The sequence below is a fragment of the Pseudomonas costantinii genome (assembly GCF_001870435.1).
GTDB classification, from domain to species: Bacteria; Pseudomonadota; Gammaproteobacteria; order Pseudomonadales; family Pseudomonadaceae; genus Aquipseudomonas; species Aquipseudomonas costantinii.
Map to the genome: position 1 here is coordinate 1 of NZ_MDDR01000041.1, position 57,671 is coordinate 57,671.

Below are 57,671 nucleotides of genomic sequence, written 5' to 3' on the forward strand. Positions count from 1 at the left end.
GATCATTAAGACCCGAGGCCACTTCCCGACGGACGAAGCAGCGACAAAGTTGATCTGGCTGGGCTTACGCAATATCACTGCGAACTGGGGCAGCGCAGCTCATGATTGGAAGAATGCGATGAACCAGTTTGCGATCCTGTACGGAGACCGATTTATCAGACCGACCTGGTAAAACCAAGGCCTGCCTGAAGGCAGGCCGCTACCGGCCCGCACACAAAAAATCTGACACTCTCATACATGGCCGTTACCGTAGCAACGGATATGTACTCGCTCAGCACATACATTCAATTTTTCCGCCCCAAACCCTCCCAAACTCCCCCCATCGCTCAACGCTCCAGGGGGAATGCGCAACATGGACCCAACACCCAAAACCAGCCCCGACGAAGTCGTTACCCTGGTTGTCAAACACCTCATCAAACCGGGTCGCGAAGTCGACTATGAAGCCTGGCTACGGCGCATCGTACGTATCGCTGGCGAGCGCCCCGGTCACCTCGGTGTCGACGTGGTGCGCAGCAAGCAGAACGGCCTGGCGCTGTTCACCTGCGTACTGCGCTACCGCTCCACCGACGCGCTGGAGCTGTGGCTCGACTCCCCCGAACGCAAAGAACTGATCACCGAAGCCACCCCCATGCTCGCCGATGGCGACAACACTGAAATCGGTGCCGTCAACGAGTTCTGGTTCACTCCCCTGGCTGACAGCGCCGCCAAGCCGCCGCGCTGGAAACAGGCGGTGGTGACCCTGTTTGTGATCCTGCCGCTGACCCTGTTGGTTCCGATCATCTGGGGCCCGGTTTTGCGCCTTCACCCGTTTCTGTCCAACTACGTAGTCGCGACGTTTCTGGTGACCGTGACCATTGTGTGGCTGGTGGTCTACCTGCTGATGCCGGCGGCCACCCGCCTGTTCGCTCCCTGGCTTGAAGCCTCTGTAAAGGAAACCCTATGAACGCCGATCTGATTCTGTTCAATGGCCAGTTCCACACCGTGGACCGTGAAAACCCGCGCGCAACCGCTGTTGCCATCAGCCAGGGACGCTTTGTCGCCGTCGGTACCGACGGCGAGGCCATGGCCCTGCGTGGCAGTGGTACGAAGGTCATCGACCTCAAGGGTCGCACCGTGATTCCCGGGCTGAACGACTCGCACCTGCACTTGATCCGTGGCGGACTGAACTACAACCTCGAACTGCGCTGGGAAGGCGTGCCGTCCCTGGCCGATGCGTTGCGCATGCTCAAGGACCAGGCCGATCGTACGCCCACGCCGCAATGGGTACGTGTAGTGGGCGGCTGGAACGAATTCCAGTTCGCCGAAAAGCGTATGCCCACCTTGGAAGAGTTGAACCAGGCTGCGCCGGATACGCCGGTATTCGTCCTGCACCTTTACGACCGCGCCTTGCTCAACCGTGCCGCCCTGCGCGTGGCCGGCTACACCAAGGACACGCCGAACCCGCCGGGCGGCGAGATCGTACGCGACAGCAACGGCAACCCTACCGGCATGCTGGTAGCGCGGCCTAACGCGATGATTCTGTATTCGACCCTGGCCAAGGGCCCGAAACTGCCGCTGGAATATCAGGTCAACTCGACCCGCCAATTCATGCGCGAACTCAATCGCCTGGGCCTCACCAGCGCCATCGACGCCGGCGGTGGTTTCCAGAATTATCCCGATGACTATGCGGTGATCGAGCAACTGGCCAAGGACGAACAGTTGACGGTGCGCATCGCCTACAACCTGTTCACCCAGAAGCCCAAGGAAGAACTCAGCGACTTCAAGAACTGGACCGGCAGCGTGACCCTGCACCAGGGCGATGACTACTTGCGCCACAACGGCGCCGGCGAAATGCTGGTGTTCTCGGCGGCGGACTTCGAAGACTTCCTCGAACCACGCCCCGACCTGCCGCTGACCATGGAGCAGGAGCTGGAACCGGTGGTCCGCCACTTGGTTGAGCAGCGCTGGCCGTTCCGTTTGCATGCCACGTATGACGAATCGATCTCGCGCATGCTCGACGTGTTCGAGAAGGTCAATCGCGACATCCCGTTCAATGGCCTGCCATGGTTCTTCGACCATGCCGAAACCATTACCCCGAAAAACATTGAGCGCGTACGTGCCCTCGGCGGCGGTATTGCGATCCAGGACCGCATGGCGTTCCAAGGCGAATATTTTGTTGAGCGTTACGGCGCCAAGGCCGCCGAAGCCACGCCGCCGATCAAGCGCATGCTTGCTGAAGGCGTGCCAGTCGGGGCGGGCACCGACGCCACGCGGGTGTCGAGCTACAACCCCTGGACCTCGCTGTACTGGATGGTCAGCGGGCGTACCGTCGGCGGCCTGGAGCTGCACGCCGAAGGCCTGCCGCGCCTGACCGCCTTGGAGTTGTTCACGCATGGCAGTGCCTGGTTCTCGTCCGAGCAGGGCAAGAAGGGCCAGATCAAGGTCGGCCAACTGGCGGACGTTGCTGCGCTGTCGGCGGACTTTTTCAGCGTCGATGAAGAAGCCATCAAGTGGATCGAGTCGGTACTGACCGTGGTCGGCGGCAAGGTGGTGTACGGCGCCGGCGACTTCGAAGATTTCGCACCGCCGCGCGTGCCGGTGCTGCCGGACTGGTCGCCAGTGGTCAAGGTGCCGGGCCATTGGCGCCCAAGCTCGCCCTTGCAGGCTCAAGTACATCAATGCAGCGGTCCGTGCGGCGTGCATTCCCATAGCCATGAAAAAGCGCGCCTTTCCAGCGTGCCGGTCAGCGACTTCCAGGGCTTCTGGGGTGCGTTTGGCTGTTCGTGCTTTGCTTTCTGATTTCCCACCCCCCGTAAGGAGTTGAACCATGGCTAGCCCTCGTTTGAACAAAGATGACGCCGTTGTACTGTTGGTCGACCACCAGACTGGTCTGATCTCCCTGGTGCAGGATTTCTCGCCGAACGAATTCAAGAACAACGTACTGGCCCTGGCCGATGTGGCGAAATTCTTCAACTTGCCGACCATCCTCACCACCAGCTTTGAAAGCGGCCCCAACGGTCCGCTGGTGCCCGAGCTCAAGGCGCTGTTCCCGAACGCGCCGTACATCGCCCGTCCTGGCCAGATCAACGCCTGGGACAACGAAGATTTCGTCAAGGCCGTTAAAGCCACCGGCCGCAAGCAGATCATCATTGCCGGTGTAGTGACGGATGTGTGCGTAGCGTTCCCGACGTTGTGCGCGCTGGAGGAAGGCTTTGAAGTGTTCGTGGTCACCGATGCATCGGGCACCTTCAACGAAACCGTACAGCAGGCTGCCTGGGCGCGCATGACTGCCGCCGGTGCGCAACTGGTGAACTGGTTCGCCGTCGCGTGCGAGTTGCAGCGCGACTGGCGCAACGACATGGAAGGCCTGGCCAACCTGCTGTCGCCGCGCATTCCTAACTACCGCAACCTGATGAACAGCTACTCGGCGTTTACCGCCAAGTAACTCGCTCTCCTTAACACCGCTGCTCAAATGTGGGAGCGGGTTTGCTCGCGAATACGGCGTATCAGTCGATAGATTAATTGGCTGCTCCACCGAATTCGCGAGCAAGCCTGCTCCCACATTTTGTGTTTGTGGTGTGGCCACTGACAGGCTATAAACCAGCCAAATGTCCACCGAGAAGCGACAATGAACCCCTTCGAAGACATGCGCCTGTTCTGCCAGGTCATGGAATCCGGCAGCTTCACCGCCGCCGCTGAGCAACTGGGCCTGTCCAAGCAATTCGTCAGCCGTCGCCTGATCCAGTTGGAAGACCGCCTGGGCGTGCGCCTGCTCAACCGCTCCACCCGCCGCCTGGACGTCACGCCACTCGGCCAGAGTTACTACGAATCCGCCTTGCGCCTGCTCAGTGAAGTCGAGCAAGTGGAGCAGGGCATCGCCGGCCAGAACAGCGAGCCGCGCGGTACCATTCGCCTCAGCGCGCCGCTGTCGTTTGCCATGGCCCACTTGGGCTGCCTGCTGCCGCTGTTCCTGCAACGCCACCCGCAGGTGTCGGTAGAAGTCGACTTGAGTGACCGCCCCGTCGACTTGATCGGCGAGGGCTATGACTTGGTGCTGCGCATCGGCACCCTCGAAGATTCGACCTTGATTGCCCGGCGTATCGCCAGTGTCCAGCGCGTGTACTGCGCCAGCCCCGAGTACCTGGCACTGCACGGCACTCCGTTGAAACCTGAGGATCTGGCCAACCACGACTGCCTGCCTTACGGCCATGGTCGCCAGGTGCAATGGCGTTTCCAGACCAAGGGTAAGCTGCAGTCGGTGAGTGTCAGCGGGCGCATGCGCGCCAATAACGGTGAGCTGTTGCGGGACACGGCCATCGCCGGCCTGGGCGTCACGTACTTGCCGACCTTTATCGTCGCCGACGCCCTGAAGGACGGGCGCCTGGTGACGTTACTGGACGACTTCGCCCCCGAAGCCCTGACCCTGTCGGCGGTGTACCCCCAGCACCGGCAAAGCTCGCGGCCGGTGCTGGCGCTGGTGGCATTTTTGCGCGAACAACTGGCACACGGTTGTTAAGCTGCGTCCCTGTCAGAGGTCGTACCGCACCGACAACAACAGGGTGCGTGGGTCGTTGATCGAATAGTAGCGGGCACCGCTGGACGGTACATAGCCCACCGATTGTGGATAAGCGCGGTCCAGCAGGTTTTTTACCGCCAGGGTGGTGGTCCAGTGGCCGTCGCCACTGATGTAGCGGGTGTTGGCGTTCCAAAAGGTCTGTTGCGGAATTTGCTGGATGTCGTCGTTCAGCGCGTTGGCGTAGGACTTGGTCTGGAACTGCGCGTCAGTGCCCGCAAGCCAAGTACCCGGTAATCCCGCAGGAATGGTGTAGTTGAGGCCGACGCTGGCATTCCAGCGCGGTGAGAACACCAGTTGCTTGCCGTTGGCATTCACCCCCGCACCGCTGGCGTTCTTGAAGTCGTCGTACTGGCTTTCCAGGTAGCCGATGTTGGCGGTCAGTTGCAGGTCGCGGCTCAGGGCGGTGAGGGTTTCCAGTTCGACACCGTAGGTGTGGGCCTGGCCGACGTTGGTGCGCAAGCTCACCCCCAGCGCGGGGTCGTAGGCGTTGGTTTGCAGGTCTTTGTAGTCGTTGTAGAACAGCGCGACATTGGCCCGCAGGCGCTGGTCAAAGAAGTCACCCTTGAAGCCGGTTTCCCAAGTGGTCACGTCTTCCGGCGAGAACGGCTGCTCTGCTGCGGCGCGGGTCGGGGCGCGGTTGTCATAACCCCCCGCCTTGAAACCTTTGGCGACGTAGGCGTACTGATTGAGATGCGGGGTCCAGGCGTATTCGAAGCCGATTTTCGGGCTGGTGGATTGCCAGGATTTGCTCGACTCAGCGGCGAAATTGGTGCCGGTGATCTGCCGGTCAGTGGTGATCGCGTAGTTGGTGAACTCGAAATTCTTGTGCTCGCGGGTAAAGCGCAAGCCGGCGATCAGCGACAGTTGCGAGGTGATCTTGTAAGTGCCCTGGCCATACAGCGCGTAGCTTTCGGTGTTGGTGGTGCTGTACTGGCCCTGGCCAATCACACGGTTGCGCGCGATGGAGTAGGTGAGGTTGTCGCGGTCGGCGTCGAACCGTTCGCGGTACAGGTACAGGCCGGTGCTGAAGCTGAAATTGTCGTAGTCGCCATTGAGCTGGAATTCCTGGGTGGCGTATTTCTGCTTGTAGAGGATCAGGTTGTTCTGGATCAGCGCAGCCTGGCCGGAGTTGTCGTAGTCCACCGGTTGGTGGAACGCCGACCACGCCGTGACCGATTTGAAATTCAGGTGATCGTCGATAGCGTAGATGGCTCGGAGCACCGAGCTGCCTTGGTCGAGACGGTTTTTCGGGTTGAGGCTGCTGTAGCTCTTGAACTTGTCGAAATGGCCGTTGGCATCGAACGGCGTGTAGCTGGTGGTGTCGCCTCGGTCGAAGGTGCCGGCCAGCGTCAACTGTACATCCCACGGCGAATCCTCGGGTTTGTAGCGCAGCTTGCCGCGATAGGACTGGATATCGACGTTGTTCACATCCTTGCCACGGGTCGGATCGGACACGGTGCCGTCGCGCGTCAGGCGGATCGCCGAAAAACTGCCGAACAGGGCGTTGTCCACCAGCGGGCCGCTGATCAGGAAACGGCCGTTCTGCGCGTTGTAGTTGCCGGCGCCGAGTTCGACGAAACCACGGGTTTCCTGAGTCGGGTCGCGGGTGATCACACGGATCGCGCCGGCGCTGCTGTTGCGTCCATATAACGTGCCTTGGGGGCCGCGCAGGACTTCGACGCGTTCGACGTCATTGAAGTCGAGCATCGAGGAAATGGCCCGTGGGATGTACAGGTCGTCGGCGTAGACCGCCACGGCCGACTCCTGGATCGGGTCGGTTTCGCCGATGCCACGAATGCCATAGGTCTGGGCACTGTAGGAGATCGACTGGCGGCTGAGGGTCAGATTTGGCACCTGGCCTGAAAGGTCGCGCACGCTGCGGATCTGCTTGTCGTCGAGGGTCTTTTCGTCGAACGCGGAAATCGCCAACGGGGTTTTTTGCAGGTCTTCGCTGCGGTGTTCAGCGGTGACATTGACCACCGGCAGGGCTGCGTCGTCGGCATGAGCGTATACGCCGAACAAGGCGAGGGAGACAGCGAGTGTGAGGCGATTGGGCGCGAGGCTATGGCTCATGGTGAACCCCTGAGAAAGTGGTGGTTTAGGAGAGGCCTCCACCTGGTCAGGGGTCGGTGCTGACGTAACAATATGGATATGAAAGACGTTCGTAAAAGTCCGATTTGTTATAAGTTATATATAAAAATTATGCATTTTATTGGTGCGTAAAATGCGCATTTATAATTATGTTTTCAGCTCGGCACAAAACAAATGTGGGGGTGGGTTTGCCCGCGATAGCGGTGGTTCAGTCAGCATTTCTGTGACTGAACCACCGCTATCGCGGCATAGGTATCTACACATCTTTTTGTGTCTTGGACTCTGTGGTTGTCGCGGGGCCGCTGAGTACATATCCGTTTTTTGGGTAACGGCCGCTATTGGTTCCGCTCTTACAGCGGGTCACTTTTGGAAAAGAGCCCCAAAAGTAACCAAAAGGGCTTTTCCAAAGTGAGTCGCCGTAAGGGCGAAACCATAAGCGGCCGTTACCACAGCAACGGATATGTACTCAATCTACCTAAAGAAAATGGCCAAGCGCCAAGAGCTGTGTAGATATCTATGGCTATCGCGTGCAAGCCCAACAGCGTCAAGCGTTAGCCAGGTTGGCCAGTTCGAGACCCGAGACGTACCGCTCCAGATTCGCCAAAAATGTATCCGCGATTTCGTGCCGGCTATTGGTGGAAATCGCCGAGGTGTGGGGCGACAAACGCACCCGCGGATGGGTGTACAGCGGATGCCCATCCGGCAACGGTTCCGGCTCAGTCACGTCGAGCGAGGCCAGGCCGACCAGGCCGTTGTCCAACGCCTCCAACAGCGCTTCCTGATCCACCAAACCACCGCGCGCGATGTTGATCAGGTGCAGCCCTGGCTTGGCGCTGCCCAGCACGTCACGGTCGATGATATGCCGCGTGGCCTCAGTCAAAGGCGCCGCCAGCACCACATGGTCGGCGCGGGCAAACAGATCGTGGATATCGCGCGCGGCGTCCACGCCGGCCACGTCAAAGGGCGCCTGGCTTTGGCGTAGCGCGACCACGTTGATGCCCAATGCCTGGGCCTTTTGCGCAAGGCTTCTACCTATTGCGCCAAAGCCGAGAATGCCCAGCGTGGTGCCTTTGAGCGGGCGCAGCGCGGTGAAATTCCACTGGGAATCCTTCACCCAGATATCCGGCAGGTGCTTGGACGCAGCGAAGATCGCCGCCAGCGCGAACTCGGCCAGGTTGTCGGCCGCACTGCCTCGGGAGGTGGTCACCGGTGGGCCGTTGAATAGCCACTGCGGGTAGAAGTCGATGCCTGACGACACCAGGTGCACCCACTGCGCCCCATAAGGCCAACCTGGTGGCGGGGTGTCCGGTGCGGTGTAGCCGCGTACGTTGATCGGGCGCAACAGCAGGATATTCGCCTGGGGTGGCAGATCGCTCGGTACGCCGACGGGTACGCCGATCACTTGGGCCTCGGGATGCAGCGGCGCCAGGCGCTCGCGGATGACCTCGTTGAAATCTTCGTCCAGCTGGCTGGCGATAATCACCTGGCTCATGTGCGTTCCTTTTGACGTTGGGCGAAGACCGCTCTGCCGACGCCTTGCAGCACGGCGTCGTTCTGTGGGGTATGCACGCGACTGCACAGCGCGTCGCGGTAATGCCGTTGCAATGGGCTATGGCGTGAAAGGCCAGGGTTGCCCGAGGCTTCGATAGCCAGCTCGACAGCGCGGATCGCGTTGCCGGTGACCAGGTACTTCAACTGCGCGGCGTTGGCGGCAGGCGTGTGCCCTTCGGCGGCGGCGTCGAGCAGGCTGCGGTTGGCAAACAACAGGGTGTCGATATGCCCGACGGTTTCCTGGAAGCGCGGCAAGGTCGACAGCGCGGCGCCGAGGTTGGACGGCTTGCGCTCTTCCAGCCAGTTCACCAGCCAGTCCCGCGCGGCCTGGGCGACCGCGTCGTACACCGACGACAGCAACACCGACATCCACAGGAAACCATCGGCATCCAGTTCCGGCGACGGCGCGCTCCAGGGGCTGACGCTGACGGCGTGGTCCAGCGGCACCAGCACGTTGTCGAGCACCACTTCATGGCTGCACGTGGCGCGCATGCCCAGGTGGTCCCAGGTGTCGATGATGCTCACGCCGGGGCTGTCCTTGCGCACCAGCCAGGCGCCCACCAATGGGTCTTCGTCATCGCTGCGCGCCCACACGCTGAACCAGCTCAGGCCATGGCTGCCGGTGGAGTAGATCTTGCGCCCACTGATGCGCCAGCCTTCAGCTGTACGTACGGCGGTGGTCGCCGGCAGGCCGCCACGGGCGGGTGTGCCGAGGTCGGGTTCGACGCGCAAGGCGTTGATCAGCGCGCCGTTGCGCACCGCGTCTTCGGCCACTTGCACGCGCAGGTGCTGGGGCCAGGTCTTGCTGTCTTGCAGGCGTGTGTGTTGCAGGTACTGCATCACCAGGATCAGCGCGGTGGAGGGCTCGCCCTTGGCAATCGCGCTGATGGCCTTGCGCGCCTGGGGCAAACTGGCACCGCCGCCACCGAGGGCCTTGGGCACGGTGAGGGCGACTAGGCCGTGCTCATGCAGCCGCTTGAAGTTGGCGTGGGGGAAGGCGCCGCTCTCATCAAAGAGGTGCGCGGAACTGGCCAGTTCGGCGCTGAGGCGTTCGAGCAACGCTTCGAAGTTGGCGACTTCCACGGAGCGCAAGGAAGGTTGTGACGATTGGCTCATGGTTTTGTCCCTATCAAATTGCGAGTTGCACGGGCTGTCGCGCAAGCAGCTGTTCAACCACCTGCAACACCGGCTCCGCTTCAGTACGCACCAGCCAATCCGGGCTCACCTCCACAAACGCTACGCTGCCGTCCCTGGCGATCACTACCACCGTCGGTTGCGGCAATTCCCAAGTGCCGGTGCCGGTGGTTTCGCCGATGCTGTTGCCCTTGGCCAGGGCAGCGTTGCGCGAGGCCTCATCGAAGCTGTAGAGAATCCCCAGGCGTCGCCCAAGGTTGTTATCCGGGTCGCTGGCCACCAGCAGTTGCAGGCTATGGCGGGTCTTGATCTCGATCAGGCGCTGCGGTACTTGCGGGCTGACCGCTACCAGCGGTACCCCCAGTTCGCGCAGTCGTGGGTAGAGTTGGCGTTCGTAGTAGGGCAGGGCGATATTGCACGCCGGGCAACCGGCAAAGCGGAAAAAAATCAGTACCGCAGGGCCGTCGGCCAGCAGCAACTCACGGTTGAGCTCGCCGCCTTCGACGTTGAGCAGGGTGAAAGGGTCGATTTCATCGCCGACCTGCACGTAGTCGTCCGCCCGTGCTTCATCCACCAGGCGCTGGCGCTGGTCGATATTGACTTGCAACGCTGCCGGCGCCCATGTAGCTAAACGTTCGGCATGCAGATCGGCCAACTGACGGTTGAGGGATTCACTCATGCCAGCGCCTCCTGCTTGTCTTCGACCTCGGCGGCGACGCTATAACGGTTGGCCGGCACATCCAGGCCCAGGTTGTCGCGCAGGGTATTGCCGGTGTACTCGGTGCGGAACAGGCCGCGCTGTTGCAGCACCGGCACCACCAGTTCAGTGAAGTATTGCAAGCCATCCGGTAGCACTGAATTGATGATGAAACCATCGCTGGCGCCGGCCTCGAACCAGGTCTGGATCGCATCAGCGACTTGCTCCGGGGTGCCGACAAACTCACGCTTGGGCCGCGAGAAACGCAAGGCCACTTCGCGCAGGGTCAGGCCTTCGTCCTTGGCCAGTTGTTTGATGCGATCGGAGCCGCCTTTTTGGCTATTGGAACCCAGGTCGCCCAGCTCCGGGAAAGGCTCATCCAGTGGGTATTTGCTGAAGTCGTGGTCATTGAACGGTCGGCCGAGGGCGACGATCGCATCTTCCACCGTGACCAGGTCCACGGCTTGCTGGTAACGGCTTTCCACTTCGGCGGCATCACGCCCAACAATCGGGCGGATACCGGGCAGGATCGACAGGCTGTCGACGTCACGACCAAAGCCCTTGGCGCGGCGCTTCAGGTCCTGGGTGTAGGCCAGGCCTTCTTCGAGGCTCTCGACATGCACAAAGATCGCATCGGAGTTTTCAGCGGCGAAATTACGCCCATCCTCGGAAGTCCCTGCCTGGAAAATCACCGGTTGGCCCTGGCGTGAGCGCGCGATATTCAGCGGGCCTTTGACCGAGAAAAACTCGCCCTTGTGTTTGAGCGCATGCAGCTTGCTCGGGGTGAAAAACTCGCCGCTCTGCTTGTTGTAGGCAAAGGCGTCGTCTTCCCACGAGTCCCACAGGCCCTTGACCACGTTCAAGTGTTCCTTGGCGATGCGGTAGCGCACGGCATGCGGTGGGTGCTCGGCCTTGCCGAAGTTGTCGGCGGTGCCGCTGAGCCATGAAGTGACCACGTTCCAACCGGCGCGACCGCCGCTGATATGGTCCAGGGAAGAGAACTGGCGTGCCACCTGGTAGGGCTCGGTGTAGCTGACGGTGACGGTGGCGACCAGACCGATGTTGCTCGTCAGGGCGGCGAGGGCCGAGAGGATGGTCAGCGGTTCGAAACGGTTGAGGTAATGCGGGCTGGATTTGGCGTGGATATGCAGGCTGTCGGCGATAAACACGAAGTCGAACTTGGCGCCTTCGGCCAATTCAGTCTGCTGCTTGTAGAACCCGAAGTTGGTGCTGGCGTTGGGTTGGGCCTGCGGGTGGCGCCATTCGCCCCAGCCGTGGCCGACACCGTGGACCATGGCACCGAGTTTCAATTGACGTGGCTTGCTCATGTTCTGCTCCTTTTAGCGCGATGCTTTTTATCAGCGCGATGCTTGGGAAAGTGGGACACGCTTGGCGTTAAAGCTCTTGTCGAAGCCCTGCGACACGTCGATGTGCTGGGTGATCAGGCCTTCTTTTTGATAGGTGTCGGCGGTGGCTTGCAGGCCACTGATCACGCTGTCGTCGATGGTGACGGGGGTCAGGTGGGTGTCCTTGGCCACCTCGATATGCACGGCCAATGGCAAGCCGGTGATCTTGGCCTGGGCGGCGGCGTATTCATTGGGGTGCACGTTGGCCCAGGCGAAAGCGCGGTCGACACGCGCGACAAAATCGTCCAACTGCGGGCGTTTGTCGGCGATGGCTTGGCTGGTGGCCGCAAAGTACAGGTGGTTGCTCAACAGTTTGTTGCCGCTGATCAGCACGCGAGCCTGGCTTTGCGAGGTGACCACAGTGGTGTACGGGTCCCAGGTGGCCCAGGCATCGACAGTGCCGTTATCCAGCACCAGGCGCGATTCGCTCGGCAGCAGGAACACAAACTCGACGTCCTTGGTCGTCAGGCCGGCGCTGGCCAGGGCCTTGATCGCCAGGTAATGGCCGATGGAGCCGCGCCCGGTGACGATTCTCTTGCCCTTGAGGTCGGCCACGGTCTTGATTGGCGAATCCTTGGGCACCAGCAACGCGGTGGTGTTGCGCCCTTCGGCGTGGATGATGCTGACCACCTTGAGCGAGGCACCGGCGCCGAGAGCGAACACATAAGGGGCGTCACCCAACGCGCCGATATCCACGGCGCCGGCATTCAAGGCTTCGCCCAGCGGCGAGGCGGATGGGAATTCCGACCACTTGATCTCATAGGGTACATTTTTGGTTTCGCCGGCGACTTCCAGCAGCGCCTTGATCGTCGACTTTTGGTTGGCTACCCGCAGCGGTTGCAGGTCGGCGGCATGGGCGGTGGTGATCAGGCCGAGGGCCAGTGCGGTGCCCAGGAGCAGGCGTTTGAACGGGGTGGCAAAGACCATGGGATGCAGGCTCCAGGCAGAACGGATAAGGGTTTGGCTACCTCCGCCTGGAGAAGGGGTCGGTGAGGGGTTAACGTTATTCCCATAAAAACTCGCTGTGAAGTTCTTTTTGGTTATATGTTAATTATTAAAATAATTGATTATGTGGTGATTGATTATTCTCTTATTGCATTTGTTTGTGTGTTGCGCGCCAACGCAAAGATCTCGTCCATGCGCCAATGCTCATTACGATGGGCAGGGTCGTCGGCCCATTCGTCCCAGCCGGAGTCGCGGCGGTATTGACCGAGCAAACCGGCTTCGCGCACGGCGACCGGGTCGGGGTGGCGCGGTTGCTCGCAGTCCGGGTCGACGTAGAGCGCATCGCGGGTGCAATACAGCTCGCACATGAAGCAGGTCTGGCAGGCTTGCTGGTCGGCGATCCGGGGTTTGCCCTGGGTGTCCAGGGCCAGCACATGGGTGGGGCAGACCGCGACACATTGGCCGCAGCTGTTGCACAGATCGGTGTAGATCAGTTCGAGCATTGGAGTTGGCCTTGGCTGACGGGATCGAAGCGCGCCTGTACCTGGTCCACGCCGGATACCCGCAAATGCGCGTCATACAACGGGCTCTGCGCGGGGGTGTCGCTGCGTTGGTGCATACCGCGACTCTCCTTGCGCAGGGCGGCGGCGGTGTAACACCAGCGGGCGGTGGCGGCCATGGCGGCGGTTTCGCGGGCGCGCAGCGGGTTGCTGTCGGGTAACGGTTTTGTGGCGCGCACCTGGTCCCAGATGTTGTCCAGTTCACGCAGCGAACGCTCCAACTGATCACCGGAGCGAAACAGGTTTTTGTCCAAGGGATGGACCTCGGCCTGGATGCGCTGGATCAGCCCATCGCGACCTTGATAACTCGCGCCTTCAAACCCGCGCAGTGCTCCGTGATACGCAGCCTTCTGGCGGGCCAGGCGTGCGGCGCCGCGCCCGGCCCATTGCCCGGTGGACAAGGCCCAGGCGGAGTTCTGTGCGCCGCCGCCTGAGGTCGCACCGGCAATCGGTTCGCGGCTGGCGGCGTCACCCGCTGCGAATACGCCGGGCACCGTGGTCTGGCAATCATCATTCACCAATCGCAAACCGCCGACGCCACGAATGGTGCCTTCGGGATGCAACGTCACGGCAAACCGCTCGCGATAAGGGTCAATACCGCGGCGATCAAACGGCAACATCAGGTTGGGCTGGATGCTCGGCAGTTGCACGCGGATTTCAGTGGGCACTCGATTCAAGCGGCAATACACCGGGCCATTCAGCAACGCCTTGGCCAAATTCTCGGTGAAGCCGGGACCGGTGGCGATCGCCAGTGGCCGATCCGCCGCGTCGAAGTACTCGCCAAAGCTGTAGACCATCGAGCGCGTCATGCTGCTGCCTGCCGCTGCGATGCAGTAGTAGTTGGAAAACTCCATGCCTGACAGTTCGGCACCGGCCTCGGCGGCCATCAGATAACCGTCGCCGGTGTTGGTGTGGTTACCCAGCAAGCGTGACAGAAACGCGCAGCCGCCAGTCGCCAATACCACCGCGCCCGCACGAATCAACCAGTCGCCCCCGGCCTGGCGCCGCCAACCTCGGGCGCCGACCACCGAGCCGTTATCGTCGCGCAGCAGTTCCAGGGCCGGGTGGTGATCGAGGATGGTCACACCGCTGTCGAGCACCCGTCGCCGTAGGCCGCGCAGGTATTCCGGGCCGCGCAGGCCGCGATACTGGGTCTCGCCTTGCTCGTTTTGCGGGAAGTCGTAGTAGTCGCTCAAGCCGGGCAGGCTGGTCCAGGTGGTGTCGATGGCACGGGCCATCCAGCGCGCATCGGCCAGGCCATAGGCGGTGCCCAGGCGTTTTTCGATAGCCGCCTCACGGGCTCCGGGCGGCACCCACCAATGGCCGGGGCCGGCGGTGGCGGTCACACCGCTGGTGCCGCAGTAGCCTTTGTCCACCAGGATCACGTTGGCGCCTTCGCGGGCCGCGCCGACGGCAGCCCAGGTGCCCGCCAGGCCGCCGCCGACGATCAATACATCGCAACTCAATTCGCTCATCGCAACGGCCTCAAAAGTTGTACGCCAGGCGCGTGATGTGCAGGGGCATACGGGTTTCTTCTTGAGTGTGGGTTCAGCCTCCGCCTGGAGAGGGGACGGATGTGGGGCCTGCCCCCTTTATGGGGCAGGCGTGGGGCGTGGTGGTTGGGTCAGATCACGTAAAAACCGTGGGTGCCGTCGCGGGCCAGTTGGTCTACCAGGCCGAACTCCCAATCCAGGTAAGCCTGCATGGCTTCCTTCGGGCTGTCGGTGCCTTCGTACGGCCGGCGGTAGCGGTCGATACGGGGTGAGGCCAAGTGGGTTTCACCTTCTTCCAGCGGCAATTGCTCGGCGATCCAGTGGGTGGTGCCGCCTTGCAGCAGGAATACCGACTTGCCGGTAATAGCCTCGACCTCGGCGACTGCCAGGCGCGCCAGTTGGCTGCTGCCGCAGGTCAGTACATAACGTTCGGCAGGCGGGATTTTGGCCAGTGCTTGCGGTAATTGCGCACGCAGGGCCCAGAACGCGCCGGGGATATGGCGTTTGACGTAATTGACGCTCGGGGTGAAATCCAGCACCACCGTGTCGCCATGGGCCAGCCAGTCGACGAGGGTGTGGGGGCTGATCAGTTCGGCTTGCTGCGGTGCGGGAACCGGGGCCACCCAGGCACCTTTTTCGCTGAAGTGCCCCGGTTGCAGGTCGTCCAGCACATGTACTTCCCAGCCGAGCTGGGCCAGCCAGGACGCGGACATATTGGCGCGCACGCCATCGTCATCCGCCAGCACCAACCGCGCACCACGCACGCTGGCGACGTGGTCGGTTTCCTGCACCAACTGGCCGCCCGGCGTGGAGCGAGCACCGGGCAGGTGACCCGCCTCAAATTCTTCCGGGGTGCGCACATCGAACAGGTAAGTGGTGCGGTTCGTTTCCTGCTGCCAGCGTTGCAGATCGGCCAGGGTGGCGCGGCCGACGCGGGCCTTGTCGGCAACGCGGCGGGCATCTTTCGTGGCGATCAGGCGGTGTTCCTCGGAAGTCGGCGCAAAACGACGCGATTGACCATGGGCAAGTTTTTGCCCGGCCAATGTCCAGCCGATGGTGCCGTTGCGCAGCGCCGACACCGGGTTGGCCACGCCGGCATTGATCAGCGATTGGGTACCGATAATGCTGCGGGTGCGCCCGGCGCAATTGACGATGATGCGGGTGGCCGGGTCCGGCGCCAGTTCACGGGCGCGCAGCACCAGTTCGGCACCGGGCACGCTGATGCCGGTGGGGATGCTCATGGTTTGGTATTCATCGAAGCGGCGGGCGTCGAGCACCACCACATCGGCCTGGCTGTCGAGCAGGGCCTGCACTTCTTCGGCGGCCAACGACGGCGTGTGGCGCTCGCTCTCAACCAGTTCGCCAAAGGCTTTGCTGGGTACGTTAACGTCGATAAACAGCTCGCCACCGGCGTGGCGCCAACCGTCGAGGCCACCCTCGAGCAGGCTGACCTGGGTGTAGCCCAACGCGACCAAGCGCTCAGCGGCACGGCCGGCGAGTCCTTCACCGTTGTCGTAGACGGTGACTTGGGTATCGCGGCGTGGAATGCGCGAATACACCTCGAGCTCCAATTTTGACAGCGGGATATTCGCAGCGAACAGCGGGTGTGATTCGGCAAACGGCGCTTCCTCGCGCACGTCGAGCAGGGCGACTTCTTCATGGTCCAACAGGGCCTGGCGAATCTGGGCGAAGCTGCGGTTCGATACGGTGGTCATAGGGCAGGGCTCTTTTCTTTGGACAAATCCCAGATGTTCGGGAGGAAGGCGTTGGAATAACCGGAGATAAACAGTTTCTCGCTGCCGTCGGGCTGGTACACCGCGCGGCGCACGGCACCGATATTGGCGCCATACACATGAATGCTGATGGACACCTGATCGCTGTGGGCGTTGCTGACCTGATGGATATCACCGACTTTGGGCGACACGGCTTCGACCTGACCCGGCACCAACTCAATGGGTTTGCCTTCGGCGACCAGGCGGCCATCGGGCGCGCGTTCAAAACCTTGGGAAAACTCCGAGCCGCGCAACATGCCGATCAGTCCCCAGACCCTGTGATCATGAATCGGCGTGCTTTGCCCCGGCCCCCATACAAAGCTGACGATGCTGAAACGCTGGCGCGAATCGGCATGCAGCAAAAATTGCTGGTAGCGCTCGGGGTCGGGTTGGGCGAATTCGTCGGGAAGCCAGTCATCATGGCTGACCAGTTGCGCCAGTAGCTTGCCGCCACGGTGCAGCAGGTCGCCTTCGCGTGGATTGCCGTCAATCAGTTCCGCCAGGGCGCCTATGAAGGCTCTCAGTCTCTCGGGGTGTCGGGCCTGGGTCATGGCAATTCCATCAGTGTGTGTTGATGGGTTTATCTAAGCATAATGTTTATAGTTAATATGCTATTTTTTAATGATTAGCTTATAGCTGGAGGTAATTTAGAACCGGTCTGAATAGCGTTAGACGTTATCGATCACAGCGCGGGCTATCCAGACAAGCTTCCTGCAACTATGCTCTGCACACATCTTAATGACTGTTCTCTATGTGCGGCCTAAATGAAAATTGACGATATCGATGCCTTTGTCGAAGTGATTCGTTGCCAGTCCATCAGCCATGCCGCCGAGTCGTTGCAACTGACCCAGCCGGCCATCACCCGCCGCGTGCAGAACTTTGAGCAGGCGCTGGGTGTAGAACTGTTCGACCGCAACACCAAGCCCCTCAAGCCTACTCTGATCGGCACCCGGGTTTATGAACAATGCCGGTTGATCCTGCGCGAGATGGATGCCCTGCGTGAATTGGTGGCCACCGATGCGCCGCCCACCGGCCTGTTGCGCCTGGGCGTGCCACAGACCATCGGCGATGTCGTGTTGCTGGATGCGCTCAAGCACCTGCGTACGGAATACCCCGACTTGCGCGCCCAGGTCGCTACCGGTTGGGGCAGCCAACTGGTCGGCAAGATCGAGCGCGGCGAGCTGGATGCGGCGGCGGCGCTGTTTCCTGCGGGCAAGATATTCCCGGACAACATCGTCGGCGAGTCCATCGGCAAGATGGAATTGGTGGTGGTGTGTGCCAAGGCGCAACTGCCGAAAAAGCCGTGCAAGTTGGCGGATGTGTACCAGAACGGTTGGATTCTCAACCCCGATGGCTGCGGTTTCCGTGCGGGTTTGCAGCGCACCTTGTCTGATCAGGGTTTGGCGCTGCGGGTCAACCTGGAAACCTTCGGCACCGAGCTGCAACTGGGCCTGGTGGCGGACGGCTTGGGTCTTGGCTTGGTGCCACGCCCGCTGTTGGAACGTAGCGCCCATCGCGAGCAGTTGGCGGTGATGCCGCTCAAGGATTTCAAGCCGGTGATGGACTTGTGGCTGATCTACCCGCACTTCCTCGGCAACCTGCAAGGGCCGGTGGATGCGTTTGGTGAGTTGGTTGCGGCTTCGTTGCACAAGATCAAGGATGCTGCGTGATATGAAAAAAAATAATAATTAGCTTAGATTAAAATGTGCTTTTTATTATTTTTTCCCATCCCATAGGCTTGCCTGGAAGTCTTTAAGGCCATCCAGGAAGTTTTGCCATGAGCAGCGTCACCTCGATATCCAGCGTTTCCAGCAACGTCCGCCAGCGCGTTACTCCAGAAGAGTGGGAAGTGCGCGTCAAACTGGCTGCGGCCTATCGACTGGCGGCCTTGTACAAGTGGACTGACCACATCTACACCCACTTCTCTGCCCGTGTACCGGGGCCGGAGGAGCATTTTCTGATCAACGCTTTCGGGCTGTTGTTCGATGAAATCAGCGCCTCCAACCTGGTTAAGGTTGACCTCGACGGCACCATCGTCGACGACCCTACGGGCTTGGGGATCAACTACGCAGGTTATGTGATCCACAGTGCCATTCACGGCGCCCGTCATGACCTGCAAGCGGTGTTGCACACCCACACCCGCGACGGTATTGCGGTGTCGGCGCAGAAGGACGGCCTGTTGCCGATCTCCCAGCATTCCATCGGTTTTTCCGGGCGCGTGGCGTACCACGGTTATGAAGGCGTGGCCCTGGATCTGGATGAGCGTGAGCGGCTGGTGGCGGACTTGGGCGACAAGAGTGTGATGATTCTGCGTAACCATGGGTTGTTGACCGCAGGTGTCAGCGTTGAGCATGCGTTCCAGCAACTGCAAGGATTGGAGCGCGCGTGCAATATCCAGGTTGCGGCGCAGGCGGGGGGCAATGCGGAGTTGATCTTTCCGCCGGCAGAAGTGGTGGCCAGGGTTGAACAGCAGGCCAAGGTGTTCAGCAGTGGTGACGGGCCGGGCGTGGCCAGGCATTGGAATGCGTTGATTCGGCAGTTGGAGCGTACCGATACTGACTACAAGAACTGAGTTGGGGGATGGCCTTCGCTGCTACTTAAATCTAGTGTGGGAACGGGCTCTTGTGGTGGTCTTTGGGTTGGTCATTGAGTACATATCCGTTACCCAAACAACGGATATGTACTCAGCGAACCAGCGACAACCTGCACCAGCTCTCACATTTTCTGGACCAGTAAAACCTAACTCGTAGGCACCAAAAACGCCGCCTCCAACAACTGCCGGGTATAGGCATGCTGCGGATCGGCAAAGATCTCCCGCGCATCCCCCTGTTCCACCACCTGCCCATGCTTGACCACCATCAGTTGGTGACTCAGCGCCTTCACCACCGCCAAATCATGGCTGATAAACAGGTAGGTCAGGTTGTACTTGGCCTGCAAGCTACGCAGCAATTCCACCACTTGGCGCTGCACCGTGCGGTCCAGGGCCGAAGTGGGTTCATCCAGCAGAATCAGGCGTGGCTTGAGCACCAAGGCGCGGGCGATGGCGATGCGTTGGCGCTGACCGCCGGAGAATTCGTGGGGGTAGCGATGGCGTGATTCCGGGTCCAGGCCCACTTCCTTGAGCGCCGCGATAATCGCCGCTTCCTGCTCGGCAGGCGTGCCCATCTTGTGAATGCGCAGGCCTTCACCGACGATCTCGCTGACGCACATGCGCGGGCTCAAGCTGCCGAACGGGTCCTGGAACACCACCTGCATTTCCCTGCGCAGCGGGCGTACCTGTTTCTGGGTGAGGCGGTCCAGTTGCTGGCCTTCGAAACGAATCCCGCCTTTGCTGCCGATCAAGCGCAAAATCGCCAGGCCCAAGGTCGATTTGCCCGAGCCGCTTTCACCGACGATGCCCAGGGTTTGCCCCTGAGGCAGGCTGAAGTTGATGCCGTCCACCGCCTTGACGTAATCGACAGTGTTGCGCAAAAAGCCTTTCTTGATTGGAAACCAGACCTTCAGGTCATCGACTTCCAGCAGGGGCGGGCCAACCTCGTTGGTGGCCGGGCCGCCGCTGGGCTCGGCGGCAAGCAGTTCTTGCGTGTAAGGATGTTGGGGCGATTGGAACAACGTCTCGCAATCCGCCTGTTCGACGATGCACCCTTGCTGCATCACGCACACGCGGTGGGCGATGCGTCGCACCAGGTTCAAGTCGTGGCTGATCAGCAGCAACGCCATGCCCAGCCGCGCCTGCAACTCCTTGAGCAGTTCGAGGATCTTCAACTGCACCGTGACGTCGAGGGCGGTGGTCGGCTCATCGGCGATCAATAGCTCTGGCTCGTTGGCCAGGGCCATGGCGATCATCACCCGCTGGCGCTGGCCGCCGGACAGTTCGTGGGGCAGGGCCTTGAGGCGTTTGTGCGGTTCGGGGATGCCCACCAGTTCCAGCAGTTCCAAGGTGCGCTGGGTGGCGATCTTGCCGGTGAGCCCCTTGTGCAGGCCGAGCACTTCGTTGATTTGCTTTTCAATGGAGTGCAGCGGGTTCAACGAGGTCATCGGCTCCTGGAAGATCATCGCAATGCGATTGCCGCGAATATGCCGGATGGTTTTTTCTTTGAGCGTCAGCAGGTCGTGCCCGGAATAGGTGATGGTGCCGGACGGGTGCCGGGCCAACGGGTAGGGCAGCAAGCGCAGGATCGAGTGCGCGGTCACCGATTTGCCCGAACCGCTTTCGCCGACCAGGGCCAGGGTTTCGCCGCGCTTGATATCGAAGCTGATGTTGTTCACCACACGGTGGTGATGATCGCCGGTGACAAACTCGACGGAGAGGTCGCGGATTTCGATCAGATTGTCCTGATTCATCTCATTTCCTCGGGTCGAAAGCATCGCGAGCGGACTCGCCGATAAACACCAGCAAACTCAACATGATCGCCAGCACGGCAAAGGCACTCATTCCCAGCCACGGCGCTTGCAGGTTGGATTTGCCCTGGGCCACCAGTTCGCCCAACGACGGTGAACCCGCTGGCAGGCCGAAGCCGAGGAAGTCCAGGGCGGTGAGGGTGCCGATGGCACCAGTGAGAATGAACGGCATGAACGTCATGGTCGAGACCATGGCATTGGGCAGGATATGCCGGAACATGATCGCGCCGTTTTGCATGCCCAAGGCCCTGGCCGCGCGGACGTATTCGAGGTTGCGCCCGCGTAGGAACTCGGCGCGCACCACGTCGACCAGGCTCATCCAGGAAAACAACAACATGATCCCCAGCAGCCACCAGAAATTGGGCTGCACAAAGCTGGCAAGAATGATCAGCAGGTACAGCACCGGCAGGCCCGACCAGATCTCCAGGAAGCGCTGCCCGGCTAAATCGACCCAGCCGCCGTAGAAGCCCTGCAAGGCCCCGGCGATCACGCCGATGATCGAGCTGAGCACGGTCAGCGTCAGGGCAAACAGCACCGACACGCGGAACCCGTAGATCACCCGCGCCAGTACATCGCGGCCCTGGTCATCGGTGCCCAACAGGTTGACGCTCGACGGCGGTGCCGGCGCGGGGACTTTCAGGTCGTAGTTGATGCTTTGGTAGCTGAACGGGATCGGCGCCCACAAGGTCCAGGCGTCCTTGGCCTTAAGCAGTTCCTGGATATACGGGCTCTTGTAGTTGGCCTCCAGCGGGAACTCGCCACCAAAGGTGGTCTCCGGGTAGCGCTTGAGCGCCGGGAAGTACCAGTCGCCGTCGAAGTGCACCGCCAGCGGTTTGTCGTTGGCGATCAGCTCCGCGCCCAGGCTCAGCACGAACAGGATCAGAAACAACCACAGCGACCACCAGCCACGTTTGTTGGCTTTGAAGCGCTCGAACCGGCGGCGATTGAGGGGGGATAAGTTCATCTCAATGCTCCCGGCTGGCGAAGTCGATACGTGGATCGACCAGGGTGTAGGTGAGGTCGCCGATCAGTTTCACCACAAGCCCCAGCAGGGTGAAGATGAAGAGGGTGCCGAACACCACCGGGTAGTCGCGGTTGATCGCCGCTTCAAAGCTCATCAGACCCAGGCCGTCGAGGGAGAAGATCACCTCTACCAGCAGTGAACCGGTGAAGAAAATTCCGATAAATGCCGAGGGGAAACCGGCGATCACCAGCAGCATCGCGTTGCGGAACACATGGCCGTAGAGCACGCGGTGGTTGGTCAGGCCCTTGGCTTTGGCGGTGACCACGTACTGCTTGTTGATCTCGTCGAGAAAGCTGTTTTTGGTCAGCAGCGTCATGGTGGCGAAGTTGCCGATCACCAGCGCAGTGACGGGCAGGGCCAGGTGCCAGAAGTAATCGAGGACCTTGCCGCCCCAGCTCAATTCCTCAAAGTTGTTGGAGGTGAGCCCGCGCAACGGGAACCAATCGAAATAACTGCCGCCGGCAAACACCACGATCAGCAGGATTGCAAACAGGAACGCCGGGATCGCATAGCCGACGATGATTGCCGAACTGGTCCACACGTCGAAGTGGCTGCCGTGTCGTGTGGCCTTGGCGATTCCCAGCGGGATCGATACCAGGTACATGATCAGCGTGCTCCATAACCCGAGGGAGATGGACACCGGCATCTTTTCCTTGATCAGGTCGATGACCTTGGCATCACGGAAGAAGCTGTCGCCAAAGTCCAGCCGGGCGTAGTTCTTGACCATGATCCACAGGCGTTCCGGCGCCGATTTGTCGAAGCCGTACATCTTCTCGATTTCCTTGACCAGCGCCGGGTCCAGGCCCTGGGCACCCCGGTAGCTGGAACCGGCCACCGAGACTTCGGCGCCGCCACCGGCGATGCGGCTGGTGGCACCTTCAAAACCTTCGAGTTTGGCGATCATCTGCTCCACCGGGCCACCGGGGGCGGCCTGGATGATGATGAAGTTGATCAGCAAAATCCCGAACAGCGTGGGGATGATCAGCAATAGGCGGCGAAAGATATAGGCCAGCATTTAATCGCCTCCGCTCGCCGGATCGGCGCTTGTGTCAGGGATGACGGCAGGTTTTGCGTCGGGTTTACTCCACCAGGTGGAGGTGCCGACGTCGTAGCGCGGCGGGACTTTGGGATGGCCCAAGTGGTCCCAGTACGCCACGCGGAAGGTCTTGATGTGCCAGTTGGGGATCACGTAGTAGCCAAACTGCAACACGCGGTCCAGTGCCTTGGCATGGGCTACCAGGCTTTTGCGCGAGTCAGCGTCGATCAACTCTTCCACCAACTGGTCGATGGCCGGGTCTTTCAGGCCGATGTAATTACGACTGCCCGGTTTGTCGGCGCTGGAGGACTTCCAGAATTCTCGCTGTTCGTTACCTGGCGAGGTGGACTGCGGAAAGCTGCCCACCACCATGTCGAAATCACGCGAGCGCACGCGGGTGATGTACTGCGAAACGTCGACCCGGCGAATCACCAAGTCTATTCCTAAGTCAGCGAGGTTGCGCTTGAAGGGCAGCAGCACCCGTTCGAAGTCGGTTTGGGTCAGTAGGAACTCGATAGTTACCGGCTTGCCAGTGGTGTCGACCATTTTGTCGTCGACGATCTTCCAGCCTGCCTCTTGCAGCAATTGGTAGGCCTCGCGTTGCTGTGTGCGGATCATGCCGCTGCCGTCAGTTTTGGCGGGCTCGAAGGCCTGGGTGAAGACTTCGGTCGGGATCTTGTCGCGCAGCGGTTCAAGGATCGCCAGTTCGTCCGGGCCGGGCAGGCCGGTGGCGGCCATTTCCGAGTTTTCAAAGTAACTGCGGGTGCGGGTGTAGGCGCCGTTGAACAGCTGCTTGTTGCTCCACTCGAAATCCAGCAGCAGGCTGATGGCCTTGCGTACCCGTACATCCTGAAACATAGGTTTGCGTGTGTTGAACACAAAACCCTGCATGCCGGTGGGGTTGCCGTTGGGGATTTCTTCCTTGATCAGCCGCCCCTGGGTGACGGCCGGAATGTTGTAGGCGTTGGCCCAGTTCTTGGCGCTGAACTCCAGCCAGTAATCGAACTGCCCGGCTTTCAAGGCTTCAAGAGCCACCGTGCTGTCGCGGTAATAGTCAGTGATGCGGTTATCAAAGTTGTAGAAACCCTGGGTGATCGGCAGGTCCTTGGCCCAGTAGTCCTTGACCCGTTCGTAGCGCACCATGCGCCCGGCCTTGACCTCGGCGACCTTGTACGGCCCGCTGCCCAACGGAACTTCCAGATTGCCCTTGGTGAAGTCGCGAGTCGCCCACCAATGCTTGGGCAATACCGGCAATTGCCCGAGGATCAGCGGCAATTCGCGATTGTTGGTGCGCTTGAACTTGAACAGCACGCGCAACGGGTCTTCGGCGATCACCTCGTCGACGTCGGCGTAGTAGGTGCGGTATAGCGGGGAGCCATCCTTGATCAGCGCCTGGAAGGTGAACACCACATCTTCGGCGCGCATGGGATGGCCGTCATGGAAGCGTGCTTCGGGGCGCAGGTAGAAGCGCACCCAGCTGTTGTCCGGGGCTTTTTCGATCTTGCCGGCGACCAGGCCGTATTCGGTGATGGGTTCGTCCAGGCTTTGCATGGCCAGGGTGTCGTAGATCAGCGGGAGGTTATCCGCCGGCACGCCCTTGCTGATGTACGGGTTGAGGCTGTCGAAGCCGCCCATGCTTGACTCGCGGAAGGTACCGCCCTTGGGCGCGTCCGGGTTCACGTAGTCGAAATGCTTGAAGTCGGCGGGGTACTTGGGAGGCTCGTTGTAAAGCGTCAGCGCATGTTGCGGCGCGGCATTGGCCACAGTGCACAGCAACAAGCTGCTCAGCAGAGCCGTACGCAAAGACATCATTGGGCTTTCTCCGAAGCTTTCAGCCACCACGCGCTCAGGCCCAGGCTGTAGGGCGGCGTGGTGACAAAGGCGAACCGGTTGCGGTACGCCAAGCGATGATAGTTGAGGTACCAGTTGGGAATACTGTAGTGCTGCCACAGCAACACGCGGTCGAGGGCTCGGCCCGCAGCCAATTGCTCCTCGCGGGTCTGCGCCGCCAGCAATTGTTCCAGCAGGTGATCGACCACTGGGTTGGCGATGCCTGCGTAGTTTTTGCTGCCTTTGATCGTGGCTTGGCTGGAGTGGAAGTACTGCCACTGCTCAAGGCCCGGGCTTAGGGTCTGGTTGAGGGTCATCAGAATCATGTCGAAGTCGAACTGATCGAGGCGCTGCTTGTATTGCGCTCGGTCAACGGTGCGCAGGCGCGCGTCGATGCCGATGCTGATCAGGTTCTCGATATAGGGCTGCAGGATCCGCTCCAGGTTCGGATTGACCAGCAGGATCTCGAAGCGCAGGGGTTGCCCGTCACTGTTGAGCAGGCGTTGCCCCGAGAGTTTCCACCCGGCTTCACCCAGCAGGGCCAGGGCTCGGCGCATGGTCTCGCGAGGGATACCGCGCCCGTCGGTCTGCGGCAGGCTGAATGGCTGGGTAAACAGGTCGGCAGGCAGTTGGTTGCGGTAGGGCGAGAGCATCAGCCATTCATGGCCCACCGGCACGCCGGTCGCCGAAAATTCGCTGTTGGGGTAGTAACTCAAACTGCGTTTATACGCGCTGCTGAACAGGCTGCGGTTGGTCCATTCAAAGTCGAACATCAGCCCCAACGCTTCGCGCACTTTGGTCTGGGCGAAGGTTGGCCGCCGCGTGTTCATGAACAGGCCTTGGCTCTGGGTGGGGATCTGATGGGCGATCTGCGCTTTGATCACATCGCCACGGTTGACCGCCGGGAAGTTGTAACCCGTGGCCCAGTTCTTGGCTTGGTGTTCGATATAGATGTCGAACTCCCCGGCCTTGAAGGCTTCGAAGGCCACGTCGCTGTCGCGGTAAAACTCCACTTCGACCTTGTCGTAGTTGTAGAAGCCCTGGTTGACCGGCAGGTCTTTACCCCAGTAATCCTTGACCCGCTCGAACACCAATTGTCGGCCTGGGCTGACCTTGGTGATGCGATACGGCCCGCTGCCCAGTGGCGGCTCGAACGTGGTGGCCTTGAAGTCGTGGTTCTTCCAGTAATGCTGAGGCAGTACCGGTAACTCGCCCAGGCGCAGGATCAGCAGCGGGTTGCCGGCGCGCTTGAACACAAAGCGGATGCGGTGGCGGTTGAGGATGTCGACCCGCGCCACCTCTTGCAGGTTGGTGCGGTACTGCGGGTGGCCTTCGGTCAGCAGGGTGCGGTAGGAAAACGCCACGTCATAGGCGGTGATCGGCTTGCCATCGTGGAAGCGCGCTTCCGGGCGCAGGTTGAACACCACCCAACTGCGATCCTCGCTGTACTCCACCGACTGGGCAATCAGCCCATAGCTGGAGGTGGGCTCATCGCCTGAAGGTGCGTACTGGCCGGTGCCGACCATTAACGGTTCGTTCAGCTCGTTGACGCCGTACTGAAGGAAGTTGGGAGTGGATACCGGGCTTGAGCCCTTGAAGGTGTAGGGGTTGAGGGTGTCGAAAGTGCCAAATGCCATGACCCGCAATGTCCCGCCTTTTGGCGCTGCAGGGTTTACCCAATCGAAGTGGGTGAATTTGGCCGGGTACTTGAGCGTGCCGAACTGCGTGTAACCGTGGCTTTCGGTAATGGTCGCGTTCGCTGCAAAGCTCAAGGCCAGACTTATTAGTAGAAGGAGGGGACGCTTCAAGTCAGAGATCCGATCCAGGCGGCTTGGGCTTTATGATCGGTACAGTAACAGCTTGTTCCGGTTGGAAAAAGGCTGTTGGAGGGACGGGCCAGAGGCTTGAGCCATGTGAAGATCAGATGTGGGAGCTGGCTGCCTGCGATACTAACGCCCCGGTGTTTCAGATGCGCCGAGGTGATGCTATCGCAGACGAGCCAGCTCCCACACAAGCCCGCTCACACATGGGGTTATCTTGGCCCGGAAACCACCAGCATCTGCCCTGGCTTCAACGCCTGGCCAGTACGTGGGTTCCAGCGCTTGAGATGTTGCATCTCAACGTTGAAACGTTTGGCAACGATGTACAGCGAGTCGCCTTTCTTGACCTTGTATTGCACCGGCTTCTTGCTGTCGGCCTTGGCCACCAGCTTGCGGGTGTCTTGCATCACCAGGGTCTGGCCGACCTTGAGTGCCTGGCCGTTGAGCTTGTTCCAGCGCTGCAGGTCATGCACATCGACCTTGTTCGCCTTGGCGATCATCGTGAGGTTATCGCCGGTCCTGACTTTGTAATTGCGGGTACGCCCAGCAACTCGCGTGGTCTCAACTTCGTCGAACACCTGCTTTTTGGGGCGCATGGCCAGCAATTCTTCAGGCTTCATCGTCGAAAGGGTGCTGGCGAGCAGTTGTGCCTTGGAACTCGGCACGAGCAAATGTTGGGGGCCGTCGAGGGTGGTGCGTTGTTTCAGGGCCGGGTTGAGCTGGAACAGTTCGTCTTCGTCGATTTCGGCCAGTGCGGCAACCCGTGACAGGTCCATGCTTTGCTTGACTTCAACCACTTCGAAGTACGGCTGGTTAGCGATCGGGCTCAGGTTGACGCCGTAGGCCTCGGGGGCCAGTACCACCTGGGACAGCGCCAGGAACTTGGGCACGTAGTCCTTGGTTTCCTGAGGCAGGGGCAGGTTCCAGTAGTCGGTTGGCAGGCCAAGTTTCTCGTTGCGCTCGATGGCCCGACTGACCGTGCCTTCGCCGGCGTTGTAGGCCGCCAGGGCCAGCAGCCAGTCGCCGTTGAACATGTCGTGCAAGCGGGTCAGGTAGTCCAGGGCGGCGGTGGTGGATGCGGTGATGTCGCGGCGGCCGTCATAGGCACGGGTCTGGCGCAGGTTGAAGTAACGTCCGGTGGAGGGGATGAACTGCCACAAGCCAACCGCATCGCTGCGCGAGTAGGCCATTGGGTTGTAGGCACTTTCAATCACTGGCAGCAGCGCCAGCTCCAGGGGCATGTTGCGTTCTTCAAGGCGTTCGACGATGTAATGAATGTAGAGGCTGCCGCGTTCCCCGGCGTTCTCCAGGAAGGACGGGTTACTGGCGAACCACAAGCGCTGTTGCTCGATGCGCGGGTTGACGCCCAGGCCGTCCTGCAACTGAAAGCCCCGTCGCATGCGTTCCCAGACATCCTGGGGTACTTCGGGGTTGGACTTCTCGGATAGCCAAATAGGTTTTTGCTTGATCTTGGCGGCAAGATTGGGTTTGGGTTGCACGGTGGATTGTGCAGCGAAATTTGTCGATTGGCAGCCCGCCAGAGTCGCGGACACAGCCACCGCCACAGCTTGAGCCAGGCGGGTCAATGCGTCTGAAGAGATGGATTTACGAATAGATGACGACATTGGCTGGAAGTAAGTTCCGGGCAAAAATGTCGGGCGATTCTAGAAAGCGCTTTGGTTCCGGTCAACCATTCAGAAATTACGTATCAGATTGCGTCCTGTTAGAACTTATCTTTCCACGCCCTCAAGCTAGCAAACACCTCGGCCCCAGAGCGATTGTCACGGCCGTTCCGTTCGTCCGCTTTTTGTTTAACGGATGTTTCGGCGGTGCGTAGAAAAGGGTTGGTGCGTTTTTCCAGGGCCAGGTTGGACGGCAGCGTCATCTCGCCACGGGCCCTCAGGCGGTTGACGTTTTCCACCCGTTCGGCGATATCGGCGTTGTCCGGTTCGACAGCCTGGGCGAACTTGAGGTTACTTTGTGTGTACTCGTGGGTGCAGTACACCCGCGTGTCACCGGGCAGGGCCGCCAGGCGTTCCAGCGAGGTGTACATTTGTTCCGGCGTGCCCTCGAACAGGCGGCCGCAACCGGCGGCAAACAAGGTGTCGCCACAAAACAGCACGCCTTGGTGATAAAAAGCTATGTGGCCGAGGGTGTGGCCGGGCACCGTATAAGCGTCGAAATCCCGGCCTAGTACGGTGATGCGGTCATTATCGTTCAAGGCAACATCGCGCGCCGGGATCTTCTCGTTCGCCGGTCCGTAGACTTTAGCGCCTGTAACACTTTTCAGTTGCTCGACACCGCCGACATGATCATGGTGGTGATGGGTGATCAGAATGTCGCTGAGGGCCCATTCCGGGTTCAGCTTCAGCCAGGCCAATACGGGCGCAGCATCGCCGGGGTCGACCACGGCGCAGCGCTGGGTTTGAGGGTCTTGTAACAACCAGATGTAGTTGTCGGTGAAGGCGGGCAGGGCACTGATCTGTATCATTCTTCGATTCGCCAAGCTGAACACATTGGTGCATCTTAGAACGTCTAGGCGAGTTGGAGAATGCAATGACTGATAAAGCGTTCGCCCAGGCCGATCCTGAGTGGCTGGCTCTGATCAGCGCAGCCCGCGAATGGCTGTCCGGGCCGATCGGGCAATTTTTGCTGGATGAAGAACGGCGCATGCTCGAAGACGAGTTGGGACGGTTCTTCGGCGGCTACCTGGTGCATTACGGCCCGTCGGCCCAGACACCGCCTGCCGCGCCGCAGGTACAGCGCAATGTGCGCCTGGGCGCGCCGTTGCCGGGTGTGGAGATTGTCTGCGAGGAACAGGCCTGGCCGTTGAGCGAGCATGCCGCCGATGTGGTGGTGTTGCAGCATGGCCTGGATTTCTGTCTGTCGCCCCACGGCCTGCTGCGTGAAGCCGCCAGCAGTGTGCGCCCTGGTGGCCATTTGCTGATTGTCGGCATCAACCCTTGGAGCAGTTGGGGCTTGCGTCATTTGTTTGCCCATGACGGCTTGCGCCAGGCACGTTGCATCTCGCCTTCACGGGTGGGCGACTGGCTGAACCTGCTGGGCTTTGCGCTGGAGAAACGCCGCTTCGGGTGCTATCGTCCGCCGCTTGCGTCGACCCGCTGGCAAGGCCGCCTGGCCGGCTGGGAACGTCGGGCGGGTGCCTGGCAACTCTCGGGTGGCGGCTTCTATTTATTGGTTGCGCGCAAGATCGTGGTTGGGCTGCGGCCGGTGCGTCAGGTGCTGCGCCAGCCTATGGGTAAGCTGGTGCCCATGCCGATGGCCAAGGTCAACCGCAAGCAAAGCGAACCGTAAACCCCCTTTTAGATTTCAGGCCGAATCTTTTGGCCTCGGGATTCTGTCGGTCGATTACCGGCAAACCCGTTTTAATGGATGCAACCGATGACCGATAGCGTAGAACTCTTCACTGATGGCGCCTGCAAGGGCAATCCTGGCCCTGGCGGCTGGGGCGCTTTGCTGGTGTGTAAAGGCGTGGAGAAGGAACTGTGGGGCGGCGAACCCAACACCACCAACAATCGCATGGAGCTGATGGGCGCCATTCGTGGCCTGGAAGAACTCAAGCGCCGGTGTGACGTGCTGCTGGTGACCGACTCGCAATATGTGATGAAGGGCATCAACGAGTGGATGGTCAACTGGAAGAAACGCGGTTGGAAAACCGCAGCCAAGGAGCCGGTCAAGAATGCCGACCTGTGGCAATTGCTCGATGAGCAATGCAATCGCCATAACATCACCTGGAAATGGGTGCGCGGGCACATAGGCCATCCCGGCAACGAACGCGCAGACCAACTGGCCAATCGTGGCGTGGATGATGTGCGTGGCTACAAGCAGAGCTAGTTAATTACACCGCAGCGGCCGCTCGAGCCGCTGCTTTACATCCCGCATCGTGCGCGGTGAATCAACCAGTACCGCATCGACCTTAAGGCAGGCAGCGGCCCGGTAATCGGCTTCGCTGTTGATTCCAATCGCCAGAATCTTCAACTCGCCCTTCGATTGGAAGCAGTCGACGGCCTGAGGTGTCCATAATTTGGCAGTCACCGGCGAACGCGCTTCACCCAGGGTGAAGGTTTCCACCAGTTCGACTTTACGTTGATATTCAAACGCCACCCAACTGCCGGCTTGCGGGGCTGGGTTACAGCTGTGTGCCAGGGCGACATTTGCCAAGCGATTTCGGGTGTCATCCCGGGACTCGAACAGGCGGGCCTGAGGGTACTGAGTAAACGCCTGCTGGTAGCGGGCATCGGTGGAGTAGATCAGCACCCGCCCCCAGGCGTGGTTTTGCTCCAGCACCCGCGCGACAGCCTTGGCCTGAGGGGCGGCAGGCAACGCTTTCATGTCAAGGATGATCGGGGTTGTGGCTGGAATCACTGCCAGTGCCTGTTGCAATGAGGGTAGCGATACTGCCTGGGTGCGATAGGGATACGTCACTTGGCCATCGACTGCTGTTTGTTTGAACTGCCATCCGGCATTCAGTTGTTGCAACTGGGCCCATGTTTTTTCGATCACAGAGCCCGCGCCCTGAGTATTGGCACTCAAATCGGTGGGCCGATACAGCACGGGGACATCGTCACGGCTCAGTTGCACGGTAAGCCAGAGCATGTCGACGTTATTGCGCAGGGCATTGTCGATAGCCAGCAGCGTATTTTCCGGAAAGTCCGCCGTGCCGCCTCGGTGCGCCACGATCAGTGGTAGACGCTCGCCCGAGGTGTCGGGCGCGGGCAGGGACACGCACCCACCCAGAAGGAGGCTGGTGATCAGCAGCGCGCTGGCATATCGAGCTTCAATCATCGGGCGCTCTCAGGAAAAATGGCGTAATGACTGATCTGATCAAAAAACTCAGTGATCGACCTCGGTCACAGTACGAGGATTGCACGAGCGAGTTGGTCGTCCGTGCACTGCAAGTCTACCCGTGCGCGGCGGATGTGTTGGAACGCTGACTCAAGCTGCGCGCCGCGTATTCTACCTTGGCTTGCGACAAATGATGCAGCATCGGCCTTGGCCTCCAGCACGATCTTATCGTCCTTGAAGCTGCTGCTGGTGCCTTTGGTGGCGCTCATCGACAGGCTGACCAGAGCATCGGTCGTCATGACGAAACTGGTGGCCTGTGCACTTGCGGCGCTGAGCAGGCACAGTGTAAGCAGCCATTTAATGTTACGCATGAGTCTGAATATTCCGCATCAAGGAGAGGCGCGCAGGCTAGCAACGACACGTGCAATAAACTGCGGCAGGTTTGCTAAAGCTTGTAAAAAACTGTGGGTGTGCGCCCGTGGATTTGCGCCGTGGGTCGTTTCGATGGGAAGGCGTGTTAATATCCGCCCCTTGAAATGCACCGAACCGTTGAGAGCTGAGCCCTGATGGCCATCCGATCTGTTGTACTCGATACCGAAACCACCGGCATGCCGGTGACCGATGGCCACCGGATCATTGAAATCGGTTGTGTGGAGTTGATGGGTCGTCGCCTCACGGGTCGCCACTTCCACGTCTACCTGCAACCGGACCGTGACAGTGATGAAGGCGCGATTGGCGTCCACGGCATCACCGACGAATTCCTCAAGGGCAAGCCGCGCTTTGCCGAAGTGGCCGATGAGTTTTTCGAGTTCATCAACGGCGCCCAACTGATCATCCATAACGCGGCGTTCGACGTCGGCTTCATCAATAACGAATTTGCCCTGATGGGGCAGACGGACCGTGCGGATATCTCCCAGCACTGTTCGATCCTCGATACCTTGATGATGGCCCGTGAGCGTCACCCGGGCCAGCGCAACAGCCTCGATGCCTTGTGCAAACGTTATGGTGTCGACAACTCCGGCCGTGAACTGCACGGCGCCTTGCTCGACTCCGAGATTCTGGCTGACGTTTACCTGACCATGACCGGCGGGCAAACCAGCCTGTCCCTGGCCGGTAACGCCTCCGATGGCAGCGGCTCGGCGGAAGGCTCGGGTAACCGGGCTTCGGAAATTCGCCGCTTGCCGGCTGATCGCAAGCCCAGCGCCATTATCCGTGCCAGCGAGCAGGATATGGTTGAACATGCGCAACGGTTGGAAGCCATTGCCAAGTCGGCGGGTGCGCCAGCGTTGTGGTCGCAACTGACGCAGCAGTAACCACGGCCGAACACGATCAAATTGTCGCGATAGCGGTGTGTCAGTTATTACCGTTATCGTCGGCACGCCAGCTCCCACAGTTGACCTACAGCGTTTTCAACATCTTCATTCGCGTCATTCCATCCCAGCTTCTACCCTTGAGTGCATAGCCCTGCGGACTACAAGCACTCATGTACAAAGACCTGAAGTTCCCCGTTCTGATCGTGCACCGCGACATCAAGGCCGACACCGTTGCCGGTGATCGGGTCCGAGGCATTGCCAAAGAGTTGGAACAAGAGGGCTTCAGTATTTTTTCTGCTGTGGACTACGCCGAAGGCCGGCTGGTGGCATCTACCCATCATGGCCTCGCGTGCATGCTGATCGCCGCTGAGGGCGCCGGAGAAAACACCCATCTGCTGCAAAACATGGTCGAGTTGATCCGCCTGGCACGGGTGAGGGCGCCCAACCTGCCGATCTTCGCCCTGGGCGAGCAAGTCACCCTGGAAAACGCTCCGGCCGATGCGATGAGCGAGCTTAATCAACTGCGCGGCATTCTCTATCTGTTCGAAGACACCGTGCCGTTTCTGGCCAGGCAAGTCGCTCGCGCCGCTCGATCCTATCTCGACGGCTTGTTGCCGCCGTTCTTCAAAGCGCTGGTGCAGCACACCGCCGACTCCAATTACTCCTGGCACACTCCTGGCCATGGCGGCGGCGTGGCCTATCGCAAAAGCCCGGTGGGGCAGGCATTTCATCAGTTTTTTGGGGAAAACACCCTGCGTTCGGACTTGTCGGTTTCAGTGCCCGAGCTGGGCTCGCTGCTCGATCACACCGGGCCGTTGGCGGAGGCCGAAGCCCGTGCCGCGCGCAACTTTGGCGCCGATCACACGTTCTTCGTGATCAATGGGACGTCGACCGCCAACAAGATCGTCTGGCACTCCATGGTCGGCCGCGATGACTTGGTGCTGGTGGACCGCAACTGTCATAAGTCAGTGTTGCATTCGATCATCATGACCGGGGCTATCCCGCTGTACCTGTGCCCGGAGCGTAACGAGCTGGGCATCATCGGGCCGATTCCCTTGAGCGAATTCAGCCCTGAGTCGATCCGCGCCAAGATCGAAGCCAGCCCCTTGACCCGTGGTCGGTCACCGAAAGTGAAGATGGCGGTGGTCACCAATTCAACTTACGACGGGCTGTGCTACAACGCCGAGCTGATCAAGCAACAATTGGGTAACAGTGTCGAGGTGTTGCACTTTGACGAAGCCTGGTACGCCTATGCGGCGTTTCACGAGTTCTTCGCCGGGCGCTATGGCATGGGCACCTCGCGCACTCCTGACAGCCCACTGGTATTCACCACACACTCGACCCACAAGTTGCTGGCGGCGTTCAGTCAGGCTTCGATGATTCATGTGCAGGATGGCGGAGCGCGGCAATTGGACCGCGACCGTTTCAACGAAGCGTTCATGATGCATATCTCGACCTCGCCGCAATACAGCATCATCGCCTCGCTGGACGTGGCCTCGGCGATGATGGAAGGCCCGGCCGGGCGTTCGCTGTTGCAGGAAATGTTCGACGAGGCCCTGAGTTTTCGCCGAGCCCTGGCCAACTTGCGCCAGCATATCGCCGCTGAAGATTGGTGGTTTTCCATCTGGCAGCCGCCCTCGGTCGCAGGTATCGACCGGGTCGCCACCGCGGATTGGCTGCTGCAGCCTGAGGATGACTGGCATGGCTTTGGTGATGTGGCCGAAGATTACGTGCTGCTCGACCCGATCAAGGTGACGTTGGTGATGCCTGGCCTTAACGCCGGTGGCGCCTTGAGCGAGTGTGGCATTCCCGCTGCGGTGGTGAGTAAGTTTCTCTGGGAGCGCGGGTTGGTGGTGGAAAAGACCGGGTTGTATTCCTTTCTCGTGCTGTTCTCCATGGGGATCACCAAAGGCAAATGGAGTACCTTGCTCACCGAGTTGCTGGAGTTCAAGCGCAGCTACGATGCCAATGTCAGCCTGGCCAGTTGTTTGCCATCGGTATTTGCCCAAGGCCCTGTACGCTATCAAGGCCTGGGGTTGCGCGACCTGTGCGACCAATTGCACGGTTGCTATCGCAGCAATGCCACCGCCAAACACCTCAAGCGCATGTACACGGTCTTGCCGGAAATCGCGATGAAACCGGCCGACGCCTACGACCAATTGGTGAGAGGGGAAGTGGAGGCGGTATCGATTGACGCCTTGCCAGGGCGCATCGCAGCCGTGATGCTAGTGCCTTATCCGCCGGGCATTCCGTTGATCATGCCCGGCGAGCGCTTTACCGAGTCGACGCGATCGATCATCGACTACCTGGCGTTTGCTCGTACGTTCGATAGCAGTTTCCCCGGTTTTGTCGCCGATGTTCATGGATTGCAGCACGAAGACGACGGCAGTGGTCGTTGTTACACCGTCGATTGCATCAAAGGTTAAGGAAGGTTATGCAAGCTGTAATGAACCCGAAGTATCCGGGGCTCAGTGTACGGGTCGCCGACGAGGGCTTTGATGCCTATGTGTGGGGCAATGATTTCAGTTTTGAGGTCAGTGCCTACGGCGTGCCGGAGATAGGTAAGCCCGTCGATCAATGGGCCGTGGAGCGCATCGTGCCGTACCGCAAGTGTTATGGCATCGACCCGGAGGAGTTCGCCAGTTTTCGCGATGCGCCTGACAGCGCGATTTTTATGGCGTACCTCGATGATCGTCCGGTGGGGCATATTGTGGTCAGCACCAATTGGAATGGCTTTGCCCATGTCGATGAGCTGGCGGTGGCCTTGCCCGGGCGCCGTCACGGCGTAGCCAAGGCATTGCTGGATGTGGCGCAGTTCTGGAGTCGCAAGAAAAACCTGCCGGGTATGATGCTGGAAACCCAGAACAACAACCTCGGTGCCTGCCGCCTGTATGAGCGTTGCGGGTATGTGATGGGCGGGATCGATCAACTGCGTTATCGCGGGATTGATCCGCAAACCCGCGAAGTGGCGATTTTCTGGTATCGGTTGTTCAAGACGGAAGTCGAGCAGCCCTAACTTGCCAACAGGCTCTCAGCCTTCTGCGTGACAACCTCCAGCAATGCATTCAATGCAGGAGAGGTCGCGCCATCCTTGAGCGTCAATGCATACAGGTTGACCATGATCGGTGGCGACACCGGGCACGCATCCAACCCGGCCTCCCGTGCGCCGAAGGCGGTAAACGGGTCGACAATCGCCAGGCCTTCCCCGGCCTCCACCATGCTGCGCATCATCTGGTAGGTCTGCACCCGGGTTTGCACTACCGGCAGCGGGCGCAGCGTTTGCAACTTGGCGTCCAGCAGGCGGCTCAACGGGTCTTGCCCCTCAAGTCCAATCATTGATTGCCCGGCCAAGTCCTGCAGCGCAATGTACTTTTGCTTGGGTTTGAGCCAGCCGTGAGGCGCGAGCAATTGCAGCTTACCCTGGGCCAGGACGGTGCTTTGGATTTGCGGGTGTTGCGGGTCATGCAAGCTCAAACCCACATCGGCTTCGTGCAGCAGCAGGCTCTTGACGATCTCTCGAGTCGGCTGGCTCGACAGATTGCACGGTGTGTCCTGGAAGCGTCGACGCAGTACCGCAATGCTTTGCGGCAACAGCTGATTGGCCAGCGGTGGGGTGCACAGGGCACGCAGGGTTGGGGCCTGATGGTGTTTCAAGCGGCTGGCCAGGCGTTGCACGGGTTCCAGCGCTTCATAGAGGTGGGCGATTTCAGCCTGCAGCTCAAGGGTTTCGCGTGTTGCTTGCAAACGCCCGCGCACACTGGCAAATAGCATGAAGCCCAATTGCTGCTCGGCATCCTTGAGCGTGGCGTCGACATCGCCCACGGGGAGTTGCAACCATTCGGCGGCCGTGCCGAGGTGTCCGGTCTGCAAGATGGCCTGAATCACTTCGATATGACGTAAACGCATCGCCGGAGTCTATGTTCAGTGCGGTAGGGATTCAATGGCTGGGCAAAAAAGAACACAGGTGTAGGTGTCATCTACCGTTAAGCGTGTTCGCCACTGCAACCTGCGAGTCATATAAAGTGTGTAATAACCGACGAACAATGAGGGAGCGTTGCAATGTCCGGCAAAACCGCAGTAATTGACCGCTTGCACACCCAGCGTGGTTTTACACGCTGGGCGGTGCTGGTGTTGTTGGTCGTCATCGGGCTACTGGCCTTGTCGGTGGGGCCACGGCTGTTCGGCAATGTGATTCAGGCGGAGATAGCCTTGGCGAAGACCCAGCTGGGCGCGTTGGGCAAAGCTGTCGAGCAATTTCACCAGGACACCGGGCGCTACCCCGAGGACGAGGAGGGGCTGGAGGCATTAGCCACGCAACCGGCAGGCGAAGCGAAATGGAAGGGGCCTTACATCAACGAAGACCAACTGGCCGACCCTTGGGGTGTTGCCTATCAGTATCACTATCCACCGACCCAGCTTAATACGCCCTTCGACCTGTTCTCGTTCGGTAAAGATCGCACGTTGGGTGGTGTAGGGGATAACAAGGATATTGCCTACGGCGACCACTGATTCATCTGGTATTCCCCATTGACCTGATTAGAATGGCGCTTCTGATCATCAACGACCAATGCCGGTTACTCGGCACTTACAACAAAAACAGGTCTGGTCTCATATGCCTCTACCCTTGATCTTCTTCGGGGTAACGGCCAAGCAACTTATGGTCCTGGTGACCGTGGGGTGTGCGGCTGCTTATCTCTTCAATAATCACGATGAACACACCCCGGAAAACCTCGCACTTGAGGCGTTTATCCGTTCCCAGGAACAGGTCGGCGAGCAGGTGGGGGCGGTGCTGGAGATTGCGTTAGTCAGGCAGGTAGTTGCGTACCCTGGGTACAACTCGCCGGGTTACACGCGTTCGGTGTATGCCGTCGAGGGCGAGAGAGGGCGGCTGGTGGTGACGCTCAAACAGATGGGTGGCGGAGCGGGTACTGAAGTGACGGAGATCCGCAGACCTTGATCGCCCGGCTCAGTCGACGCCATCAATGGCCGAGACTGAGCAGGTAGATTAAGGCGAGATCTTATGACGCGAGGGTAGTTGCTGATTCACGGACAATAATGGTGCCCGACTGAATCAACTTGAACTCATTACCCTCCAGTTTTTCTACGCGGTCGCCAATGGCCAATTTGTAGGTGGTGGTAGGCATCGAGCCAGCCTGGCTGTCCTGCGCCGGGTTGGATTCCTGGAACTCATGCACCGAATACACGCGGCCTTCCGCGTCTCTGGCATGGAACTGTCCGACAAGTACTGCAGCCATCTGTTTAGAACCTCTGGAGATAAACACTCGATTTGCGGTTCTGTAGACCGTCATTGAGCGGGGTAGTTTACCTATGGGAAAAAAATACTATTCGTTGAAACGTTCAGACGTTTCCTACGTTAGCTGCCGCGCGGCAAGCCCTTGGGAAATCATCAAAACTTGCTGGTGAACACGCCGTGAAGGTTCTATAACTACAAGCTCCTTTAGTCAGACGTCGGGAAAACCTCAATGAGCAAGGTCTACACGATTGCCGTCCTGGTTGGCAGCTTGAGAAAACAGTCGATCAACCGCAAGGTCGCCCTGGCATTGGCCGAACTGGCCCCTGCCAACCTCAAGTTGAACATTGTGGAAATTGGCGATTTGCCGCTCTACAACGAGGACATCGACCAAGGAGCGCCGCCCGCAGCCTACAGTACTTTCCGTAAACAGGTGAGCTCATCCGACGCGGTGCTGTTTGTGACCCCGGAATACAACCGTTCCGTGCCCGCCCCGTTGAAGAACGCAATTGACGTAGGCTCCCGCCCATACGGGCAAAGCGCCTGGAGCGGCAAGCCGGGGGCGGTCATCAGTGTGTCACCGGGTGCCGTTGGCGGCTTCGGCGCCAACCACCATCTGCGCCAGTCCCTGGTGTTCCTCGATGTGCCGTGCATGCAACAGCCGGAAGCCTACTTGGGCGGCGCGGGCAGTGTGTTTGATGAGGCAGGCAAGCTGTCGGAAAAGACCAAGCCGTTCTTGCAGGCGTTCATTGATGCCTACGCTAAATGGGTTGAAAAACAGCAGGGTTAACTGGCACTGATGTTTAATGTGGGAGCAGGCAAGCCAGCTCCCACATTCAGATCAGCGCAGCCAGTTAGTCCGTGCTAGCTCAATGACCTCATCGCCACGCCCGCTCATCACCGCCTTGAGCATATACAGGCTGAAACCCTTGGCTTGTTCCAGCTTGATGCTCGGCGGCATCACCAACTCCTGGGTCGCCGTCACCACATCCACCAACACCGGGCCGTTATGGGCCAGGGCGCGGCGCAGGGCGGGCTCCAAGTCTTCGGATTGCTCCACGCGAATGCCCAGGATACCCATGGCGTTGGACATGGCTGCGAAGTCCGGGTTTTTCAGCTCGGTGCCAGTATCCAAGTAGCCCGCTGCTTTCATTTCCATGGCGACGAAACCGAGTGACGAGTTATCAAACACGATAATTTTCACCGGCAGTTTCAACTGCGCCAGGGAGATGAAATCCCCCATCAGCATGGCGAAACCGCCGTCACCGGAAAGCGAGATCACCTGCCGCCCAGGGAAGGCCGCTTGCGCGCCGATCGCCTGAGGCATGGCGTTGGCCATGGAACCGTGGTTGAACGAGCCGATCAGACGGCGCTTGCCGTTCATCTTCAAATAACGCGCGGCCCAGACGGTTGGCGAGCCCACATCGGCCGTGAAGATCGCATCATCGTCCGCCAACTCACTGAGCAAACGCGCCACGTATTGCGGATGGATCGGCCGGTCAGCCTTGGACGGCTGCGCCAGGTCATCCAGGCCCTGGCGAGCCTTTTCATAGTGCTTCAACGAGGTGTCGAGGAAGCTGCGATCAGTCTTGCGGGTCAGGCGTGGTAGCAGCGCGTCTATGGTTTCGCTGACATCGGCCGCAATGCCCAGGTCCAGGGTGGTACGGCGTCCTAGCGCCTGTGGGTTACGGTCTATCTGGATGATTTTCGCATCGGTCGGGTAGAACTGCCGATAGGGGAAGTCGGTACCGAGCATGATCAGCGTGTCGCAGTTGAGCATGGCGTGGTAACCCGAGCTGAAACCGATCAGGCCGGTCATGCCCACATCAAACGGGTTGTCCCACTCCACATGCTCTTTGCCGCGCAAGGCGTGAACCACCGGCGCTCCCAGGGCGTCGGCCAGGGCCACCACGTGATCATGGGCCCCGGCACAACCGCTGCCGCACAGCAGGGTGACGTTCTGGCTGCTGTCGAGGATTTCGGTAAGGCGTTGCAGATCCTGTTCTGCTGGTAACGCGCGTGGCGCGTGCAGGGCCGGCCAAGGTTTGAGTGTGTTTTCGACTTCCAGCAGCGAGATATCGCCGGGAATCACCACCACCGCTACGCCACGATTGAGGATCGCCGAACGCATGGCACGGTGCAGCACCTGAGGCATTTGCGCGGGGTTGGTCACCAGCTCGATAAAGTGACTGCATTCCTTGAACAACTCCTGGGGATGGGTTTCCTGAAAGTAATTCAGGCCGATCTCCGAGGACGGAATTTGCGCGGCAATCGCCAGCACCGGCACATGGTTGCGATGACAGTCGAACAGGCCATTGATCAGATGCAGGTTGCCCGGCCCGCAGCTGCCGGCGCACACCGTCAGCTCACCGGTGACAGCGGCTTCGGCACCGGCGGCAAACGCAGCCACTTCTTCGTGGCGCACATGCATCCACTCGATGCTGTCCATGGTGCGCAGGGCGTCGGTCAGGCCGTTGAGGCTGTCGCCGGTCAGGCCCCAGATGCGCTTGATGCCCGCCTGTTCAAGGGTGTTCGCCAATTGCTGGGCCAAGTTGATTTTCGCCATGAGGAACTCCAATCGTCAGTGAGGTGAATAGCTGCTGATCAGTAGAGGACAGTTCGAGCACGGCGAATGCTCCGCCTTTAATGTGAAGATTGCGTCATGGCGGCACGGTATTGACGGGTGCGGCGTGCAGAGAGCCACTGGTCGCGGATCAGTGCCCACCACGGCGCGACGTTCGGGTTGGGTTGGCGTCCCTGGCTCAGGCGTCGCAGTTGGTAGTGCACCACAGCCATGGTAGCGAGGGAGGCCAGTGGTTTGCGTTTCCAGCGGATCGGTTGCAGCTGTGGGCTGAGGTCGCGACCCTCACGCCAGTGTTTGATCAGTTGCGGTTCCAGGGTCAACGCCGTGGCAATACCGGCCATGGCGATACCGCTGTCCAGCACCTGTTGCACCACCGGCAAACGGCGGATACCGCCGGTGACCATTACCGGCATCTTGGCGATGGCGGCCAGTTCGCTGGCCATTTCGAGAAAATACGCTTCACGCGCCAGAGTGCGGCCATCGCGCGCTTCGCCTTGCATGGCGGGTGCTTCGTAGCTGCCGCCGGACAATTCCAGCAGGTCAATGGGCAACGAGTTGAGCAACTCGACCACGGCACGCGCATCGGCCGCGTCGAAGCCACCGCGCTGGAAGTCAGCCGAGTTGAGTTTCACGGCCACACAAAATGACGGGCTGACGCTGGCACGCACAGCCTTGATCACCTCCAGCAGCAAGCGCGCGCGGTTCTCCAGGGCGCCGCCCCAGCGGTCGGTGCGTTTGTTGCTGAGTGGCGAGAGAAACTGGCTGAGCAAGTAGCCGTGGGCCGCATGAATTTGTACTCCGGTAAACCCGGCTTTTTCCGCCAGGCGTGCGCTGGTGGCGAAGCGGGTGATCACGCTTTGAATGTCGCCCTCGGTCATGGCCTTGGGCTTGGCAAACATCTTCGAAAAGCCACCAAGGTCAAGCGCAACGGCGGAAGGCGCCAATGCTTGCTGGCCCAGGTTGGCCATGGTCTGGCGTCCCGGATGGTTGAGTTGCACCCAGAAGTGCACACCCTTGGCCCGTGCAATGTCAGCCCATTCGCGGAAGCTGTCCAGGTGCTGTTCGTCTTCCAGCGCAACGCCGCCAGGCCCAGTCATGGCGCGGCGATCGATCATCACGTTGCCGGTCAGCAACAGGCCGGGCTCGCCGTCTGCCCACGCCTTGTACAGTCGCTTCAAACCACGGGATGGCGCTTGGTGGACATCCGCCATGTTCTCTTCCATCGCCGCCTTGGCGATACGATTGGTGAGGACCTGGCCGTTGGGCAGTTGCAAGGGTTCAAAGGGTGACATGGGTTGACTCCTGGGACGGGGAGGCCTCAGGCTAAGCTTAAAGTTAACTTTAATGTCAAGCAGGGCGTGGCGATGAATATCGGCGAGTTGGCAAAACAGAGCGGTCTGGCGGCGTCGCGTATTCGCTTCTATGAAGCCGAGGGGCTGATCAGCCAGGTGGGTCGCCAGACAAACGGCTATCGGCGTTATGCCCCGGAGGCATTGCACACCCTGCAACTGATCCAGAGCGCACAACAGGCCGGGTTTACCTTGCAGGAGCTTAAAACGCTGATGCCGACCAAGGGCGAGCACAAGCGGGAGGAGCTGATTGAAGGGCTGGAGCGCAAGGTGGCGCAGATTGAGGTGATGCAGGCGCAACTGGCGCACAACAAGGCCCAATTGCTGTGCGTGATTGAGGCGGTTCGAGCACAGCCCGAAGGCGTGCCGTGTTCAGTGGGGCAGCAGCAGGTGCTGGCGTCGATTAAATGCAATTCATAAAAAAGCCCTGGCATGCCAGGGCTTTTTCATTTGCAAGGTTTAGCGACGACGGAACAGCGGCAGCGGTTCATCCGTTGCGGCCTGGTACGTCACCGAAAAGTCCTTGAGGCTTTCCAGCGCTTCGTATGGGTCTTTGTCGGCGCGCAAGGCGAAGGCATCGAACCCACAGCGGCGCAGGTAGAACAGTTGGTCGCGTAGCACGTCGCCAATCGCCCGCAGTTCGCCCTTGTAACCATAACGGTCACGCAGCAGGCGCGCGTTGGAGTAGTTGCGACCGTCGGTGAAGGCCGGGAAGTTCAGGGCGATGACCTGGAAGTGTTCCACATCGTCACCGATCTCTTCGGCTTCTTCTTCGGCGTCCAACCACACGCCCAGGCCGCCGTCGCGGGCCTTGAGGGCATGCGCGTGCTCACGCCACAGGGCCAACGGCACGATCAAGTCATCGCAGTTGGAAATACCGTCGAAGCTCGCGTCTTTAGGCAGCAGGTGCCAGGTTTCGTCGAGGACTTCGTTGTTCTTAATGATTCGCTGCATAGACGCGCTCCTTGAACAGGTCGATGCCGATGCGCTGGTAGGTATCGATGAAACGCTCATCTTCGGTGCGCTGTTCGATGTAAACGTCGATCAACTTGCCGATCACCTCGGGCATGGCTTCCTGGGCGAAGGACGGGCCGAGGATCTTGCCCAGGCTCGCATCGCGGCTGGCGCTGCCACCCAGGGACACTTGATAGAATTCTTCGCCTTTCTTGTCCACGCCCAGGATGCCGATATGGCCGACGTGGTGGTGACCACAGGCGTTCATGCAACCGGAAATGTTCAGGTCCAGCTCGCCGATGTCGAACAGGTAGTCCAGGTCGTCGAAACGGCGTTGGATCGATTCGGCAATCGGGATCGACTTGGCGTTGGCCAGGGAGCAGAAGTCACCGCCAGGGCAGCAGATGATGTCGGTCAACAGACCGATGTTCGGCGTGGCGAAACCGCCTTCGCGCAGTTCGCCCCACAGGGTGAACAGTTGGCTCTGCTCAACGTCCGCGAGGATGATGTTCTGCTCGTGGGAGGTGCGCAGTTGGCCGAAGCTGTAGCGGTCGGCCAGGTCGGCGACGGCGTCCAGCTGCTTGTCGGTGATATCGCCCGGTGCAACGCCTGTAGGTTTCAGCGACAGGGTGACCGCGACATAGCCTGGCTGCTTGTGCGCCAGAGTGTTGCGGGTGCGCCAGCGGGCGAAGCCTGGGTGTTGCTGGTCGAGGCTGTTGAGTTCGGCATCCTGATTGCTCAGGGCTTTGTACTGCGGGTCGACGAAGTGCTTGGCCACACGGTGGACTTCGGCTTCGGTCAGGGTGGTCTGCCCGCCGCGCAGGTGTTCCATTTCAGCGTCGACCTTCTGGGCGAACACCTCAGGGGTCAGCGCTTTTACCAGGATCTTGATCCGGGCCTTGTACTTGTTGTCACGACGACCATAGCGGTTGTAGACCCGCAGGATGGCGTCGAGGTAGCTCAACAGGTCCTGCCATGGCAGGAATTCGTTGATGAAGGCGCCGACGACCGGAGTACGGCCCAGGCCACCCCCCACCAATACACGGAAGCCCAACTCACCGGCTGCGTTGTGCACCGGCTCCAGGCCGATGTCGTGCACTTCGATTGCGGCACGGTCCGAGGTCGAGCCATTGATGGCGATCTTGAACTTACGCGGCAGGTAGGCGAATTCCGGGTGGAAGGTGGTCCACTGGCGGACGATTTCACACCAAGGGCGTGGGTCGATCAGTTCGTCGGCGGCAACACCGGCGAATTGGTCGGTGGTCACGTTGCGCAGGCAGTTACCGCTGGTCTGGATAGCGTGCATCTGCACGGTGGCCAATTCAGCCAGGATGTCTGGCACATCTTCCAGCGCCGGCCAGTTGAACTGTACGTTCTGGCGAGTACTGATGTGGGCATAGCCTTTGTCGAAGTCACGGGCAATCTTGGCCATCATGCGCGTCTGGCGCGACGTCAGCTGGCCATAGGGCACGGCCACCCGCAGCATCGGCGCAAAGCGCTGAACATAAAGGCCATTTTGCAGGCGCAGAGGGCGGAACTCTTCTTCGCTCAGCTCACCTGCCAGGTAGCGTCGGGTCTGATCACGGAACTGCTTGACGCGGTCCTCGATGATGCGCTGATCGTATTCGTCGTATACGTACATATAGGTCCTGTTCTCGGCAAATCTGCGCGCACGGCCGCGCACTCCCAACGGAGCCGGCGCACGATACCAGTTTGCGTTTATGCGCAAAAGTGATGTTTGAGTATATGCAAATAACCAAATCGACTAATGAGAACCGTTATCGCCATACCCACATTTGTCATGCGGGCAATCGTCAACTTTACTGTGATCGTGTTTGACTGCAATCACCTATAAAACCGACAAGAGGCGATGCGATGAGCAATTCAACCAAAGCCCGTAAACCTGACAGTACCGTTGATGCCTGGGCCATTTTGTTTTTGATAATCCTGGTGGTGGGAACTGCCGTTTTCTGGGTTAGCCACCAATAAAGAGCGCTGATTGAGCCTCGATTGACTGTCGCATTGCCACTATCATGGTGGTCAACGCTCAAGGCTTGAACAAGCATGTTGAAGGTTCTGATTACGTGTGTGTGGTTGCTGGGATCGATGTATGGGGCGATGGCCCATGCCACGTCGGTGGTGTTTCTCAATCCTGGCACGTCGACGGAAACCTTCTGGGTCAGCTACGCGCAATTCATGCAGGCCGCCGCCAAGGACCTCGGCCTGGATTTGCGTGTGCGTTTTTCGGAGCGTGATGCGCGAAACACCCTGGCCCAGGCTCGGGAGGCATTGCAAGGCGCCGAACGGCCCGATTACCTAGTGCTGGTGAATGAGCAATATGTCGCCCCGCAGATCTTGCGCATGGCCCAGGGCAGCGGGGTCAAGTTGCTGATCGTGAATAACGCGTTGACCCCCGATCAAGTGCAATTGCTGGATGCCCGCGATGACGCCTCGTGGATTGTCAGCTTGGTGGCCGACGACGAGCAGGCCGGCTACCTGATGCTCACCGACTTGCTGCGCCAGCATCGCGCGCTTGCGCCGGGCGAGTCCCTCGACCTGCTGGCCTTTTCCGGGGTCAAGAACACTCCGGCCGCGCAGTTGCGTGAGCGGGGCTTGCACCGCGCTTTGGCCCAACACCCTGAAGTGCGCCTGCGTCAGTTGGTTTACGGTGAGTGGAGCCGCCAGCGCGCCTTTGAGCAAGCAACGCAGTTGTTCAAGCGTTACCCGCAGACGGCGCTGGTGTGGTCGGCCAACGATGAAATGGCACTGGGTGCCATGCAGGCCCTGCAAGACAGCGGCCGAACGCAGGGAAAAGAGGTGCTGTTCAGCGCGCTTAACAGCTCGCCTGAAATACTGAAGGCGCGTCTGGATGGGCGTCTAACGACGTTGGTCGCTGGGCATTTCACCCTGGGCGGGTGGGCGATGGTGCTGATCAATGATGATGCCAAGGGCGTCGACATCGGTGCTTATGGCGGGCGCGACCGCCAGGAGGCGTTGTTTCAACTGATCAACCCCACCCAGGCTCAACGCCTGCTGGAGCCGACCGCGACGGTGAATTTCCGGGCGTTGTCCGCCGTGGGCAAGCCGCTGTCTTACCGCTATCCGTTTAGCCTGAACCTGTTGCTGCGCTAGACGCCGGCAAAGTGCAGTACCAGTTGCACGATGCCGAACAGCATCAGCGCAAACACCGCCGTGAACAGAATGCCCAGTATCACAAAGTGGCTGGGCTTGCCGTGGGTGAAGTCGCGGGCGCGGTTCTTGCCGCTCTGCACGCCAAAGGCGGCGGCCATGACGCTGTGGAGCATCTGCCAGAAGGTTGGCGGTTTGTTATCGATTGGATCTTCCATAATGGCCTCGTTTCCCAAACCCTGCTCCACAGCATAGTCAATCTGCCGCTCAGCGCTTTGGCGGCTCCAGGTTCAAGAACAGCTCGCGATCCAGTGGTGGGTTGATCACGGCTTTTTCCAGTGTCACCACCTGGTGGTTGTTTTCACGGGCCTGTTCTATCAACTGTTTGCGTGTGAACAGGCGCTCCTCTTTGGTTTTCAAGTGGCCGAACGCAGGTTGCAACGCCGGCGTGTTAGCGCTCGGGTAATGAAAGTGCGCGTACCACAACACAGTGTCCTCGGCTTTCTTTCCAGCCTTGATCGCGCTTTTGTCACGTATCGCGTACTCGGTAAGGAAATCGCCAGCCTTCAACGGCGCGCGGCGGCGTACCAAGTTGATGTCGACGAAACCGTGCTTCCACAGGTACGCGATATTGGCAGCCCTGGGGCGTTGCTGTTTGTAGCCTTCGCTGCACAGTTCCCGTGCCAGCGCTAGCAAGGCTCTGGATTCGTCGCGATAAGCCTTTACCAATACGCCAGCGTCCCCATGGGTGGAGTGGTCACGCTGGACCTCGTTGGCCAGGCCTTCAAGCTGATTGGCCAGCGGGGTCAGCATCTCTTCCCACTCCAGAGGCCGGATTTCTTCTCGACGGGTCGGGTCCTGAAGTTTTCTCTGCTGGGCGCGGATGGTGTGCTCGACCCCAGGCCTGCGACCAATGATGTTTCGTGCTTCATTCCTGATCGTCTCGACCGTGCGCACCACATGTGCTGGAAGTGGTCCTGGCGTGGCGGCCGGGACTACTTCGACCCACACGCCTTCGGCAGCGTGTTCAAGGTAAGTCGCGACGACTGTTTTGCTGATAGGGTTCTGAATATCGACACGCCTGCCAGGGTTATCCGGCGAAGCGGGGCGTAAGTCGCCCACCAGCACTTCGCGGCCGCGTGTCTTGAACACGATTTTGGTGGGTGGCTTGACGCGTGTAAATCTGGCGGCATTGGGTAATGGGGCGAACCCTTCATCCACCAGGATCAAATCAGCCAATTGGGTTTCAAGGCCGCTGCGGGCTTCCCCGAGATGCTCCAGAAACAATGTTCGATATTCTTCGCGCACGAACCCGGAATCCATTTCCTTCAGCGATACCACGGCGTTCTGTAGGCGTTCGTACAGGTCCAGTACGCCCTTGAGTACCTCCGATTGCTCGGAGGTCGAGTAGTCGGCGGTGCCGTAGACTTCTGCGTAGGACAAGATGACCTTGTCCCTGTTGAGGTCCGACAATTCTGCGACGAAAGGATATTCGGCCGACTCACGGGTGTGGTGGTCACGCCTTAACACCAGCTCTGACAGGAACAACAAGGTGTTCTGTTTGATGCCGACCGAAGAAATAGGTGCGTAATCGGGTTTTTCATCCTGCAGGAATTTGCGCAGTGCCGGGTCTGCCTGTTGGCGCAGGGTTTCGATTCTTTGCGCTGGCTCATGCATCTGTTGGAATATCTCAAGCAACGCTTTCCAGAAGCGCAACAGTTCCTCATAGCCGTCGGTAATGTTTTGCGCCAGTTCGGCACTGGATCGCTCCTTGAGTTCGCTGATGCTTTCACCGCGCGCGGTTTCATAGGTGTCTGAAAACTTTTGTAGTTGGATATCGTAGAGTGCCCCCCAGTGACTCTGGATGTAACTTTTGGCGATGTCGCGCATGCGCTTGTGTTTCTGATCCTTTCTATCGATTGCCATCAAGGCCTCAGCCTTGGCCAGGTACTGTTGTGCAACTGGAAAATACTCTCTGGTATTGGCCAGGTAGTTGTCGATGGCGAGGTCGAATTCAACACTGGCTTGTGCGGTCAGTTGCTGTTGCTGTTGATGTCGTTCGGCGACTCTGTCCCGTAGTGCTGGAAGCGCCCTGCCGAGCAGGACCCAGATCCGCCGCAGATCCTGCTTCTGCGCGACCAGCTTTGCGCGGGCGACATTCACGGCCTCTAGAAAGGGCTGGGCATTGTTGTCATTGTCCACCAGTTGTTTACCCAGCGTCGCCAGCTCGGCGCTCAGTACCTTGACCTGTTCATCATGCTGTTTCTGCCATTCGCCGAGGCGTTCCTTGGGCATTCCACCCTCCAGGTGTAGCCGTCGGTCCAGTCGCCAATGGCCCTGGCCGTCGCTGGTCAATTTGAACCCCGGACGCAGAGGGTGCAGTGGATGCACCAGGTAGACCTCCGCGAAGCCGGGTATCACGCTGACTTGAAACAACAATCCGCCGACGCTGGCATGCCAGGTGTCGCCGATACGGTACAGGCCCTTGAGCGGGCCGCTGGCTTTGGCGGTCGGCAGCGACGCTGGCCATGGCACACTCACTTGGAGCAGGGCCTGCAACAGGTTTGCACTGGCCTTTGGGCTGGCAAGCGACTGGATGAAGTCCAGTGCGGTATGCCCGCTTGCCGGCGGCTCACCCGGCAGTGCCACTCCCCCCTGTTTGATGACCGGCGTATCTGACTCGTGGGCCGTGCCCGCCGGTCTGGCCCATGAGGCCAAGTGCAGCGTGTTATCACCTTGGGAAAGGGGTTCCAGTGGCTTTGGCGTAGCGCTGCCATGCAGCAGCACCATGGCACAATTGAGCAGCAGGTCGATCAGTGCCAGTTCCCGGGTGGTCGGGTCGGTGCTGTCCAGCCCTGCCAGATCCTGTTCCAGGCTGTCGACCAACACCAGGAACCATCCGGCCAGCATCGCTGGCCCGCGCACCAATGGCAGCAGCAGGGTGTTGAATAACAGCCACGCGCCTTCCATCACAATGGCCCAGCGGCTTTCGCTGTTGGACACCGATTCGCGGTCGGCCAAATCAACCAGCGCCCTTGCGGTGCTGCCGAACAAGTGGTTGGGCAGCAGGCCATTGAGCTGGGACTGCAACCATTCCTCTGCCCCGTCGTCCACGGCCAGAGAGGCAGGGGCTGGTTTGTCCGGCGTCGAGAACTCGTCGCCGTGGAGGAATCGGATGATGTGCGGTTCCTTGATCCCGCCATGGGCGTAGATCGGTCGCGCCTGGTCGCTCAGCCAGATCAATACGCTGTCTTGGAGCTCACCCGGTGCGGCGATCGCGTCGAGCAAGGCCTGGCGTGTAGGGAATTCGTGCAGTGCCTCGGCGTACAGTGGCCGATAGAGCAGGTGCGGGCCAATGCTTGCGTCACGTGGCTCGATGATAAACATGTTGTTCGCAGGGTCCGGCACGGACTCGGCTTTGCGGCGTAGTGCCAGGGGCCGCAGGACCACTTCCTTGTCGTCAACTATCCGATCCGCAGGCGAATCTGCCATCAGCGCTTTCACGTATCGATAGCCCGTGGTGGTCACCCCGTACAGACCTCGGATCTTGAACTCCAGTGCCTGCATGGGCAGCCTGGCCTTGAGTTCGTGCACAAACAGCAACTCCCGGCGACGCGCATCGACGCTGTCGCTCAGTAGCAGGTCCTTGAGCTTCTGCGGGTAGGCGCTGCCAATATCGACGCGCTGGATCAGCCCGTCACTGCTCATCAAGTAGTTTTCCGTCAGCCACGCTGGCAGTGGTTTCCCGCTGAGGGACGATAATGTCAGCGCGCCCTTGGGTTTGCCGGCAAGGTTCTTCAGCGCAAACGCGGTGAGTGACAGGCGCACATGGGTGATAAACCCGGCGCCACCGGGATAGCCTGCCGCTACGGCGAAGTTCAGCGATACATCGTCGGGGTCGAGCTCGCCATGATCGGCACGCATCTGTTCGCGCAGCGCCTCGCGACTGAAGAGCAGGATATTTTCAATACCTTCGTTGAATGTGCGGCCCTGGTTCTGTTTCAGTACCTGTGCCATGTCCTGCAAGTGGCGGTGATAGGCAAAGCGATCGTCCGCGCCGGCTTGCTTGAGCCACTCGGGAAGCCGACTGTTCACTTGGTTGAAAAGAGCAGGGGGCACCGTAAGGCTGGAGAAAAGCAACGCGGGGTCCGTGAGTCTATTCAGGTGCGCCTCCAGTACGGCTTCGCTTGGCTGCTGGAACGACACTCGGGCGAGGTCTTCCAGTTGCTGGTTGAGAATCAGGCCGGCCTGGCGCTCGAACACATTGTCATCGGGTTCGTTGCGCCGCCAGGTGAGGCTGTCGAACTGAAAGCGGCGTTTCATCCGCTCCCCCCAAGCGGCACCGAAAGCATCGATATCATCGAATCCCGTCATCTCACCGCTGGTTTCGCACAACAGCACCTGCCTGCCGCGTACCAGCAGTAGATCCGGGGTGAGCAACTGCACTTGTCGGCCGGCCTGGGTCAGGGTTGTTTCGACGAAGTAAACGTAGACCGCCGGGGTGGAGCGGGACATTCGTCTGTGTACCTGCGGCCAGCGGGCGACGAGGGACAGCATTTCCCGGTGTGCCTCGCTCAGGCCCGGCCCCCCGGTTGCCGCGGCACTCATCTGGCCATTGAGCCACTCGGCCAGCCACTGCCAGCGGCTGCTGCCGTGGCTGTCGGTGACACTCCAGTAATCCACCAGGGCCTGTTGGAAGTGGATGTACAGCGTGGCGGGCAGTGCGTCGATGAGGCCAGCCAACACTGTCATGTCGATAGTGGGCGTAGACAGGCGCTGGGGCGGGTTTTGCGTGAGAAAGCCCGTTTGCAGGCCCAGTGGTTGCGGGTTCAATACGTGAGCGATAGCGACGTTCAGCAGCAGCTCGAACGTAAAGCCACCTGCAGGTTGCGGGCGAGCCAGCTTGACCGTCAGCAGGTCCAGCGTCGGGAAATGCGTACGCAGTGCGTTGAACACTACGGATATCAGGGTCGGGCGTGTTGCAAAACGTTCGTGAATGGCTTGGGCGGGAGTGGGCATGACGAAATCCTTTTTCCTGGGCAAGACCGGTGATCGGTCCGGCACAGGAAAACGCATTTCGTCATCGGGGCAGCGGTAAAGAAAGACCGCCAGAGCTGGCGGCCTTGATGTTAGTGGCCCTTAGTTGTCATACCCCAGGTTCGGCGCCAGCCAGCGTTCGCTCACGCTCAAGTCCTGGGCCTTGCGCGCGGTGTAGCTCGCGACCTGATCCTTGTCGATCTTGCCCACGGCAAAGTACTGCGCCTGCGGGTGGGCGAAGTACCAGCCGCTGACTGCCGCCGCCGGGAACATCGCGTAGTGCTCGGTGAGGAACACGCCGCTGCGGCCGGCTTCCATTTCACGGGCCTCGGGGTCCAGCAGTTGGAACAAGGTGCCTTTTTCGGTGTGATCCGGGCACGCCGGGTAGCCGGGGGCAGGGCGGATGCCGCTGTACTGCTCCTTGATCAGTGCTTCGTTGTCCAGTTGCTCATCCTTGGCATAACCCCAGTAGTCTTTACGCACTTGCTGGTGCAGCCATTCGGCGCAGGCTTCGGCCAGGCGGTCGGCCAGGGCCTTGACCATGATCGAGTTGTAGTCATCGCCCGCGTCTTGATAGGCCTTGGCCACTTCTTCGGCGCCGATACCGGCGGTGGTGATAAAACCACCCACGTAGTCGGTTACGCCGCTGTCTTTGGGCGCTACGAAGTCAGCCAGGGAGAAGTTCGGCTTGCCGTCGGTCTTGATGATCTGTTGGCGCAGGTGATGCAAAGTCGCCAGGGGCTTGCCGTCTTCGCCGTAGACTTCCAGGTCATCGTCCTTCACCTGGTTGGCCGGCCAGAAACCGAACACCGCGCGGGCGCTGATCAGCTTTTCGTCGATCAGCTTTTTGAGCATTTCCTGGGCGTCGGCGTACAGCGCGGTGGCGGCTTCACCTACCACTTCATCGGTGAGGATGCGCGGGAACTTGCCAGCCAGGTCCCAGGAAATAAAGAACGGTGTCCAGTCGATGTACTCGGCCAGCACCTTGAGGTCGATATTGTCCAGCACCTTGGCACCGGTAAAGGTCGGCGTGACCGGGGTGTAGGTGCTCCAGTCGAACTGTGGCTTCTTGGCGATGGCCGCCGGGTAGCTCAGGCGTTCGGTGCGGGCGCTGCGGTTCGAGGTGCGCTCACGAACATCGATGTACTCCAGACGGGTCTTTTCGACAAAGCCTGCCTTCAATTCTTTGGACAGCAACTGCGTGGCCACACCCACCGCACGCGAGGCGTCGGTCACGTAGATCACTGCATCGTTGCTGTACTTGGGTTCGATCTTCACCGCCGTGTGGGCTTTGGAGGTGGTCGCGCCGCCGATCATCAACGGCAGGTGGAAATCCTGGCGCTGCATCTCGCGGGCCACGTGCACCATCTCGTCGAGGGACGGCGTGATCAGGCCGGACAGCCCGATAATGTCGCACTTCTGCTCCTTGGCCACCTGCAGGATCTTCTCCGCCGGCACCATCACGCCCAGGTCGACGATGTCGTAGCCGTTGCAGCCCAGCACCACGCCGACGATGTTCTTGCCGATGTCGTGCACGTCGCCTTTGACCGTGGCCATCAGGATCTTGCCCTTGGCTTCAGGTTTGTCGCCTTTTTCCAGTTCGATAAACGGGATCAAGTGGGCCACTGCCTGCTTCATCACACGGGCGGATTTCACCACCTGCGGCAGGAACATTTTACCCGCGCCGAACAGGTCGCCAACGATGTTCATGCCGGACATCAGCGGGCCTTCGATCACTTCGATCGGGCGCGCGAACGACTGGCGGGACAACTCGGTGTCTTCGACGATATGGGTGGTGATGCCCTTGACCAGTGCGTGCTCCAGGCGCTTATTGACGTCCCAGCTGCGCCACTCTTCGGTTTCGGCTTCCTTGACGCTGCCATCGCCCTTGTACTTGTCGGCGATGGCGAGGAGGGCGTCGGTGCCTTCCGGCGTGCGGTTGAGCACCACGTCTTCCACGGCGTCGCGCAGCTCTGCCGGGATCTGGTCGTAGATCTCCAACTGGCCGGCGTTGACGATGCCCATGGTCAGGCCGCTGCGGATCGCATACAGCAGGAACACCGAGTGAATCGCCTCACGTACCGGATTGTTACCCCGGAACGAGAACGACACGTTGGACACGCCACCGGAGGTCAGCGCATACGGCAGCTCGTCGCGGATGTAGGCGCAGGCGTTGATAAAGTCGACGGCGTAGTTGTTGTGCTCTTCGATACCGGTGGCGACCGCGAAGATGTTCGGGTCGAAGATGATGTCTTCCGGCGGGAAGCCGACTTCATTCACCAGGATATCGTAGGAGCGTTTGCAGATTTCTTTCTTGCGCGCTTCGGTGTCGGCCTGGCCGGCTTCGTCGAACGCCATCACCACCACCGCCGCGCCGTAGCGCTTGCACAGCTTGGCGTGGTGAATGAACTGCTCCACGCCTTCCTTCATGCTGATGGAGTTGACGATGCCCTTGCCCTGGATGCATTTGAGGCCGGCTTCGATCACTTCCCACTTGGAGGAGTCGATCATGATCGGCACGCGGGAGATGTCCGGCTCACCGGCAATCAGATTGAGGAAGGTCACCATGGCCTTCTTCGAATCGAGCATCCCTTCGTCCATGTTGATGTCGATCACCTGGGCGCCGGCTTCCACTTGCTGCAGGGCAACTTCCAGGGCTTCGGTGTAGTTGTCTTCGCGGATCAGCCGGGCGAACTTGGCGGAACCGGTGATGTTGGTGCGTTCGCCGACGTTGACGAACAACGAGCTGCGATCAATCGTGAACGGTTCCAGGCCCGACAGGCGGCAGGCTTTTGGAATGTCCGGGATCGGGCGCGGCGCATAACCGGCCACGGCCTTGGCGATGGCTTCAATATGGCCTGGCGTGGTGCCGCAGCAGCCGCCGACGATATTGAGGAAGCCGCTCTGGGCGAACTCTTCGATGACTTTGGCGGTTTGTGACGGCAGTTCGTCGTACTCGCCGAATTCGTTGGGCAGGCCGGCGTTAGGGTGCGCGGAAACGTGGGTGTTGGCCTTGTTCGACAACTCTTCCAGGTACGGGCGCAGCTCGCTGGCACCCAGGGCGCAGTTCAGGCCCACGGAAATTGGCTTGGCGTGGCTGACGGAGTTCCAGAACGCTTCGGTGGTCTGGCCCGACAGGGTACGGCCGGAGGCGTCGGTGATGGTGCCGGAAATCATGATCGGCAGTTCGAAGCCCAGCTCTTCATAGACGCCCTGCACGGCGAAGATCGCCGCTTTAGCGTTGAGCGTATCGAAGATGGTCTCGATCAGGATCAGGTCGGCGCCGCCCTCGATCAGACCTTTGGTGGCTTCGGTGTAGTTTTCCACCAGTTCATCAAAGGTCACGTTGCGGTAGCCAGGGTTGTTCACATCAGGCGACAGCGAGCAGGTACGACTGGTAGGACCGAGCACGCCCGCGACGAAGCGCGGCTTGGCCGGGTTCTCCAGAGTCTTGGCGTCGGCCACCTTGCGCGCCAGTCGCGCGCCTTCTACGTTTAATTCGTAGGCCAGTTCTTCCATGCCGTAATCGGCCATGGAAACGCGGGTGGCGTTGAAGGTGTTGGTTTCGAGGATATCGGCGCCGGCATCCAGGTAGGCTTTTTCGATGCCGCCGATCACGTCCGGACGGGTGATCACCAGCAGGTCGTTGTTGCCCTTGACGTCGCTTGGCCAGTCGGCGAAGCGTTTGCCACGGTAGTCGTGTTCCTCAAGCTTGTAGCTCTGGATCATCGTGCCCATGCCGCCGTCGAGGATCAGGATACGTTCCTTGAGGGCTTGGTGAAGGGCTTGCAGACGAGCGCTACGATCGGACATGGGACTACTCTGGTCAGGCATTACGGAGGGCGTGAATCATAGCAAACCTGTGCCGATTTAGAGCATGTGCAGGTTTTGCATGAATATCGTTCATGTTGTTGGGGGCTGTGGCCCGGTAGAATCACCGTCAATTTTTCAGCGTCTGTATTGAATCGGGACCGGATACATGTCACTTCGCCTCATCATCAGCGCCGTCCTGGCATTAATAGCCGGCACCGCACAGGCACAGGCGTTACCGGATAACCGTCCCGCCCCGGCGATCTCTTATACCCGTGACATTCAGCCGATCTTCACCGAGAAATGCGTGGCCTGCCATGCTTGCTACGATTCCGCCTGCCAATTGAACCTCGGCAGCGCCGAGGGCGCGGCGCGTGGGGCAAGCAAAGTGCCGGTTTATGACGGTGAACGCACTCAGGCTACGCCGACCACCCGTTTGTTCTATGACGCCTTTGGCAAAGCTGCGTGGCAACAAAAAGGCTTCTATTCCGTACTCGACGCCCAAGGCAGTCAGGCCGCACTGATGGCACGCATGCTGGAGCTAGGCCACAACGCGCCGCTGCAACCGAACGCCAAGTTGCCCGACGAAATCATGCTGGGCCTGAACCGCGAAAACATGTGCGCGATGCCCGGCGAGTTCAATGCTTACGCCGGTGCTCACCCCAAGGAAGGCATGCCGCTGGCGGTCACCGGCTTGACTGACCAGCAATACCAGACCCTGCAACGTTGGCTGGCCTCCGGCGCGCCGATTGATGAGCAGGGCTTGGCGCCAAGTGCCAAGGAAGCCCTGCAGGTGCAACAGTGGGAAAACCTGTTCAACCAGCCGGGCGCCCGGGAAAGCCTGGTGGCGCGCTGGTTGTTCGAGCATTTGTTCCTGGCGCATATCTACTTCGAGAGCGGCGAGCCGGGGCATTACTTCCAGTGGGTACGCTCGCGCACCCCGAGCGGCCAACCGATTGACCTGATCGCCACCCGTCGCCCCAATGACGACCCGGGTACCCAGGTGTATTACCGATTGTGGCCGGTGCAGGGCGTGATCGTGCATAAAACCCACATCACTTACCCGTTCAGTGCCGAGAAAATGGCGCGGATCAAAGAATTGTTTTACGCCGGCAACTGGCAGGTCAACGCCTTGCCGGGTTACGGCCCGGGCCGTCGCGCCAATCCATTCGAAACGTTTGAAGCGATCCCGGCCAAGGCGCGCTACCAGTTCATGCTCGATAACGCCGAATACTTCGTGCGCACCTTTATTCGCGGGCCGGTATGCCGTGGGCAGATCGCCACGGACGTTATTCGCGATAACTTCTGGACCTTGTTCCAGGACCCGGATCATGACCTATACATCACCGATGCCCGCTATCGCGGCCAGGCCACGCCGTTGCTGGCCATGCCCGGGCAGAACGATGATGTGGGCAGTGTGCTCAGCCTGTGGCTGGCTTATCGCGACAAGCGCAATCAATACGAAGCACTGCGCCGTGACAGCTATGCGAATGTGGCGCCGCCCAGTTGGTCGACTTTGTGGGCCGGTAATGACAATGCCTTGCTGAGCATCTTCCGCCATTTCGACAGTGCTTCGGTGACCAAGGGCCTGATTGGCGAAGTGCCGCAGACTATGTGGCTGTTCGATTATCCGTTGCTGGAACGTACGTATTACCAGTTGGCGGTGAATTTCGATGTGTTCGGTAATGTGTCGCACCAGGCCCAGACCCGGCTTTACTTCGACCTGATCCGTAATGGTGCCGAGCAAAATTTCCTGCGCCTGATGCCGGCTGATTCCCGTGATGACTTTATGGATGACTGGTACCAGAACAGCGGCAAACTCAAGATGTGGCTGGACTACGAGGCGATTGACGATGACAAGCCAAGCGGGCTGCATCTCGATGAAAAAGACCCGAAGCGCGACTTTGCCAACCAGTTACTGACGCGCTATGGCGACCTGAATGCCAGCCCGGACCCGATCAACCGCTGCGCTGGTGCCTTTTGTTCGCGCGATGGGATTGACCCGGCGTTGCAGGACGCGGAGCAGGCGCTGAGTCGGCTGACGTCGCGGCCGGCTGCGGGGCTCAAGGTTATCGACCAATTGCCTGAAGCCACTATGCTGCGGATCGAAACTGCCGGCGGGAAGCGGGTGGTCTACAGCATGTTGCGTAACCGGGCGCACAGTAATGTGGCGTTTTTGCTGGGGGAGGCTTATCGCTATCAGCCTGGCTTGGACACTGTGACCATCTACCCTGGTGTGCTGAGCAGTTATCCGAACTTCATGTTCAATATTCCTGCGCGGGAAGTGCCTGAGTTTGTTGCGGCGATGGAGGATGCCAAGGATACCAAGCGGTTTGAAAAGATTGTGGATCGGTGGGGGATTCGGCGTAGTCACCCGTTGTTCTGGCAGTATTTTCATGATTTGTCGCAGTACATCCGTGAGACCGCACCGGTGGAAGAGGGGGTGTTGGATATGAATCGGTATGAGAATTTGTGATCTGGGGTTGGTGTGAATATCCGTTGCTTGGGTGATGGCTGATATGTACTCAAGCCTATCCCGACAAAAACACTAGGACTTTGTACCTGCGCAACAATTTGGCGTAAACTCCCACCAAGCCTGTGAGGAGTTTCCATGACTGCCATAACCATTACCGACGCCGCCCACGATTACCTGGCCGACCTGCTGTCCAAGCAGAACACCCCGGGTATCGGCATTCGCGTCTTTATCACCCAACCCGGCACCCAGTACGCAGAAACCTGCATCGCCTACTGCAAGCCAGGCGAAGAAAAACCTGAAGACACCGCCCTGGGGCTCAAAAGCTTCACCGCCTACATCGACAACTTCAGCGAAGCCTTCCTCGACGACGCCGTGGTCGATTACGCCACCGATCGCATGGGCGGCCAATTGACCATCAAGGCGCCAAACGCCAAGGTGCCGAACGTCAACGCCGACAGCCCGGTCAACGAGCGCATCAACTACTACCTGCAGACCGAGATCAACCCGGGGCTGGCCAGCCACGGCGGTCAGGTCAGCCTGATCGATGTGGTGGATGACGGTATTGCCGTACTCAAATTCGGCGGCGGTTGCCAGGGCTGTGGCCAGGCCGACGTGACCCTGCGTGAAGGCATCGAGCGCACCTTGCT

46 protein-coding genes and 1 pseudogene (1 of these 47 running past the window's edge) are annotated in these 57,671 nt (G+C 60.0%); 19 read left to right on the forward strand and 28 right to left on the reverse strand.

Annotated features, from left to right (window positions below; translation table 11 throughout):
• From BFL40_RS33880 to BFL40_RS25490, 5 genes and pseudogenes are all read left to right on the forward strand, one after another.
• A pseudogene (locus BFL40_RS33880) lies at window positions 1-172 on the forward strand (IS256 family transposase); the annotation flags it as partial.
• Window positions 173-352: 180 nt separating this feature from the next.
• Window positions 353-943, forward strand: coding sequence for an antibiotic biosynthesis monooxygenase (locus BFL40_RS25475; protein ID WP_071486524.1), 591 nt, complete (start codon window positions 353-355; stop codon window positions 941-943).
• On the forward strand, window positions 940-2,778 hold the full coding sequence (locus tag BFL40_RS25480) for an amidohydrolase (protein WP_071486525.1): 1,839 nt from the start codon (window positions 940-942) through the stop codon (window positions 2,776-2,778). Before BFL40_RS25475 ends, BFL40_RS25480 begins: the two co-directional genes overlap by 4 nt.
• Window positions 2,779-2,806: 28 nt before the next feature.
• On the forward strand, window positions 2,807-3,424 hold the full coding sequence (ycaC, locus tag BFL40_RS25485) for an isochorismate family cysteine hydrolase YcaC (protein WP_071486526.1): 618 nt from the start codon (window positions 2,807-2,809) through the stop codon (window positions 3,422-3,424).
• 183 nt (window positions 3,425-3,607) lie between these two features.
• Window positions 3,608-4,495 (forward strand): LysR family transcriptional regulator, encoded by an 888-nt coding sequence (locus BFL40_RS25490; protein ID WP_071486527.1) that lies wholly within the window; start codon window positions 3,608-3,610, stop codon window positions 4,493-4,495.
• A gap of 12 nt (window positions 4,496-4,507) precedes the next feature.
• On the opposite strand, the gene BFL40_RS25495 is transcribed toward BFL40_RS25490, so the two are convergent.
• From BFL40_RS25495 to BFL40_RS25540, 10 genes are all read right to left on the reverse strand, one after another.
• Window positions 4,508-6,628, reverse strand: coding sequence for a TonB-dependent receptor (locus tag BFL40_RS25495; protein WP_071486528.1), 2,121 nt, complete (start codon window positions 6,626-6,628; stop codon window positions 4,508-4,510).
• Window positions 6,629-7,190: 562 nt separating this feature from the next.
• A complete protein-coding gene (locus BFL40_RS25500) occupies window positions 7,191-8,138 on the reverse strand; it encodes a D-isomer specific 2-hydroxyacid dehydrogenase family protein (protein WP_071486529.1) in 948 nt (315 codons plus the stop codon).
• Window positions 8,135-9,313, reverse strand: coding sequence for an acyl-CoA dehydrogenase family protein (locus tag BFL40_RS25505; protein WP_071486530.1), 1,179 nt, complete (start codon window positions 9,311-9,313; stop codon window positions 8,135-8,137). The genes BFL40_RS25500 and BFL40_RS25505 overlap by 4 nt, the downstream gene beginning before the upstream one ends.
• A gap of 13 nt (window positions 9,314-9,326) precedes the next feature.
• The gene (locus BFL40_RS25510) at window positions 9,327-10,010 is read right to left on the reverse strand and encodes a peroxiredoxin-like family protein (RefSeq protein ID WP_071486531.1); all 684 of its coding nucleotides are present in this window, start codon (window positions 10,008-10,010) and stop codon (window positions 9,327-9,329) included.
• Window positions 10,007-11,356 carry an LLM class flavin-dependent oxidoreductase gene (locus tag BFL40_RS25515; protein ID WP_071486532.1) on the reverse strand — a complete coding sequence of 450 codons (1,350 nt, stop codon included), beginning with the start codon at window positions 11,354-11,356 and terminating at the stop codon, window positions 10,007-10,009. Before BFL40_RS25515 ends, BFL40_RS25510 begins: the two co-directional genes overlap by 4 nt.
• A gap of 30 nt (window positions 11,357-11,386) precedes the next feature.
• Window positions 11,387-12,361, reverse strand: a complete 975-nt coding sequence (locus BFL40_RS25520; RefSeq protein WP_071486533.1) for an ABC transporter substrate-binding protein — start codon at window positions 12,359-12,361, stop codon at window positions 11,387-11,389.
• 155 nt (window positions 12,362-12,516) lie between these two features.
• On the reverse strand, window positions 12,517-12,882 hold the full coding sequence (locus BFL40_RS25525) for a 4Fe-4S dicluster domain-containing protein (protein ID WP_071486534.1): 366 nt from the start codon (window positions 12,880-12,882) through the stop codon (window positions 12,517-12,519).
• Window positions 12,870-14,414 (reverse strand): FAD-dependent oxidoreductase, encoded by a 1,545-nt coding sequence (locus tag BFL40_RS25530; protein WP_071486535.1) that lies wholly within the window; start codon window positions 14,412-14,414, stop codon window positions 12,870-12,872. The genes BFL40_RS25525 and BFL40_RS25530 overlap by 13 nt, the downstream gene beginning before the upstream one ends.
• A 149-nt stretch (window positions 14,415-14,563) precedes the next feature.
• A complete protein-coding gene (locus tag BFL40_RS25535) occupies window positions 14,564-16,147 on the reverse strand; it encodes a rhodanese-related sulfurtransferase (RefSeq protein WP_071486536.1) in 1,584 nt (527 codons plus the stop codon).
• Window positions 16,144-16,755 carry a cysteine dioxygenase family protein gene (locus BFL40_RS25540; protein WP_071486537.1) on the reverse strand — a complete coding sequence of 204 codons (612 nt, stop codon included), beginning with the start codon at window positions 16,753-16,755 and terminating at the stop codon, window positions 16,144-16,146. The genes BFL40_RS25535 and BFL40_RS25540 overlap by 4 nt, the downstream gene beginning before the upstream one ends.
• A 213-nt stretch (window positions 16,756-16,968) precedes the next feature.
• Here BFL40_RS25540 and BFL40_RS25545 point away from each other — a divergent pair, with 213 nt between their 5' ends.
• Complete coding sequence (locus BFL40_RS25545; RefSeq protein WP_071486538.1) at window positions 16,969-17,874, forward strand: LysR family transcriptional regulator; 906 nt, start codon at window positions 16,969-16,971, stop codon at window positions 17,872-17,874.
• A 107-nt stretch (window positions 17,875-17,981) separates the two neighbouring features.
• Window positions 17,982-18,776, forward strand: a complete 795-nt coding sequence (locus BFL40_RS25550; RefSeq protein ID WP_071486539.1) for a class II aldolase/adducin family protein — start codon at window positions 17,982-17,984, stop codon at window positions 18,774-18,776.
• Between the two features lie 167 nt (window positions 18,777-18,943).
• Here BFL40_RS25550 and BFL40_RS25555 read toward each other — a convergent pair whose 3' ends face one another.
• From BFL40_RS25555 to gloB, 7 genes are all read right to left on the reverse strand, one after another.
• Window positions 18,944-20,548 carry an ABC transporter ATP-binding protein gene (locus BFL40_RS25555; RefSeq protein ID WP_071486540.1) on the reverse strand — a complete coding sequence of 535 codons (1,605 nt, stop codon included), beginning with the start codon at window positions 20,546-20,548 and terminating at the stop codon, window positions 18,944-18,946.
• Window position 20,549: 1 nt separating this feature from the next.
• Complete coding sequence (locus BFL40_RS25560; protein ID WP_017738565.1) at window positions 20,550-21,569, reverse strand: ABC transporter permease; 1,020 nt, start codon at window positions 21,567-21,569, stop codon at window positions 20,550-20,552.
• Between the two features lies 1 nt (window position 21,570).
• Window positions 21,571-22,644 carry a microcin C ABC transporter permease YejB gene (locus tag BFL40_RS25565; RefSeq protein ID WP_071486541.1) on the reverse strand — a complete coding sequence of 358 codons (1,074 nt, stop codon included), beginning with the start codon at window positions 22,642-22,644 and terminating at the stop codon, window positions 21,571-21,573.
• Window positions 22,645-24,477 (reverse strand): extracellular solute-binding protein, encoded by a 1,833-nt coding sequence (locus BFL40_RS25570; RefSeq protein ID WP_071486542.1) that lies wholly within the window; start codon window positions 24,475-24,477, stop codon window positions 22,645-22,647. It abuts the gene before it with no gap.
• Entirely contained in the window at window positions 24,474-26,303 is a 1,830-nt protein-coding gene (locus BFL40_RS25575; protein ID WP_071486543.1) for an extracellular solute-binding protein, read from the reverse strand. The genes BFL40_RS25570 and BFL40_RS25575 overlap by 4 nt, the downstream gene beginning before the upstream one ends.
• 224 nt (window positions 26,304-26,527) lie before the next feature.
• Complete coding sequence (locus BFL40_RS25580) at window positions 26,528-27,940, reverse strand: transglycosylase SLT domain-containing protein (RefSeq protein WP_071486544.1); 1,413 nt, start codon at window positions 27,938-27,940, stop codon at window positions 26,528-26,530.
• 98 nt (window positions 27,941-28,038) lie between these two features.
• Entirely contained in the window at window positions 28,039-28,806 is a 768-nt protein-coding gene (gloB, locus tag BFL40_RS25585) for a hydroxyacylglutathione hydrolase (protein WP_071486545.1), read from the reverse strand.
• 65 nt (window positions 28,807-28,871) lie between these two features.
• Here gloB and BFL40_RS25590 point away from each other — a divergent pair, with 65 nt between their 5' ends.
• On the forward strand, window positions 28,872-29,630 hold the full coding sequence (locus BFL40_RS25590; RefSeq protein ID WP_071486546.1) for a class I SAM-dependent methyltransferase: 759 nt from the start codon (window positions 28,872-28,874) through the stop codon (window positions 29,628-29,630).
• A gap of 87 nt (window positions 29,631-29,717) precedes the next feature.
• Window positions 29,718-30,170: a ribonuclease HI gene (rnhA, locus tag BFL40_RS25595; protein ID WP_057436798.1), complete on the forward strand. Its 453-nt coding sequence runs from the start codon at window positions 29,718-29,720 to the stop codon at window positions 30,168-30,170.
• Here rnhA and BFL40_RS25600 read toward each other — a convergent pair whose 3' ends face one another.
• A complete protein-coding gene (locus tag BFL40_RS25600) occupies window positions 30,171-31,121 on the reverse strand; it encodes a glycerophosphodiester phosphodiesterase family protein (RefSeq protein WP_071486547.1) in 951 nt (316 codons plus the stop codon).
• 65 nt (window positions 31,122-31,186) lie between these two features.
• Entirely contained in the window at window positions 31,187-31,492 is a 306-nt protein-coding gene (locus tag BFL40_RS25605; protein WP_071486548.1) for a DUF2388 domain-containing protein, read from the reverse strand.
• A gap of 201 nt (window positions 31,493-31,693) precedes the next feature.
• On the opposite strand from BFL40_RS25605, the gene dnaQ reads away from it, so the two are divergent.
• The 3 genes from dnaQ to BFL40_RS25620 all read left to right on the forward strand — a co-directional run bounded on the left by dnaQ (window position 31,694) and on the right by BFL40_RS25620 (window position 35,450).
• Window positions 31,694-32,434 carry a DNA polymerase III subunit epsilon gene (dnaQ, locus tag BFL40_RS25610; protein ID WP_408003991.1) on the forward strand — a complete coding sequence of 247 codons (741 nt, stop codon included), beginning with the start codon at window positions 31,694-31,696 and terminating at the stop codon, window positions 32,432-32,434.
• A 170-nt stretch (window positions 32,435-32,604) separates the two neighbouring features.
• Complete coding sequence (locus BFL40_RS25615) at window positions 32,605-34,860, forward strand: Orn/Lys/Arg family decarboxylase (RefSeq protein ID WP_071486550.1); 2,256 nt, start codon at window positions 32,605-32,607, stop codon at window positions 34,858-34,860.
• Window positions 34,861-34,880: 20 nt separating this feature from the next.
• The gene (locus BFL40_RS25620) at window positions 34,881-35,450 is read left to right on the forward strand and encodes a GNAT family N-acetyltransferase (RefSeq protein ID WP_071486570.1); all 570 of its coding nucleotides are present in this window, start codon (window positions 34,881-34,883) and stop codon (window positions 35,448-35,450) included.
• On the opposite strand, the gene BFL40_RS25625 is transcribed toward BFL40_RS25620, so the two are convergent.
• Window positions 35,447-36,340: a LysR substrate-binding domain-containing protein gene (locus tag BFL40_RS25625; RefSeq protein ID WP_071486551.1), complete on the reverse strand. Its 894-nt coding sequence runs from the start codon at window positions 36,338-36,340 to the stop codon at window positions 35,447-35,449. The two genes, BFL40_RS25620 and BFL40_RS25625, sit on opposite strands and share 4 nt — an antisense overlap.
• 153 nt (window positions 36,341-36,493) lie before the next feature.
• Here BFL40_RS25625 and gspG point away from each other — a divergent pair, with 153 nt between their 5' ends.
• Window positions 36,494-36,943: a type II secretion system major pseudopilin GspG gene (gene gspG, locus BFL40_RS25630; RefSeq protein ID WP_071486552.1), complete on the forward strand. Its 450-nt coding sequence runs from the start codon at window positions 36,494-36,496 to the stop codon at window positions 36,941-36,943.
• A 103-nt stretch (window positions 36,944-37,046) separates the two neighbouring features.
• Entirely contained in the window at window positions 37,047-37,391 is a 345-nt protein-coding gene (locus BFL40_RS25635; RefSeq protein WP_071486553.1) for a hypothetical protein, read from the forward strand.
• A gap of 61 nt (window positions 37,392-37,452) precedes the next feature.
• On the opposite strand, the gene BFL40_RS25640 is transcribed toward BFL40_RS25635, so the two are convergent.
• Entirely contained in the window at window positions 37,453-37,689 is a 237-nt protein-coding gene (locus tag BFL40_RS25640; RefSeq protein ID WP_071486554.1) for a hypothetical protein, read from the reverse strand.
• 228 nt (window positions 37,690-37,917) lie between these two features.
• Here BFL40_RS25640 and BFL40_RS25645 point away from each other — a divergent pair, with 228 nt between their 5' ends.
• Window positions 37,918-38,475 carry an NADPH-dependent FMN reductase gene (locus BFL40_RS25645; RefSeq protein ID WP_071486555.1) on the forward strand — a complete coding sequence of 186 codons (558 nt, stop codon included), beginning with the start codon at window positions 37,918-37,920 and terminating at the stop codon, window positions 38,473-38,475.
• A gap of 51 nt (window positions 38,476-38,526) precedes the next feature.
• On the opposite strand, the gene poxB is transcribed toward BFL40_RS25645, so the two are convergent.
• Together poxB and BFL40_RS25655 are read right to left on the reverse strand one after the other, a co-directional pair.
• A complete protein-coding gene (gene poxB, locus BFL40_RS25650) occupies window positions 38,527-40,251 on the reverse strand; it encodes a ubiquinone-dependent pyruvate dehydrogenase (protein ID WP_071486556.1) in 1,725 nt (574 codons plus the stop codon).
• 77 nt (window positions 40,252-40,328) lie between these two features.
• Window positions 40,329-41,561, reverse strand: coding sequence for an NADH:flavin oxidoreductase/NADH oxidase family protein (locus BFL40_RS25655; RefSeq protein WP_071486557.1), 1,233 nt, complete (start codon window positions 41,559-41,561; stop codon window positions 40,329-40,331).
• A 72-nt stretch (window positions 41,562-41,633) separates the two neighbouring features.
• Between BFL40_RS25655 and BFL40_RS25660 the strand changes: the two genes are divergently transcribed.
• A complete protein-coding gene (locus BFL40_RS25660) occupies window positions 41,634-42,038 on the forward strand; it encodes a MerR family transcriptional regulator (RefSeq protein WP_071486558.1) in 405 nt (134 codons plus the stop codon).
• Between the two features lie 39 nt (window positions 42,039-42,077).
• Here the strand turns inward: BFL40_RS25660 and BFL40_RS25665 are convergent, their stop codons facing one another.
• Window positions 42,078-42,572 carry a DUF934 domain-containing protein gene (locus BFL40_RS25665; protein WP_033902261.1) on the reverse strand — a complete coding sequence of 165 codons (495 nt, stop codon included), beginning with the start codon at window positions 42,570-42,572 and terminating at the stop codon, window positions 42,078-42,080.
• A complete protein-coding gene (locus tag BFL40_RS25670; RefSeq protein ID WP_071486559.1) occupies window positions 42,556-44,214 on the reverse strand; it encodes a nitrite/sulfite reductase in 1,659 nt (552 codons plus the stop codon). The genes BFL40_RS25665 and BFL40_RS25670 overlap by 17 nt, the downstream gene beginning before the upstream one ends.
• 422 nt (window positions 44,215-44,636) lie before the next feature.
• On the opposite strand from BFL40_RS25670, the gene BFL40_RS25675 reads away from it, so the two are divergent.
• The gene (locus BFL40_RS25675) at window positions 44,637-45,704 is read left to right on the forward strand and encodes an ABC transporter substrate-binding protein (RefSeq protein WP_071486560.1); all 1,068 of its coding nucleotides are present in this window, start codon (window positions 44,637-44,639) and stop codon (window positions 45,702-45,704) included.
• Here the strand turns inward: BFL40_RS25675 and BFL40_RS25680 are convergent.
• From BFL40_RS25680 to metH, 3 genes are all read right to left on the reverse strand, one after another.
• Complete coding sequence (locus BFL40_RS25680; protein ID WP_071486561.1) at window positions 45,701-45,919, reverse strand: DUF2970 domain-containing protein; 219 nt, start codon at window positions 45,917-45,919, stop codon at window positions 45,701-45,703. The two genes, BFL40_RS25675 and BFL40_RS25680, sit on opposite strands and share 4 nt — an antisense overlap.
• Window positions 45,920-45,968: 49 nt before the next feature.
• The gene (locus tag BFL40_RS25685) at window positions 45,969-50,720 is read right to left on the reverse strand and encodes a dermonecrotic toxin domain-containing protein (RefSeq protein ID WP_071486562.1); all 4,752 of its coding nucleotides are present in this window, start codon (window positions 50,718-50,720) and stop codon (window positions 45,969-45,971) included.
• Window positions 50,721-50,840: 120 nt separating this feature from the next.
• Window positions 50,841-54,551: a methionine synthase gene (metH, locus tag BFL40_RS25690; protein ID WP_071486563.1), complete on the reverse strand. Its 3,711-nt coding sequence runs from the start codon at window positions 54,549-54,551 to the stop codon at window positions 50,841-50,843.
• Between the two features lie 166 nt (window positions 54,552-54,717).
• Here metH and BFL40_RS25695 point away from each other — a divergent pair, with 166 nt between their 5' ends.
• Window positions 54,718-57,024 (forward strand): fatty acid cis/trans isomerase, encoded by a 2,307-nt coding sequence (locus BFL40_RS25695; protein WP_071486564.1) that lies wholly within the window; start codon window positions 54,718-54,720, stop codon window positions 57,022-57,024.
• Between the two features lie 135 nt (window positions 57,025-57,159).
• Window positions 57,160-57,671, forward strand: the 5' portion of a protein-coding gene (gene nfuA, locus BFL40_RS25700) for a Fe-S biogenesis protein NfuA (RefSeq protein WP_027606479.1). Its footprint extends 73 nt past the window's final position; 512 of the gene's 585 nt are visible here — the first part of the coding sequence; it begins with the start codon at window positions 57,160-57,162; its stop codon lies beyond the right edge, outside the window.

Bases quoted from the DNA above. Each gene is read 5' to 3' on its own strand.
- ycaC (WP_071486526.1), top strand. From the start codon at position 2,807: ATGGCTAGCCCTCGTTTGAACAAAGATGACGCCGTTGTACTGTTGGTC.
- BFL40_RS25500 (WP_071486529.1), bottom strand. From the start codon at position 8,138: ATGAGCCAGGTGATTATCGCCAGCCAGCTGGACGAAGATTTCAACGAG.
- BFL40_RS25615 (WP_071486550.1), top strand. From the start codon at position 32,605: ATGTACAAAGACCTGAAGTTCCCCGTTCTGATCGTGCACCGCGACATC.
- BFL40_RS25655 (WP_071486557.1), bottom strand. From the start codon at position 41,561: ATGTCACCCTTTGAACCCTTGCAACTGCCCAACGGCCAGGTCCTCACC.
- BFL40_RS25510 (WP_071486531.1), bottom strand. From the start codon at position 10,010: ATGAGTGAATCCCTCAACCGTCAGTTGGCCGATCTGCATGCCGAACGT.
- BFL40_RS25590 (WP_071486546.1), top strand. From the start codon at position 28,872: ATGACTGATAAAGCGTTCGCCCAGGCCGATCCTGAGTGGCTGGCTCTG.
- BFL40_RS25520 (WP_071486533.1), bottom strand. From the start codon at position 12,361: ATGGTCTTTGCCACCCCGTTCAAACGCCTGCTCCTGGGCACCGCACTG.
- BFL40_RS25540 (WP_071486537.1), bottom strand. From the start codon at position 16,755: ATGACCCAGGCCCGACACCCCGAGAGACTGAGAGCCTTCATAGGCGCC.
- BFL40_RS25515 (WP_071486532.1), bottom strand. From the start codon at position 11,356: ATGAGCAAGCCACGTCAATTGAAACTCGGTGCCATGGTCCACGGTGTC.
- BFL40_RS25605 (WP_071486548.1), bottom strand. From the start codon at position 31,492: ATGCGTAACATTAAATGGCTGCTTACACTGTGCCTGCTCAGCGCCGCA.
- BFL40_RS25660 (WP_071486558.1), top strand. From the start codon at position 41,634: ATGAATATCGGCGAGTTGGCAAAACAGAGCGGTCTGGCGGCGTCGCGT.
- BFL40_RS25480 (WP_071486525.1), top strand. From the start codon at position 940: ATGAACGCCGATCTGATTCTGTTCAATGGCCAGTTCCACACCGTGGAC.
- BFL40_RS25530 (WP_071486535.1), bottom strand. From the start codon at position 14,414: ATGAGCGAATTGAGTTGCGATGTATTGATCGTCGGCGGCGGCCTGGCG.
- BFL40_RS25635 (WP_071486553.1), top strand. From the start codon at position 37,047: ATGCCTCTACCCTTGATCTTCTTCGGGGTAACGGCCAAGCAACTTATG.
- BFL40_RS25625 (WP_071486551.1), bottom strand. From the start codon at position 36,340: ATGCGTTTACGTCATATCGAAGTGATTCAGGCCATCTTGCAGACCGGA.
- BFL40_RS25525 (WP_071486534.1), bottom strand. From the start codon at position 12,882: ATGCTCGAACTGATCTACACCGATCTGTGCAACAGCTGCGGCCAATGT.
- BFL40_RS25580 (WP_071486544.1), bottom strand. From the start codon at position 27,940: ATGTCGTCATCTATTCGTAAATCCATCTCTTCAGACGCATTGACCCGC.
- BFL40_RS25665 (WP_033902261.1), bottom strand. From the start codon at position 42,572: ATGCAGCGAATCATTAAGAACAACGAAGTCCTCGACGAAACCTGGCAC.
- BFL40_RS25560 (WP_017738565.1), bottom strand. From the start codon at position 21,569: ATGAACTTATCCCCCCTCAATCGCCGCCGGTTCGAGCGCTTCAAAGCC.
- BFL40_RS25670 (WP_071486559.1), bottom strand. From the start codon at position 44,214: ATGTACGTATACGACGAATACGATCAGCGCATCATCGAGGACCGCGTC.
- BFL40_RS25640 (WP_071486554.1), bottom strand. From the start codon at position 37,689: ATGGCTGCAGTACTTGTCGGACAGTTCCATGCCAGAGACGCGGAAGGC.
- BFL40_RS25490 (WP_071486527.1), top strand. From the start codon at position 3,608: ATGAACCCCTTCGAAGACATGCGCCTGTTCTGCCAGGTCATGGAATCC.
- BFL40_RS25600 (WP_071486547.1), bottom strand. From the start codon at position 31,121: ATGATTGAAGCTCGATATGCCAGCGCGCTGCTGATCACCAGCCTCCTT.
- BFL40_RS25565 (WP_071486541.1), bottom strand. From the start codon at position 22,644: ATGCTGGCCTATATCTTTCGCCGCCTATTGCTGATCATCCCCACGCTG.
- BFL40_RS25680 (WP_071486561.1), bottom strand. From the start codon at position 45,919: ATGGAAGATCCAATCGATAACAAACCGCCAACCTTCTGGCAGATGCTC.
- BFL40_RS25475 (WP_071486524.1), top strand. From the start codon at position 353: ATGGACCCAACACCCAAAACCAGCCCCGACGAAGTCGTTACCCTGGTT.
- BFL40_RS25695 (WP_071486564.1), top strand. From the start codon at position 54,718: ATGTCACTTCGCCTCATCATCAGCGCCGTCCTGGCATTAATAGCCGGC.
- BFL40_RS25675 (WP_071486560.1), top strand. From the start codon at position 44,637: ATGTTGAAGGTTCTGATTACGTGTGTGTGGTTGCTGGGATCGATGTAT.
- BFL40_RS25620 (WP_071486570.1), top strand. From the start codon at position 34,881: ATGAACCCGAAGTATCCGGGGCTCAGTGTACGGGTCGCCGACGAGGGC.
- BFL40_RS25550 (WP_071486539.1), top strand. From the start codon at position 17,982: ATGAGCAGCGTCACCTCGATATCCAGCGTTTCCAGCAACGTCCGCCAG.
- gspG (WP_071486552.1), top strand. From the start codon at position 36,494: ATGTCCGGCAAAACCGCAGTAATTGACCGCTTGCACACCCAGCGTGGT.
- BFL40_RS25535 (WP_071486536.1), bottom strand. From the start codon at position 16,147: ATGACCACCGTATCGAACCGCAGCTTCGCCCAGATTCGCCAGGCCCTG.
- gloB (WP_071486545.1), bottom strand. From the start codon at position 28,806: ATGATACAGATCAGTGCCCTGCCCGCCTTCACCGACAACTACATCTGG.
- BFL40_RS25495 (WP_071486528.1), bottom strand. From the start codon at position 6,628: ATGAGCCATAGCCTCGCGCCCAATCGCCTCACACTCGCTGTCTCCCTC.
- metH (WP_071486563.1), bottom strand. From the start codon at position 54,551: ATGTCCGATCGTAGCGCTCGTCTGCAAGCCCTTCACCAAGCCCTCAAG.
- poxB (WP_071486556.1), bottom strand. From the start codon at position 40,251: ATGGCGAAAATCAACTTGGCCCAGCAATTGGCGAACACCCTTGAACAG.
- BFL40_RS25545 (WP_071486538.1), top strand. From the start codon at position 16,969: ATGAAAATTGACGATATCGATGCCTTTGTCGAAGTGATTCGTTGCCAG.
- BFL40_RS25685 (WP_071486562.1), bottom strand. From the start codon at position 50,720: ATGCCCACTCCCGCCCAAGCCATTCACGAACGTTTTGCAACACGCCCG.
- BFL40_RS25570 (WP_071486542.1), bottom strand. From the start codon at position 24,477: ATGATGTCTTTGCGTACGGCTCTGCTGAGCAGCTTGTTGCTGTGCACT.
- BFL40_RS25555 (WP_071486540.1), bottom strand. From the start codon at position 20,548: ATGAATCAGGACAATCTGATCGAAATCCGCGACCTCTCCGTCGAGTTT.
- BFL40_RS25505 (WP_071486530.1), bottom strand. From the start codon at position 9,313: ATGAGCCAATCGTCACAACCTTCCTTGCGCTCCGTGGAAGTCGCCAAC.
- rnhA (WP_057436798.1), top strand. From the start codon at position 29,718: ATGACCGATAGCGTAGAACTCTTCACTGATGGCGCCTGCAAGGGCAAT.
- BFL40_RS25645 (WP_071486555.1), top strand. From the start codon at position 37,918: ATGAGCAAGGTCTACACGATTGCCGTCCTGGTTGGCAGCTTGAGAAAA.